Origin of the sequence: Citrobacter sp. Ce104, from assembly GCF_030334595.1 — a bacterium.
Taxonomy (GTDB): Bacteria; Pseudomonadota; Gammaproteobacteria; order Enterobacterales; family Enterobacteriaceae; genus Citrobacter; species Citrobacter europaeus.
In genome coordinates this window covers 458,002-515,672 of record NZ_JAOWDP010000064.1, presented here as the reverse complement: position 1 = coordinate 515,672, position 57,671 = coordinate 458,002, and the positions used below count along the sequence as shown (strand labels likewise).

Here is a 57,671-nt window from a genome sequence, read left to right as displayed (position 1 = left end):
TCGATTGCGCCTTGCGACAACCAGGTTGAAATGTTAAAAGAAGCCCCTTCAATAAAAACGACACAGGGGAAGGGCGTGAAAAACGCGTCAACTGCATCTGACACCAGCGTGTCTGATGCCGCGTCGACGAACGAGCCGACGCTTCAACGAGGGTTGCAAAACCGCCATATTCAGTTAATTGCGCTGGGCGGTGCAATTGGTACGGGCCTGTTTTTGGGCATTGGTCCGGCTATTCAGATGGCGGGACCTGCGGTGTTACTGGGTTACGGCGTTGCCGGGATCATCGCTTTTCTGATTATGCGTCAACTGGGCGAAATGGTAGTGGAAGAACCCGTTTCCGGATCCTTCGCGCATTTTGCCTATAAATATTGGGGACCGTTCGCGGGTTTTCTGTCCGGCTGGAACTACTGGGTGATGTTTGTGCTGGTCGGTATGGCGGAACTGACAGCGGCCGGGATCTACATGCAGTACTGGTTGCCCGATGTCCCGACCTGGATTTGGGCCGCGGCATTTTTCGTGATCATCAATGCCGTCAACCTGGTCAACGTACGTCTGTATGGCGAAACGGAATTCTGGTTCGCGCTGATTAAAGTGCTGGCCATTATCGGCATGATTGGTTTTGGCGTGTGGATGCTGTTTTCCGGTAACGGCGGGGAACATGCAAGCATCGATAACCTGTGGCGTTACAACGGCTTTTTTGCTACCGGCTGGAACGGATTAATTCTGTCGCTGGCGGTGATTATGTTCTCCTTTGGCGGACTGGAGCTTATCGGGATTACTGCCGCAGAAGCGCAGGACCCGCAGAAAAGCATTCCAAAGGCAGTAAACCAGGTGGTGTACCGTATTCTGCTGTTTTACATCGGTTCTCTGGTGGTGCTGTTAGCGCTCTACCCGTGGGTAGAGGTGAAATCCAACAGCAGCCCGTTCGTGATGATTTTCCATAATCTTGACAGCAACGTGGTGGCTTCTGCGCTGAACTTTGTCATTCTTGTGGCTTCGCTGTCGGTGTATAACAGTGGTGTTTACTCTAACAGTCGTATGCTATTTGGTCTCTCGGTTCAGGGGAACGCGCCGAAGTTCTTAACCCGCGTCAGCCGTCGTGGCGTACCGGTGAACTCACTGATCCTCTCCGGCGCTATTACGTCACTGGTGGTCCTGATCAACTATGTTCTGCCGCAAAAGGCCTTTAGCCTGCTGATGGCGCTGGTGGTGGCGACGTTACTGCTGAACTGGATTATGATCTGCCTGGCGCATCTGCGGTTCCGGGCGGCGATGCGACGTAAGGGACGTGACACGCAGTTTAAAGCACTGCTGTACCCGGCAGGGAACTACCTGTGTATTGCTTTCCTTGGCATGATTCTGGTGCTGATGTGTACGATGGATGAAATGCGCCTGTCAGCTATCCTGCTGCCGGTGTGGATCCTGTTCCTGTTTGTTGCCTTCAAACTGTTGCGTCGTAAACCTCGCTAAGCTATGGCCGATCTCATATTAATAATGGGATCGGCCATTTTCTCTCTGTCCGGTTTATCGCTGAAACGCGCCAGACAGTGCGCGAATATCGTTTCCTGTAGGCGACTGATGAATGCGTAAACCAAACTCTTCGACCACGGCAAAGATATGGTCGAAGATATCAGCCTGAATACTTTCATATTCCAGCCAGACTACCGTATTAGTAAAGGCATAAATTTCGATCGGTAAACCGTGATCGTCCGGCGCAAGCTGGCGTACCATTAATGTCATATCTTTGCGAATACGCGGATGATGACGCAAATATTCGTTCAGATAAGCGCGGAAGGTGCCAATATTCGTCATCTGGCGGTGATTCAATACCGATTCAGGCGCATCTAATTGCTGATTCCACTCGTCAATTTCCTGGTGACGTGTTGTTAAATACGGTTTCAGCAGGTGGGCTTTATGCAGACGCTGGCGCTCATCCTCATCAAGAAAATGGATGCTGGTGGCATCGATGCTGATGCTGCGTTTTATTCTCCGCCCACCGGAAGCCGACATTCCACTCCAGTTTTTAAAAGAGTCTGAGACCAGTGACCAGGTTGGGATAGTGGTGATGGTGTTATCCCAGTTGCGCACTTTCACGGTGGTTAAGCCAATATCAATAACCGCGCCATCGGCACCATATTTCGGCATTTCCAGCCAGTCACCCAACTTCAACATATCGTTGGCTGAAAGTTGTATTCCGGCAACCAGTCCGAGGATTGGATCTTTAAACACCAGCATTAACACGGCGGCCATGGCGCCTAGACCGCTTATCAGTATTGCCGGTGACTGACCAATCAGCAGGGAAATCATCAATATTCCGACGAGAATTGCGCTGATGAGTTTGATGCCCTGGAATATGCCTTTTAGCGGTAATTGCGATGCGGCAGGGAGTTTTTGCGACAGATTGAGAATAACGTCCAGCAGGGAAAACAGGGACAGCAGGGCGTACATCATGATCCACAACTGAGCGCAGGTCACTAATATTTCTGCTGCTTCGCTGCCTTTCTGTAGCCAGAGTGCGGCCTGTATATTGACAATGATACCCTGCAGGGTGAATGCCAGCCGGTGAAATAACTTGTTCTGCGTGATGATTTGTAGCCACAGGCGGGAGCTGGCGCTGGCACGCTTTTCAAATGCGCGTAATACCACCCAGTGCAAAATAACGTGAACAATAATGGCGGTGATAAAAATAATGCCAAAAATCATCACCAATGAGGTGGTGTGATTTATTTCAATGCCGAGTTCTTCTACCTGAGATATCAATTCCTGCATAACGTCTCCTTAATAAACAGCGGTCTATGATGACCGCTGTGCGGAGCTTATGCAAATGCGGAGGATTAGACTTCCGTCAGCGTCGTTTCCAGCGGCAGACGAGATTTCGGCAGTACGGCGTTGAAATCTTCTACGCTGTGATGACCCACCGGAACCACCACTACGCTGGTGAAACCTTTCTCTTTCAGGCCAAATTCTGCATCCATGACCGCTGAATCAAAGCCTTCGATCGGTACAGCATCCAGGCCCATAGCCGCAACGCCCAGCAGGAAGTTACCGACGTTGAGGTACACCTGTTTTGCCATCCAGTGGTTGTCATCCTTCAGCTCTTTGCGATGCATGTCGGCAAAGAAGGTACGGCCTTTATGGTTTGCGGCTTTAGCTTCAGGCGTAGCGAAACGACCATCGCTCTCTTCTTGATCCACCACGCGCTCCAGCCACGCATCGTCCATCGCCGTTTTGGCGCAGAACACCACAACGTGGGAAGCATCCAGCATTTTGCGTTCGTTGAATACAAAACCGCCGGCTGCGGATTTAGCTACACGCGCTTTACCTTCGTCAGTGCTGGCGACAATAAAGTGCCATGGCTGAGAGTTGGTGCTGGACGGGCTAAACTGCAGCAGCGTTTTTAATTTTTCGGCCTGCTCAGCGGTCAGTTTTTTATTCGGATCGAATGCCTTAGTGGAGTAACGTTTTAAGGCGACAGAAACAATATCCATAACTACTCCTGGTGATTTTTTATACCCTGCGGGTGCGTTTTGTTTCAGCAGGGTACAGGGTTAGCGGGAAAAAGATAAGACAGGAAAATGCAAAAACACTTATCGGGGTTAACGATAAATCAGCCTGGACGTAGACGTTTTTGATCCCGCTTCGCCAGACCGTCTACGACGCGGTGCCATGAATCATTCACCAGCTCTGCCAGTAATGACTCGGTAATGTCGTCGCCAGGGTAGACCGAGATCCAGTGTTTTTTATTCATGTGATAGCCGGGTTTAATGCTGGGGTAGATCTGCTGGTTTAACAGTGACTTTTGCGGGTCTGATTTCAGGTTAACCAGCGGGCGTCCGCGAAGCTCAGTGACCAGCATAAAAATTTTGCCGCCGACTTTGAAGACGTCGTATTCCGGGCCGAATGGCCAGCAGTGTTCGGTAAAAGGCTGTTCGAGCGCCAGGCGCTTCGCACAGGCATGCAGGGTCTGGCCGTCCATTATTTTTCCTCGCGGGTCAGTGCGCGCCACATGGCTTCAAACCCCATCGAAATATAGTCTTTTGCGCGAGCCGCGTCGCGGGCGGCGAACTCCATGGTGGTCTCCGCCAGAGAAAGAAACAACGCGTCGCCAAAGGCGCGATACTCGTCAGACATAAATTCGGGTCGTACGGAACGATGACAAAGATCGCGTAATTCCGGGAACATATCGTCAGCCTGTTGTTCTGTTTCTTTGCTGATTTTCTCGCTGACGGCCAACTGGCGAATCGTGCGATGCCCGCAGGTGTGGTTCAGGCCCCAGCTAATGTAGCTGTTCCAGATGTAGTGAGTCATGGTTTTGGCATCGGTCACTGAGCGATCCAGATTTGCCATCATCGACTGACATAGATCTTGCTTCAAAAAGAGGTAAAGCTCGTTGATCAAATCATCTTTGGTCGCGAAATAGCGAAACAAGGTTCCCTCCGCAACCCCTGCATTGCGGGCTATCACGGCGGTAGAGGCCGCAATACCTGATTGTGCAAATGCTGTGGTTGCAGCTTCCAGTAATGCCAGTTTTTTGTCTTCACTCTTCGGACGAGCCACTACACTTTACCCTTAAGTCTGTAAAAAACATGATTGAATCACGGCCTTTGCTGCACCGCAACGGCGAATGTCAAAGATTGAAAATCATCTTGACGGCGAACTTTCGATTTCTATAATGAGTGCTTACTCACTCATAATCAAGAGTCAGTCGCGCAAACCAGCGGAAAGGGGGCGCGTTTAAGGTCAGGATATGAAGCGTCTCACAGTTTGTGTGGTTGTTATTATGCTTATTGCCGCAGCTGCAAGTTTACCGTTTGTACTCAATGCCGGGTTTGGTCAGGCACCGCAAGGGGCACAACTGAGTCAGGTTGAACAGTCACCACACTATCGTGATGGACAGTTTCATAACCAGGTGCCGACACCGGGCTATACCGGCAACAAAGGTATGCTGGCGGCCTGGTGGGAGTTTCTGGTCGCTAAGCGTGAAAATGCGCGTCCAGCGCAGCCGTTACCGTTGGTGGCGACCGATCTCGCCGGGCTTGCGCCGCTGCAGGATACGCTGGTCTGGCTCGGCCACTCCTCGTGGTATTTACAGCTGGCGGGTCAGCGTATCCTGATTGATCCGGTGTTTAGCAATTATGCCGCACCGTTTTCATTCCTGAATAAAGCCTTCGCCGGAGATTATCCGTGGAGTGCGCAGACGATGCCGGAGATCGATCTGCTCATCATCTCGCACGATCACTATGACCATCTGGATCTCGCCACTATCAAGGCGCTAATGCCGAAAATTAAGCGGGTGATTACGCCGCTCGGCGTCGGATCGCATCTGCGTTACTGGGGGATGTGCAGCGAGATAATCGAAGAGCGCGACTGGAATCAGTCTGTCAGAGTGACGGATTCGCTGATCGTTCATGTGCTGCCTGCTCGTCATTTCTCGGGACGCGGTATCAAGCGCAACCAAACGCTATGGGCGAGCTTCATGTTCGAAACGCCGGAGCAGAACGTTTATTACAGTGGCGATTCCGGCTATGGACCGCATTTCAAAGCTATTGGCGAGCAGTTTGGCTCGGTTGACCTGGCGATTATGGAGAACGGTCAGTATGACCAGGACTGGAAGTTTATTCACATGATGCCGGAAGAGACGGCACAGGCCGCGGCAGATTTGCATGCGAAAGCCGTGTTGCCAGGGCATGCCGGCCGTTTCGTTCTGGCGAAACATACCTGGGATGATCCTTACAAACGACTGGCGCTTGCCAGCCGTCATCAGGATTACCGCCTGCTGACGCCCATGCTGGGTGAACCGGTAGTACTGTCCGAACCGGACCAACCGTTTACGGCCTGGTGGCAACAGGCGACTCAATGAACACAGGGGAGAGCATGATGACGATTTCTGCTCAGGTAATTGATACGATTGTTGAATGGATTGATGATAATTTGAATCAGCCATTGCGCATTGATGATATTGCGCGCCATGCGGGATATTCCAAATGGCACCTGCAGCGTCTCTTTATGCAGTACAAAGGTGAAAGCCTCGGGCGTTACATCCGTGAGCGTAAGCTGCTGCTGGCGGCGCGCGATCTACGCGATACCGACCAGAAAGTGTACGACATTTGTTTGAAGTACGGATTTGATTCGCAGCAGACCTTTACGCGTATTTTCACCCGTACGTTCAGCCAGCCGCCGGGTGCTTATCGCAAAGAAAATCATAGCCGAACGCATTAACGACGAAGAGTTCTCGCGGGCCTAATCCGCCAGCGAGAACCAGCGCCGCCAGATGAAGCGCAACAGCAAATACTCAAGCACCCCCAGCAGTAAAAACCACAGGCAATACAGCAAAGTATAAAACTGGTTGAGATCCATCAGATGAAAGGTGGTGACGACCTTTTGCGCCAACAGCAGGCCAAGCGAGGGGGCGGGTAGCAGCAGGCAGGACAAAAAAGCCAGCAGCAGGATCCCTGCGACGGTCATCAGTGATTCAAGCGGATGTTTCATAGCATTGTTAAACTTGAGTTAAAAAGCCATTGTCCGGGATCTCTGCGGGCAACGCAAATTCCCACGCTTATAACCCTGCCCAAATCTCACAATGCTTTTTCACCAGACCACTCAACGACCCGCCGTCGGCGACGAAATCACGCATATTTTGTGCTTCATCATGACCATTTTTAACCTGCAGGCCTATAGCTTCAATCGCGCTGGCCGCGCCCACTTTATCTGCAGAGGTAGCGATATTCTCCAGTAGCCGCAATGTGTCATCTGACAAGCGGCAGCCGTCGCCGGTGTTGACGTCGGTGACGATTCCCGCCATACCAAAGCGGCAAGCCTGGAAACGGTTGAATTTATACAGCAGGTAATCACGCTCCTGGTGTTTGAACGGGCGTTTGGTGAGTAACCAGTGGGCGGTAGCCTGAATAAGCCCTGCCATATTGACTGCATGATCAAGGGTCAGCGGCGTATCCATTACCCGAACCTCTACTGTGCCAAAGTGCGGGCTGGGGCGGATATCCCAGTGTAAATCTTTAATGCTGTCAATCATGCTGGTGTAAGCCAGCCGACGGAATAGCCCCTCGAATTCCTGCCAGTTATTCACCCATGGCATCGGGCCATTATCGGGAAATCCGGAGAATATATTTAGTCGCGCGCAGGCAAACCGCGTGTCGGACGTCTGCATATAAGGTGAGGCGGCGGAGAGCGCAATAAAATGGGGAACAAACCGCGACAGCCCGTGCAGGAGATAAATGGCATCATCGCCGTTTGCGCAGCCGATATGCACATGCTGGCCGAACACTGTCGCCTGCTGGATAAGATAGCCAAAATTTTCCAGGTTGCGTCGATAGCGTTCGTCATCGCACACTTCCTGACGTTGCCATTTTTGAAATGGATGCGTACCACCACCACAGATGGCGAGGTGATGCTTTGCAGCAACCCGCGAGATTACCTGCTGCATGGCGGATAATTCAGCACTCGCCTGGTCGATATCGCGACAAACCCCGGTCGCCATCTCCAGCATACTTTCCGTTATATCGTGCTTTACTTCTCCGGCGGTAAGCAGCGGCTTTACGGCGTCAATCAACCGGGAAGAATCCTGGCTCAGGTCGTAGCCCGGAGGATTGACTACCTGCATTTCCAGCTCAATGCCTAACGTGAAAGGGTCAGAAACATGAAAATCGGGTAGTGGCATAGGGTTCTCTTCAGCGTTGATTGAATCCTTAGAGTATAGAAGCGCTGCTGATTTTCTGTTCGTTGTCAAAATCTTCTGGCGACGCTTTGAAGGCGAAATGGCCGGTGTTATAACTATTTTTTACTTCGCAAAAGGGGTTGAAAGGTGCCGGAACTAAATCTTTATGGACAGACCGTCGGCGATGTTGTGCCGGGCTGGAATGGCGCCGCCGTGCTGCCACGGGAAACGCTTACAGGGCAATATTGTCGACTGGTTCCTCTGGATGCCGACAGCCATGCTGCCGATCTGTTTGATGCCTATGCGCAGGCACCGGACGATCGCGACTGGACCTGGCTTGCCAGCTCTCGCCCCACAAGCGTTGAGGCCGCAGCTTGCTGGGTTCAGGGGAAAGCTACTGATGCATCTCTGGTTCCCTATGCTGTCATTGAGCAGCGTTCCGGACGTGCCGTTGGACTAGTGTGCTTTATGGCGATTGAACGAGAGCACGGTTCGGTCGAAATTGGTCATGTGACCTGGTCACCGCGCATGAAAAATACGGTACTCGGCACCGAAAGTATCTGGCTGCTGCTGCGCCAGGCGTTTGCGTTGGGCTATCGTCGCGTGGAGTGGAAATGTGATTCCCTGAACACGGCTTCCCGTCGGGCGGCTGAGCGCCTTGGGTTTATCTTCGAAGGACGCTTTCGCCAGAAGATTGTGCGCAAGGGGCGTAATCGCGACAGCGACTGGTTATCGATGATTGACGGCGAATGGCCCCAGTGTGACGCCGTGTTACAGCGCTGGCTGGCTGCCGACAACTTTGATGAAAACGGCCGGCAACGAAAAACGCTGGCTGCCTGTAGCGGAGAATAAATTAATGCCCGCAGCTAACCATGGCTGCGGGCGTAATGCTGTTTACCAACAGATAAATCCACCATCTACAACCAGGTCTACACCGGTGCAAAATGAAGCAGCATCGCTGGCCAGAAAGAGTGCCGGGCCCGCCATCTCTTCCACTTTTGCCATGCGCTGAATCGGCGTCTGGCTTTCAAACTCCCGCGTCTGATGAACCATTTCCGGTCGAGTGTTCATCGGCGTGGCGGTATATCCAGGGCTGATAGAATTCACGCGGATCCCTTTTCCAATCCACTCCATCGCCAGGCTTTTTGACAGATGAATGACCCCAGCCTTAGCGCTATTGTAATGGGCTTGTTCAAGACCTCGGTTAACAATAATTCCGGACATGGATGCGATGTTAATAATCGAGCCACCACCGGATTCCAGCATCAGTTCCGCTTCGGCTTTACAGGAATTCCACACGCCAGTGAGGTTAATGTCGATAACGCGTTGCCACTGCTCGCTTTCCATTTCCAGCGCTGGGTTGGCGTTGGCAATGCCTGCGGCATTGACCGCAATATCCAGACGACCAAAGCGTTCCTTCGCCAGGGCTACCGCGGCGCGAAGGTCGCTAAGCTGACGGACATCACCCGTATAGAGCGCAGCCTGGGCGCCAATAGAGGTAATAGTATCAACGGTCGCGTTCAGCCCGCCGTCTTCGCGCAAATCAAAACAGACTACGTGTGCGCCCGCGCTGGCGAGTGCGCAGGCGATAGTCTGACCGATGCCGCTGCCTGCGCCAGTAACAAAAGCGACGCGCCCCTCAAGATTAAACAGTTGTTGAGCAAAATCTTTTGCAATCATAGTGATGACTCTCTTAACAGATACCCTGGCGGGCATTAAGACATAATCAGGCCGCCATCGATGTTGATGGTTTGTCCGGTGAGATAACGCGCATCGTCAGAGGCGAGAAAAGCGACCAGCCCGGCGACATCTTCAGGTTTGCCCGCGCGTTTCATTGGGATGCCTTTAACCCATTCCGCCATCAGTTCACCTTTGCCATAGCGTTTTTCATCTGTACTGAGAATCTCGCCCCAGACACGATCGTTGTAATCCCACATTTCGCTTTCGATTATCCCCGGGCAAAAGGCGTTGACGGTGATATTCCATGGCGCTAACTCATGGGCCAGACTTTGCGTAATGCCAATTACGCCCATCTTGCTGGCGGCGTAGTGTGGGGTATAGATGAAACCCTGACGTCCCTGACCGGAAGAGGTATTAATCAGGCAGCCCTGGTTTTGCTTAACCATATATTTTGCGGCTTCCCGGCAGCAGAGCCATACGCCAGTGGTATTTACGGCGAGGACTTTTTCGAAATCTGCTTTCGGCATGCGGTCGAAATAGTCGATGGTGATAACACCCGCGTTTTGAATTGAGACATCAATGGTGCCAAAGCGCGCTGCGGCCTGCTCGTACAGAGATTGCACCTGCGCTTCATTGGTGACATCCACCTGCAAAGATAAAATATCTGCCTGATAGCGCTGACGAAGCTGTTCCGCTGTTTCGTGGACGCGCTCTGCATTAGATACCATCACCAGATTTGCGCCGTCGCGGGCAAAACGTTCGGCGATACCTGCGCCAATCCCTCGACAAGCACCAGTGATGACAATTGTCTTACCATGAAAATCACGTTGCATATTTTTATCCCCTGTATGGGCCGGGCAAAAGATGCCCGGCGGAATGTTGCTGCTTAACTGGATACGGTATTTACTGAGGGTGCTGCCGCCAGCTTTTCGTCGTGGCGACGCATCAGAATGACTTTGTTCTGCAGCTTTTGCTGGAACTGATCGACAACAACGGCGGTGACGATAACCACACCTTTGATGACCATTTGCCAGAAGTCGCTGACGCCCATCATCACCATGCCATCGGCGAGGAAGACAATTACGAAGGCACCGATAATGGAGCCGGAGACACGTCCACGTCCTCCCGCGAGGGCCGTTCCACCCAGCACAGTTGCGCCAATGGCATCCATCTCAAACATGTTGCCGGTCATCGGATGTGCGGTTTGCAGTTGTGAAGCCACAATCAGCCCAACAAAAGCGGCACACAGACCGGAGAAGGCGTAGACAAAGATCTTCGCTTTTACGATAGGGACACCCGCCAGACGTGCGGCGGATTCGTTCCCTCCAATCGCGTAGATGTAGCGGCCTAATGGGGTTTTGGTGGTTACCCAGTAGCCCAGCAGCAGGAAGGCAATCATCAGCCAGATAGGGAGATAAATCCCCAACAAAGTACCTGAACCCAGCGTGGCAAAACCGGTATTGCCCAGCGCATCCATGCCGTTCAGATTTGGGTAAGTGCTGCCGTCGTTAAACAGAAGAGCAGACCCTCTGGCAACGTACATCATGCCGAGCGTACAGATAAACGGTGCAACGCCGAAACGGGTGATGACGGCACCGTTGACAAAACCAACGACAACGCCGAAGAGGGCAACACAGATTATGACCTCTGGTACGTTGAAGAAGATGATGTTGCCACCCCAGATGGGCAGACCGTTGGTAAGCAAGGCGCCTGCAACCATGCCGCAAATACCCGCTACCGCCCCGACGGACAGATCGATACCGCCAGTCAGTATCACCAGCGTCATACCAATTGCCAGTAAGCCTGTGATGGCGACGTGCTGGGTCATGATCAACAGGTTAGAGGTGGTCAGGAAATTAGGTACCATCACGCTAAAGAATGCGATAACCAGCAGCAGTGCAATAAACGTTCTGGCCTTCAGCAGGTACATATAAATCATATATTTCTGGTTCATGATGGATTCCAGCCTGATTAATCTTGAGGTGTAGAAGCCGCGATTAATGCCTCGCGGGTGACCGCATGACGGGGGACATCAGCGGTGATTCGGCCATCGGCCATCACCAGAATACGGTCCGCCAGCGCCATCACTTCGTCCAGCTCTGATGAAGAGAACATCACCGCCAGCCCTTGCTGCGCCATTTTGCCAATAAGGTGATACACGTCGGTTTTCGCACCCACATCAATGCCTCGGGTAGGTTCGTCAAGGAAAACCACCTGCGGTTGCGTCATCAATGCCTTACCCAGCACCACTTTTTGCTGATTACCGCCGCTTAATGAGGTGATAGGCAATTCGGGATCGCTCACTTTGATAGCCAGTTGCTGGATCATTGCCTTCACACTGGCCTGCTCTTTGTGCGGGTTCAGCCATTTCCAGGCACGGCGAAAGCCTTGCAGGCTGAAGTCAGACAGCGTCATGTTGGACTGAATCGACATCATCTGAACAACGCCTTCACCCTGTCGGTCTTCAGGCACCAGCGCCAGCCCCTTTTTAAGACGTGACTGAAAATGGGCTTTATCAATGCATTCGCCGTTAAGCTGCACGCTCCCACTCTGGCAGGGCATGAGTCCCACCAGGCCTTTGAACAGTTCAGTTCGTCCTGCGCCCAGCAGACCATAGATTCCGATGACTTCGCCTTTACTGAGGCTAAATGTCACGTCATTAAGCTTATAGCCGCCGCTCGGATGAAGGGCTGTGAGACCCTGTACGGATAGAACCGTTTCACCTTTTGGTGCGGGTTGATAATCAAAATGTTTTTTCTTATCACCTACCATTTGTTCAATGATCCACGGAATACTGGCATCATTGACTGGACGTTCACTGATAAAACGGCCGTCGCGGAAAATCGTGATGTAATCGCCAATTTCCATCAACTCTTCCAGACGGTGGGATATATAGATGATGGTGACGCCGCGTCGTTTGAGTTGCTCAATGACGTTAAACAACACTTTCACCTCAGACTGGCTGAGGGCGGAGGTCGGTTCATCCATGATTAAAACACGGGTGTCTTTGGAGAGCGCACGCGCAATCTCGACCAGTTGCTGATGACCGATCCCTAGTTCTTCCAGTGGCGTATACGGATCAACATCCAGTTCGAGTCTTTCCAGTAAGGATTTTGCCAGAGCGTATTGGTATTTTTCGTTGATTTTCCCTTTCTGAAAAAACTCGTTTGCCATGAAAATATTATCCATGACATTCATGTTTGGGAATAAATTCAACTCCTGAAAAATAATACTGATACCCAGTTTTTCGGCCTGATGGGTCGAATTTAATGTAACGGGTGTGCCATCCATAATAATTTGCCCGGAAGAAGGGCTTTCGACACCAGCAAGCATTTTCATCATGGTGGACTTACCCGCACCATTTTCTCCGATCAGCACGTTTACTTTATTCCGATATACCCGATAGTTGACGCTATCTAACGCCACTACCCCAGGGTAAACACGCGATAAATCGTGTGTTTCGATAATAACTTCAGATTCGACGGAATGAGGAGTGACGATATCTTGCTGCTGCATGTTATTGTCCTCCTACAGATTCAATTTTCGCTGGTGTAATATCCGGGATGGATCCTGGAATCTCCCACTCAGAAAAAACACCATAAACGTGTACTGACTCGCCGGTTTTAAGCTGCGCAGATTGGATCATCTTTATTGCTTGTTCGTTAATTCCCCGACCATATTCACCAAATAATACCTGGTCATTGAAATCACTATAACTTGCGCCTTTAAAGGCATCGCGTAATTGTGTGCCGCGTAGCGTCGGACCAATCTGTACAATAATGTTGTTGCCGCTTTTATCGGCGATAGTCATTTTCCCATTGCGAGAGGCGGTATCCAGAGTGCTAATTTTTCCCTCAACTTTAACGTAAAAGATGCAGGGATTCTCTTCCTGGGAACGATAGCCGAGGTTTTTACAGGCGCTATCAAAATCTTTTTCAGCTTGCAAGGCCATCAGTAAATCAGCCACCGGACGAGCCTGCCCGACAATTTGCGGGACAATTTTGTTTTGCCACGTTTGATCTATATTGGCCATGTGTGGATTCGGTGGCGACTTGAGGTCCGCAAGTTCCTGCTGCGAGACGATGCGGCATCCTCCCACGGTCAACACGACCAGCGCAAGCCAGGCTTTTTTAGACATGATATTCTCCTCTGCGCCTCCTGAGAGGCGCAACAACCCGGGATCAGGACTTGATATTGAAATCCTGTACTTTATCTGCGTTTTCTTTAGTGATAAGAATTCCGCGGAACATGACGCGTTGTTTTTCTGGTTTTATGCCTTTTTGCAGGTAGTTATCCAGATCGGTAACCCCTTGTGCTGCGATAGCCTGTGCCTGGAGCATGACGGTTGCCTGTAGAGTGCCAGCCTTCACCGCATCACGTTCGTCGTTGCTGCCGTCGATACCGACCACGACCACGTCGCTGCGGTTCGCCGCTTTTAATGCAGCAATAGCGCCCAGTGCTACTGGACCGTTACCGCAGATAATACCTTTCACGTCCGGGTGAGCTTGTAGGATGCTGTCCATAATACGTTTACCGTCGATAAGCGTACCTTTGGCATCCTGTCTGGCAACACTAACCATATCCGGGAACTGATCGATAACCTGGTGGAAGGATTTGGAGCGCGTAACACAATTATTATCGGCAAGGTTACACGTCAGTTCAGCATATTTACCTTTTTCGCCCATCTTCTCGACGAAAATATTTGCAACTTCGGAACCAGCCTGGAAGTTATTGTGGGTAATTTGCACCAGTGCAACATCATCAACGGGAATTTCACGGTTGATTAATATGACGGGAATTCCAGCTTTTTTCGCTTTTTCAATTGCCGCGACGCTGGCCGTTGAATCTGCATTATCCAGAACGATACCCTGGACTTTTTTGCCGATTGCTGTATCAATCAATTCATTCTGTTTTTTCACATCTTCACTGTGCGACAAAATTGTGGTTTTGTAGCCCAGTTCCTGGGCTTTTTCACTGGCACCTTTTGCTTCTGAGGCGTAATACGGATTATCCAGTGAATTCACCATAATCATGATTGTCCCTTTTTCCGCTGCATGAGCAGTAAAAGACAAAGCAGTCAGGGTTGCAGCAGTTAACAGCGTTAAACGTAATTTCATGACAATGTTCTCTCTGTGTTGTTATTGTCGGGTACGGTGAAACAACGTAAAGCTTGAATTTTTTATGGTCCGGTATCCTCCTGTATATGTGGTAAATAACGTCGCGCTTTTTCCCTGGTGAGGCGTCAGGCGGACGAGGCCGGTTTCCATAATGTTCTGTTTACCGCATGGCGCCATTCCTGCCATCTTTTTTGCAACCGATGATGGCGATCCATGTCGGGTTGAAATGTGCTATGTACGGTTAAAAAAGCTTTTAAATCAGTCAGTGAGCCAGGGTAAAGCGCTTTACGCGCCAGTAATGCCGCGCCAATGGCGGAAAGTTCTGGCACATCGCTACGCATAACCGGATAACCAAGCAAGTCTGCCTGATATTGCATTAGCCAGTCGTTTTTGGTGGGGCCACCGTCAACCATTAATGCAGTTAACTTGAAATCATCGTGCTGCTGCATGGCAACTACAACATCGGCGATTTGATAGGTAATCGACTCAAGTGCGGCACGAATGAGATGTGCTCGTTTAACTCCCCGGCTGAGTCCGCAGATGACTCCACGGGCACTGTCGTCCCACCATGGCGCGCCAAGCCCGGTCAGTGCTGGCACAAAATAAACGCCGAGGGTTGAATCAACGGAGGCGGGAAGGGTGTTGAGTTCGTAGGTCAGTTCGGCATCCGAAAGTTCGCTCAGACCCGTACTGTCTGCCATCCATGCCACCGCATCACCCGTGTGCGGGATATTGCCTTCCAGTCCGTATATGATGCTGTTTCCATCGTGCCAGGCGATGGTGGTAGCCAGTGCGTCAATATCACATTGAGCTGATTTGACCGGCGCCATCACCGATGACCCGGTACCGTAAGTTGCTTTAACGCATCCCATTTCGCCAAGAGCATGGCCAAACAGAGCGGCATGTGAGTCACCCACCATCGACATCACAGGAATGCCGTCTGGAATGCCATTCAGTCCACGTGTATGACCAAATAATCCACTGGAGGGTTTTATTTCCGGTAAGGCGGCGCGTGGAATGTGGAAGAGTGCCAGCATGGCTTCATCCCACTCTCCAGAGTGCAGGTTTAGCAACTGTGTGCGGGCGGCGTTGGAAAAGTCACAGCAGAAGGCTTCACCAGCGGTTAAATTCCATAGCAACCAACTGTCGATCGTTCCCAGGCAAATTTGTCCCTGCGCAGCCAGCTGTGGGCCATCGGTCACGGATTCCAGTAGCCAGCGCATTTTTGATGCGGAAAAAAGGGGGGCGATTGGCAGACCTGTGGTTGATTTTATCAGTTGTTCTTTATTTTCATGCCGCAGCTCCTCGCAGTAAGCCGCGCTGCGCGTACATTGCCAGGTGATTGCGGAATTTAGCGGTCTGCCAGTCTGGCGATACCAGCCTATGGCGGTTTCACGCTGATTACTAATAGCCAGTGCCGCGACGTTTTCAGCACCAACATGATTCACTGCTTTGGCAATGACGCCAATAGAAGCATCAATCAACACCTCGCCAGATTGTTCAACCCAGCCATCCCGAGGGGTCTGAATCGCCAATGGCTGAGAAAACTTTGCGACCACATTGCCCTGTGCATCAAGCGCGACTGCTTTGGCGTTAGTTGTGCCTTCATCCAGCGCAATAATGAACTCTTTCTTCGCTGCACACATAGATTATCTCCTGAGTCACATTGCGTCCCGGTTTGGAGGATAAAGCCCCCCTCATTGTCGCGTCATTACTACATCAGGCCTGGCTGTGACATCGTTTTTTTAATTATTGAATATATATTCGGTGTTGATTATTTATTTAATACCTTAGCTACAATCTTTCCGTTGGGCTACAGAAAAAATCATCAATTGTGCTGAGAATCACACTTACATAGACGGGATAATAACAGAAAGAAGAATAAATTAAGGCGAGGTGAAACCTTTCAGTTCATTGAAATATATAGATTTTAGTCACAGCCTTTGCTTTTTATCTTTCGTGCAAAGGCTATCAGCGAATCGAGGATCAGGAGGTGACCAGCATCCGGGCGGTAGGATAGTCGGTAATAAGCACGTCGATATAACCTCCGTTCAACGCCCCTTTAATTGCCGCGACTTTGTCTGTACCGCCAGCAAGGGCCACGACATTCGGGCATTTTTTTACCTTGTCCAGGGCCATGCCAATTACGGGATCTTCGTCATCTTGCAATACCGGCTGGCCCTTGTTGTCGTAGTAATGCAGGCAAATGTCTCCGACCGCGCCGCGATCAGCCAGTACCTGCAACATATCTTCGTGGTAGTAGTTGCCTGATGTTTTCAGCAATTGGGACGGTTCGAGGATCCCGACGCCAACAATGGCGATGTCTACGTTATCAAAGCGTGAAATCACATCGGCGACATCTTTGCTGGCAACGAGACGGTTTTTCTCTTCAACCGAGCCTTCGATACTCTGCGAAGGCAGCAGCCAGGCTTCACAATTCAGATGTTGTGCCAGCGTCTGCGTCAGAATTGTGGCCTGTACGTTGCCGTTAGGACCCACGCCGCCCAACAATTGAATTACGCCGCCGGCTTTCAGGTTCTGCGTATGGACTTCATCCACCATCGCTCGGATCGTCGAACTCCATGAGGAAACGCCCACCAGATCTTTGGGGCGCAGTCGGGTTTCCAGATAGTGGGCTGCGGCAGAACCAATGGCGCGTTTGATGGTGTGGTCGCTGGCATCCTCTTCGGTATCGACCACAATGGCCTGCTTAATGCCGTAACGTTCCTCGATCCCTTTTTCAAGATTCAGGAAGATATTTGAGGGCTGGACAACGCTGATTTTCACCACCCCTTCTTTCTGACAGCGGGTGATGGCGCGGGAGATAAACGACTGAGAAAGCGAGAGAAGTTGAGCAATATCGGACTGTTTGCGTCCTTCAAGATAGTAAAGGGTAGCGATTTTAACCAATAGCCGTTGTTCGTCCTGCTTAGCCATATATTTCCTCGAAAATCATTTACGTACCGCCATTATCTTAATGCGTTTTATCATACGCGAAAATTGAAGACAGGTAAGTGTGATAAAGCTCTAACTTTAACCAATCCTCCAAAACAGCTATGGACAAATACGAAAATTAGGTTGCATAATTGAATAAAGAATCATTTGTGAATATATATTCATGGTGGTTACAGGTCAACTTATTATTACCAGCGTCAGTGTGGTCGCGGTAAGGAGGCAGAATGTTCCTGAGCATGATACAACGGCGTAAGCCTGAAGATGTGACGTATGGGAAATTCTGGTTTTTTTAGTCCCACGCGGAATAAATATTCCATATTGAAAATAAATTCAGAGGTGCTAAATGAATCCCTGGAACTATGATATCCAGACTCTTGAGCGCAAAGCGCGGGCGGTTCGCCGTCACATCGTTAGATTAAATGCTAACAGCCCTGCGGGTGGGCATACTGGTGCGGACTTGTCTCAAGTTGAGCTGTTGACGGCACTCTATTTTCGTATACTCAATGTCGCTCCGGAGCGTATCGCTGATGAGGCTCGGGATATCTACATCCAGTCTAAAGGTCACGCGGTAGGCTGTTACTACTGCGTTCTGGCGGAGGCGGGTTTTTTTCCCGTTGACTGGCTGGAAACCTATCAACATGCCAATTCCCATCTTCCCGGACACCCGGTGCGCCAGAAAACGCCGGGTATTGAACTGAATACCGGTGCTCTGGGCCACGGTTTACCTGTTGCGGTGGGACTGGCTCTGGCTGCGAAGAAAAGTAACAGTTCACGCCGCATCTTTTTAATCACAGGCGATGGCGAACTGGCCGAAGGAAGTAACTGGGAAGCGGCGCTGGCTGCTGCTCATTATGGCCTCGATAACCTGATCATTATTAATGACAAGAACAATCTTCAATTAGCCGGACCGACTCGCGAAATCATGAATACCGATCCGCTTGCCGCAAAATGGCAGGCATTTGGTATGACGGTGACTGAGTGTCAGGGGAATGATATGGCGTCGGTTGTCGCCACGCTGGAAGGACTTAAGCAGGATGGCAAACCTAACGTCATCATTGCCAATACCACGAAAGGCGCGGGTATATCGTTTATCCAGGGGCGCCCTGAATGGCACCATCGGGTGCCAAAAGGTGAAGAGATCGAACTGGCTCTGGAGGAGTTAAAAGATGAGTAATGCAGAACACCTCGCGAACGTCATGGTTCAGGCGTTCATTGATGCAGTGGAACAGGGTGTTGACCTGGTGCCGGTCGTAGCGGACTCGACATCAACCGCGAAAATTGCTCCTTTTATAAAGCAGTTTCCCGGTCGCCTGGTCAACGTAGGTATTGCCGAACAAAGCATGGTTGGAACGGCGGCAGGACTTGCACTTGGCGGTAAGGTCGCCGTCACCTGTAACGCTGCGCCATTTCTTATCTCCCGTGCCAATGAGCAAATTAAAGTCGATGTTTGCTACAACAATACCAATGTGAAGCTATTCGGTCTTAATGCCGGTGCCAGCTATGGTCCGCTGGCGAGCACTCACCATTCGATCGATGATATTGCCATTATGCGAGGCTTCGGCAATATCCAGATTTTCGCCCCATCTTCGCCACGAGAGTGCCGACAGATTATCGATTATGCGATTGGCTATCAGGGACCGGTATATATTCGTCTTGATGGAAAAGCACTGCCGGAACTTCATGACGAGAGTTACCGTTTTGTTCCGGGGGCGGTGTTGACGCTGCGTGAAGGGGAGCATGTGGCGCTGGTGGCAACGGGCTCGACAGTTCATGAAATTGTTGATGCCGCTGCGCTGTTGGCTGATGCCGGTATTCAGGCGAAGGTGGTCAGTGTACCTTCAATTCGACCATGTGATACCAAAGCCCTGTTGTCAGCACTACAGGGCAGCAAAGCGGTGATTACCGTAGAAGAGCACAACATTAATGGTGGGTTGGGAAGCCTGGTGGCAGAAGTGCTGGCTGAGGGCGGAGTCGGGGCGGTGTTAAAGCGTTTAGGCATTCCGGATGGAGAGTATGCAGCGGCAGCGGATCGTGGCTGGCTACGTCAGCATCATGGTTTTGACGCCGCAGCTATCGCTGCTCAGGCGCGAGAACTGCTGTGACGTTCACACTGTTGCCAGTGTGATTACATCATTACCCGAGAACCGCCATTGCACGCGATACGCCTGGCTGTGAGCACGTAGTATCATTTGGTTGTGTTGCAACTCAACGATTTGATACTGCGTAAATTCGGCGACTGATTGTTGTGACGCCTGGGTTGCTTTAAAGGCACTTTCTTTGGCGGAAAATGCCAGCGTGAGAGCCTGCTCCACAGACAGACCGCTATTAGCCAACCACGCTTTTTCTGTATTGGTGACAATACTACTTACCAGTTCGTTCGCCATTTGCTGCGTAAAAATAGTTTCTATATCCAGCCCGACGGGATGCGTTGATACCGCGGCCAGGGCGATTGTTCCGCTATGACTGATGCTGCCAAACAGATTTTGCGGCCACAACGGTTGGCGTTGCGCGCCGATGCCGGGTACGGTTTTGTGACTAAACTCACGCAGCGCGTGTACTGCGGCAATACGCCCAGCTAAGTGCTCAGCTTTACGCTTACGTCCACAGGACTGAAGCTGAGTGTGGTGGGGGAGCCAGAGCAGGTCGTGCTCATGGAAGCTGGCGGGATCGAACTCGACAATGTGCAGCGTGTGGTCTGCGAAAGTGAGCGGTGTGTGCGTGATGTGCATGATAGTTATAATTTCCCTCTCCCCGCAGCGAGGAGAGGGAAAACGTTATCAGAAGTGCGTGTTAACGCTCATGAACCACGTCCGGCCCGGTTCGTTATAGGTGTATGCGCCAGCGCCCGCCATATAGTTCCCGGTTACAATATCGCCCGTGGTCTGGGCATTACCTTCACGCCACAGACGTTTGTCGAAGACGTTATCCACGCCGCCAGTCAGGCTGACGTTTTTCGTCACATCCCAGGTCGCGCTCAGGCCGACGATGCTGTACGGGCTGACTTCATTCGCCGAACTACCGGTTACCGGTTTACCCTGGTAATCGTACTTCTTCGGCTGCTGTTTGCCGTACCAGGTGAAGGTGGACTGCAGCGACAAATCTTCGCGTGCCTGCCAGCTTAGAGTCGAGTTCAGCGTGTACTCAGGAATAATCGACAGGCGTTCGCCGGTCTCTTTATTCTTACTTTGCAGCATGTAAGTGATGTTGTTGGTCCAGTTAACGGTTTCGCTAACCGGCACGTTCAACGTACCTTCCAGGCCCTCAACCACCGCTTTAGGAATGTTTTCCCACTGGTAGATATCGGTGTAAGTCGTCTTCCCTTTGTTGGTGATAGACGTTCTGTCGAACGGTACCGTACCTGCTTCAATTTTGTTGCGATAATCGTTGCGGAACCAGGTTACCCCAGCCAGCCAGCCGTCGCGCTTGAACTCAAGACCAATCTCTTTGTTGATACTGGTTTCGGCCTTCAGATCGTCGTTGCCCATCATGTAGCAACCAATACCGGTCGCGGAACCGGTGGCGTAGCAACCCTGCCCCTTGCTGTACAGAATGTAGTTCGGGTTAAGTTGATACAGGCTTGGCGCTTTATAGGCGCGCGCGATGCCCATTTTCAGCGTAAAGTCGTCACCCAGACCCTGGGACAGGTTCAGGGACGGACTCCAGTTGTCGCCGACGATGCTGTGATGGTCGAAACGCAGACCTGGCGTCAGCATCGTGCTGTCGGTCAGCTCCATGTTATTTTCAGCAAACAGAGAGAAAATCTCTGCATCTGAGTACGGGCTACGGTTAGTGCTGCTGGCCCCTGGAATATCACCGCCCATAAAGGTCTGTGAATTAGATAACATGTCTTTCATGCGCTGCTGGTTCCATTCGGTACCAAGCGTCAGATTTTGGTTAACCAGCAGATCTAACGGAATGCTGACCTCACTGTGCAGCATGACGTCACTCAGGTCGGCGTCGAGATATTTTTGTGACGCATTCGGGTCGAAAATCCCTTCAGTACCACCTGCCAGGCCTTCCGGTGTACGGGAGTTACGCGTGTGTTCGTACTGCACCCAGTTGCTGGTGGTGACGCCGTTATCCCAGCCGCCGTTCCAGGTCAGAGAGTAGTTCTGGCGGTAAAGACGGTTGGTCTCTTTCCCGTAGTTATCTTTCACCAGTTGGTTGGTGTTGGTGTTTTGGGTGTCACCCGCATACAGGTTGCCCTGACGGCTATAGCCAGCTTCCAGTTCCAGTGACTGGAGCGGGGCGAAATCCCAGCGAACCACGCCGTTAATGTCTTTGTTGATTACCCCTTCACGACCGGCGGGTAAGGTGTTGGAGTAGGTGCCGGTACGTTCAGACTGATGGCCCTGGTTGATGTCCCACGCGTCGGCCTGAGTTTTATCGAGATTACCGTACAGACGGAAGCTGAAATCCCCGCCCAATGGGCCATTCAGGCTAAAGTTGGTCCGCTTGGTCGAACCTTCATCTTTGTGTTCCGGGGCGTTGAAATAGGTATCCCAGGAGCCGTGCCATTCATTGCTGCCTTTTTTGGTGATGATATTCACCACGCCGCCAGCCGCACCGTTGCCATAGCGTGCCGCGGCAGGACCGCGCAGCACTTCAATACGTTCGATCATTTCCGGTGGGACCCAGGCGGTATCGCCGCGGGTATCACGCTCGCCGCGCCAGCCCTGGCGTACGGAGTTACGGCTGGTAACCGGTTTACCGTCGATCAGAATCAGGGTGTTTTCTGGCCCCATGCCGCGGATATCGATCTGACGGTTGTTGCCGCGCTGTCCGCTGGTTGAGTTACCGGTCAGGTTAACGCCTGGCATGGTACGGATGATTTCCGACACATCGCGAGCGGGAGGATTCTTACGAATCTCATCAGCGGTAATGGTTGAAACGCCCGGCGCTTGCAGGTTCTGCTGGGCAGCGGTAACGACGATGGTGTCTTCATGAGAGACTGCGGCGCTATCGGTTTGATCTTCTGCCATTGCTGGCAGGGCTACCCCGTAAATCCCTAAATTGACCAATAAGGCCAGTGAATGAATCTTGTTGTTCATTGTATGTCCTGCTGTTCTTTTAGCCACGAGTTCCAATGTGCCGTGTTGCGGCATTTGGCCTGATGTCGCCCGCATCCGCGTAAACCCTCCATTCCAGAAAAAGTACGCAGTGCCAGGTCGGTTTATAAGTGGTGAAAAACTGTGCGCGCTTCCCACAGCGCGACAATACGCTATTGCAAATGCAAATAGTTATCAATAATATTATCAATATATTTCACGCTAGATCATAAAATTTCACGATAAACATGGGGTTATGGCGGTGACGACGTTAAAGATGGGAAGCGAGGCGTGGTGGCAGTCAAAAAAAGGCCCGGAGTGGGAGCGTGAAGACAACGGAAATTATCGGGTAACCTTCTGGTGGCGTGACCCGCAGGGAACGGAGAAAGAGTCAGCCATTCATCACGTTTGGGTTTATATCACCGGCGTCACCGACCACCATCAAAATGCTACCCCTCAGTCGATGCGACGCATTGATGGAACGAATATTTGGTGCTGGAGTGTTTCCCTCAGCGCCAACTGGCGTGGCAGTTACTGTTTTATCCCAACAGCGCGCAACGATATTTTTGCACCGCAGGCGCTGGGCGACACCCCTGACCGAACCGCGCTGCGTGAAGGCTGGCGGCAATTACTGCCGCAGGCTATTGCTGACCCCCTTAATTCGCAGAGCTGGCAGGGCGGTCGTGGCCACGCGGTGTCTGCGCTGGAAATGCCGGAGGCACCCGTACAGCCAGGATGGGATCGACCTGAAAACCCCGATTCACCCACAGTGTGTCTGCAATGGCGTAGCGCCAGGCTCGGCAATACGCGTCGCGTATGGGTGTTTACCACCGGTGATGCTCAACCCGAAACGCGTCCGTTGGCTATCCTGCTGGACGGACAGTTTTGGGCGCAGAGTATGCCGGTCTGGCCTGCGCTAACTTCACTTACGCATCGTGGGCACCTTCCTCCTGCCGTTTATCTCCTGATTGATGCCATCGACACGGCTCACCGTAGCCGCGAACTGCCGTGTAACGCGGATTTTTGGTTGGCGGTACAAGAGGAGCTGTTGCCGCTGGTGAAGACGACAACCGCGTTCAGTGATGACCCGCAGCGCACGGTGGTCGCCGGACAAAGTTTTGGCGGATTGTCATCGCTGTATGCCGGGCTAAACTGGCCCGCGCGCTTTGGCTGCGTACTCAGCCAGTCGGGCTCTTACTGGTGGCCGCATCGCGGTGGTTATCAGGATGGGACGATCGTTGAGCAACTGAAGAGCGGGAAGGTCAGTGCTCAGGGGCTGCGTATTGTCCTGGAAGCCGGGATCCGCGAGCCCATTATTTTTCGCGCTAATCAGGCGCTATATGCCCAGTTACCCTCTGCACCACAGTCTATTTTCTGGCGTCAGGTTGATGGCGGACACGATGCGCTTTGCTGGCGCGGCGGTTTGATGCAAGGGCTTATAACGCTCTGGCAACCGCTTACCGACACGATTTAACCGGACGACGTTCCACGACAGGAGTTGAGTATGGAATTCAGTAACCCCTTCGATAATCCGCAGGGCCAGTTTTACATTCTGCAAAATCCCCAACGTCAGTTTAGCCTTTGGCCGCGACAATGCTCACTTCCTGCTGGTTGGACGGTCGCGTGCGAACCCCAATCCCAGGAAGCCTGCCAGCAATGGCTGGATGCAAACTGGACCACGCTGACGCCAGCAAATTACGTCGATGTGCAGGAGGCTCCATGACTCAGCGTTTACCATTAGTCGCGGCTCAGCCGGGGATCTGGATGGCGGAAAAACTCTCCACATTGCCCTCGGCATGGAGCGTGGCGCACTACGTAGAATTAACCGGCGAACTGGACGCGCCGTTACTGGCAAAAGCGGTTGTGGCGGGTCTGGAGCAGGCAGATACCCTACGGATGCGGTTTAGCGAAGATAACGGCGAGGTCTGGCAATGGGTAGACCCCGCGCTCGCCTTTGCGCAACCCGACGTTATTGACCTGCGTGAAAAATCCAATCCCCATGAGGCGGCACGAGCGTTGATGCAGGCAGACCTGCAGCAGGACATACGTGCTGATAGCGGCAAACCGCTGGTTTTTCACCTGCTCATTCAGGTGGGAGACAAGCGTTGGTATTGGTATCAGCGTTATCATCATCTGCTGGTTGATGGCTTCAGTTTTCCGGCCATTACCCGCCAGATAGCCGCGATTTACCGCGCATGGCTGCATGGCGAGTCCACGCCAGAATCACCTTTTACGCCATTTGCTGAGGTGGTGGAAGAGTATCAACAGTATCGTCAGAGTGATGCCTGGCAACGCGACGGCGCCTTCTGGAGCGAGCAACGAAAGCAACTCCCACCTCCGGCATCGCTATCTGATAAACCACTGCCGGGGCGGTCAGCCAGCGCGGATATCATTCGTCTGAAGTTAACCGCGCCTGAAGGGGAGTTTCGCCGGCTTGCGGCACGTATGCCTGACGTTCAGCGTGCGGATCTGGCCCTCGCGCTGGTGGCGTTGTGGCTGGGACGTTTGTGCAGCCGAATGGATTATGCAGCCGGGTTTATCTTTATGCGGCGCATGGGATCGGCGGCGCTGACGTCCAGCGGACCCGTTTTAAACGTTTTGCCATTTGGTGTGCAACTGGATGCGGCAGAAAGCTTGCCTGCGCTTGCACAACGACTGGCCGGACAGTTAAAGAAAATGCGCCGACATCAGCGTTATGATGCCGAGCAAATTGTTCGCGACAGCGGGCGCGCAGCCGGTGCTGAACCTCTGTTTGGCCCGGTGCTGAACGTGAAAATATTCGACTATCAGCTCAATATTCCCGGCGTGCAGGCGCGAACTCATACGCTGGCGACGGGGCCGGTGAACGATCTTGAGCTGGCGCTGTTCCCGGATGAAAACGGCGGTCTGAGTATTGAAATCCTGGCCAATAAACAACGTTATGAAGCCGAGACGCTGGCGCAGCATGCATCACGTTTAATCGGGCTTATCGAGCAGTTTGCCGACAATCCGGCGCTATGCTGCGGCGACGCCGGGATGCTGTTGCCAACAGAACATGAGCGGCTGGCGAAGATTAACGACACCACCGTGGAGATCCCGTCCACTACGCTGAGCGCGTTGGTGGCGCAGCAGGCTGATAAAACGCCGGATGCCCCGGCGCTGGCCGATGCCCGTTATCAGTTTAGCTATCGCGAAATGCGCCAGCAGGTCGTGGCGCTGGCGCAGCTTCTGCGCGAGCGTGGCGTCCGCCCTGGCGACAGCGTAGCCGTGGCATTACCGCGTTCCGTGTTCCTGACGCTGGCATTGCACGGTATTGTTGAGGCAGGAGCCGCCTGGCTGCCATTGGATACCGGATACCCGGACGATCGCCTGCGGATGATGCTCGAAGACGCAAAACCGAAATTGCTGATCGCGACCGAAGAGCAACTGGCGCGCTTTAGCGATATTCCGGCGCTGGAAAGTCTGTGCTACAACGCGCCACTGCCAGCAGAAGATGCAGCTCCGCTGGCGCTATCTCAACCCAATCATACGGCCTATATCATTTTTACTTCCGGTTCTACCGGCAGACCAAAAGGGGTAATGGTTGGGCAAACCGCCATCGTTAACCGTTTGCTGTGGATGCAAAATCACTACCCGCTGGCCGCAGATGATGTGGTGGCGCAAAAAACGCCGTGCAGTTTTGACGTCTCGGTATGGGAGTTTTTCTGGCCGTTTATTGCCGGGGCTAAACTGGTAATGGCGGAACCTGAGGCGCACCGCGATCCGCTGGCGATGCAGCAATTCTTTGCCCAATACGGGGTGACGACCACGCACTTCGTTCCTTCGATGCTGGCCGCTTTTGTCGCTTCACTGACGCCGGAAACCGCGCGGGAGAGTTGCGCCTCGCTGAAACGGGTATTCTGCAGCGGTGAAGCCTTGCCTGCAGATTTATGTCGCGAGTGGGAGCAGTTGACTCGTGCGCCACTGCACAATTTATACGGGCCAACGGAAGCGGCGGTCGATGTGAGCTGGTATCCGGCCTGTGGGGATGAACTTGCCGCCGTAACCGGCAACAGCGTGCCGATTGGTTATCCGGTATGGAATACAGGTTTACGCATCCTGGATGCCATGATGCGCCCGGTGCCTTTCGGCGTGGCGGGTGACCTGTATCTGACGGGGATCCAACTGGCGCAAGGATACCTGGGGCGAGCGGATCTGACCGCAAGCCGCTTTATCGCCGATCCGTTTAACGCCGGCGAACGCATGTACCGTACCGGGGATGTGGCGCGCTGGCTGGAAAATGGCGCGGTGGAATACCTTGGGCGCAGCGATGACCAGCTTAAAATTCGCGGACAACGCATTGAGCTTGGTGAGATTGATCGGGTGATGCAGCAGTTGCCTGATGTCGAGCATGCCGTTGCCCATGCCTGCGTATTCAACCAGGCGGCGGCGACAGGCGGCGATGCGCGTCAACTGGTGGGGTATCTGGTGTCGCAATCGGGGTTACCGCTGGATACGTCCGCATTGCGGGACAGTCTGCGTGAAAAACTGCCTGCGCATATGGTGCCAACGGTATTGTTGCAACTGGCGGAGCTACCGCTTAGCGCGAACGGTAAACTGGATCGTAAAGCGCTGCCGATGCCGCAGTTGACGTCGCGTACTTCCGGGCGCGCGCCGCGTACAGGGACTGAAACTACCATCGCACAGTCTTTTGCGGCTTTGCTGAGTTGCGAGGTGAATGACGTGGAGGCGGACTTCTTTGCGCTTGGTGGTCATTCGTTGCTGGCGATGAAGCTGGCAGCGCAGTTGAGCCGGGCTTTTGAGCGTCAGGTGACGCCTGGGCAGATAATGGTGGCTTCTACCGTTGAACAACTGAGCGCACTGCTGGAGAGCAATGATGATGAGCAGTCGCAGCGTCTGGGATTTGAGACGCTACTGCCGCTGCGCCAAAGTCACGGGCCAACGCTGTTTTGCTTCCATCCGGCGTCGGGTTTTGCCTGGCAGTTTAGCGTGCTGTCGCGCTACCTCAGCCCGCAATGGTCGATTACCGGCATTCAGTCTCCACGGCCGGATGGCCCTATGCAAACGGCGGAGAACCTTGATGCGGTATGTGAACATCATTTGGCAACGCTGCTCAGCCAGCAGCCTCATGGTCCCTACTATTTATTAGGTTACTCGCTGGGAGGCACGCTGGCGCAGGGGATTGCCGCGCGCTTACATGCCAGAGGAGAGACAGTTGCATTCCTGGGACTGCTCGATACCTGGCCGCCGGAAACGCAAAACTGGCAGGATAAAGAGGCCAATGGGTTAGATCCAGCGGTACTGGCGGAGATCGCGCGCGAGCGTGAAGCGTTTCTGGCTGCGCAGCAGGGTAATGCGTCAGAGACCTTATTTAACGCAATCGAAGGTAACTACGCCGATGCGGTTCGCCTGCTCACCACGGCACACAGCGTGCCGTTTGCTGGTCACGCCACGCTGTTCGTCGCTGAGCGTACCTTAGTGCCGGGAGTCAGTCCGGAGCGCAGTTGGTCGCCGTGGATATCCAGTCTGGATGTCTATCGTCAGGACTGCGCGCACGTTGATATCATAACCCCTGAGGCGTTTGAGAAGATTGGGCCAGTCATGTGTGACCTGCTCAAAGACATTCAGTAAATGGTCTCGCCACCTCTGCGGAGGTGGCGGTGTTTACCTGTTCGCCGTACGTCCTAATGGCACCACTAACGGCGTTCCGGCAACCGGATCGTCGATAATCATACAGCGCAGACCGTAGATTTTTTCAATAAGCTGCGCGGTGACTATCTCCTTTGGCGCACCCTCGGCAATAATTTTTCCGTCACGCAGCGCAATCAGATGCGTCGCATAGCGACAGGCCTGATTGAGGTCGTGCAGAACGGCGGCCAGCGTATAACCTTTCTCCCGATTGAGCTCACTCAGCAGCTCCAGCAGATCGATCTGATGGCTGATATCCAGCCAGGTGGTGGGTTCATCAAGCAGCATAATCGACGTTTCCTGCGCCAGCACCATCGCAATCCATGCGCGCTGGCGTTGTCCACCGGAAAGGGTATCCACACTTTGTGATGCAAGATGTGTGATACCCGTCGCCTGCATTGCGTTAGATACCGCGATTTCATCTTCATTGCGCCAGCGGGTAAACAATGGCTGGTGCGGGTAGCGCCCGCGGGCAACCAGTTCCTGTACCGTAATATCACCCGGCGTGGTGGCGTTTTGCGCCAGCAAACCTATTCTGCGGGCAACCTCTTTGCTGGCATAGTGCTGAATATGCTCGCCGTCGAGCCAGACCTTGCCATGCGCGGGCGTCATCAAACGACTCAGCGTGCGCAGTAGCGTTGATTTCCCGCAGCCGTTTGGCCCGATGATTGCGGTGAAGTGACCGTCGGGAATCGACACATTGAGGTTTTCCGCCACGGTAAACTTGCCATAACCCAGCGTTAACTGGTCGCCACGCAAACGGGCTACTGATTCGATCATTTTTTGCGGGACTCCTGAATTAACAAGACGATAAGATAAATACCGCCGAGGCTTACGGTGACAACGCCCACCGGAAGCTGATAAGGCATAAAGAGCTGTTGGGCGCATAAATCCGCCATCAGCAGCAGCAACGCGCCGCACAACGCCGACAGGGTTAATCCCCAGCGCGATGTGCCGCTAATCCGCCGCGCGATATGCGGGGCGACAAGGGCAATAAACGAGATTGGACCTGCCAGCGCGGTGGCGGAAGCGGTCAGTACAACCGCTACCAGCATCATCATCAGACGTGAGCGTTCTACACTGACGCCAAGCGCGCAGGCGCTGTCATCACCCATTTCCAGCAAACGCATCCGGCGTACCAGCAGCGTGGCGCACACCAGCATGATGATAATCAGTGGGGCAGAAGGCCAGGTCTTGGCCCAGGTCAGGCCATTGAGCGAACCGGCGTTCCACAGCCCGGCCGTCAGCGCGGTTTCTAATGATGCTTTCAGCAATAGCCAGGTGTTGAACGCGACCAGCATAGCGCGTATGCCGATACCAATAATAATCAGCCGGAAGGTGTCGATACCATTGCGCCAGGCGAGCGCCCAGACTACCAGAGAGGTCAGGACCCCACCCAGCATGGCTGCCAGCGCGATAGCGGTAAGATGCTGTCCGAACAGTACCATTGCCACCAGCACACCGCTCCAGGCCCCGGTATTGAAACCCATCACATCCGGGCTACCCAGCGGGTTGCGCATCAGCGACTGAAATATTGCGCCGCTCACGCCGAGCGCCGCGCCAATCAATAGCGCCATGAGCACGCGTGGCAAACGCCATTCGGTCACCACCAGTGTAATGCTACGCGGCGCATCGCCGAGCAGGGCAGCAATAATTTGCTGGGTTTCCAGCGTAACGACGCCGCTACGCAGGCTCCACAAGCCAACGGCGAGACATCCTACAACCAGCAGCAGGCTGCTGATTATCAGGCGGCGAGGGAGATGCATCATGCGCCACCTCCACGCGGTTTCCGCCGTACCAGAAAGATAAGCACCGGCGCGCCGATGAAGGCGCTGACTACCGAAACGCGCAGCTCACCGGGGACAATCAGGCGACCGATGATATCGGCAATCAGTAACAGAGAAGGGGTTGCCAGCAGGGTTACGGGCAGTGACCAGCGGTGATCCGCCCCCACCAACCAGCGCGCCATATGCGGCATCATCAGGCCAATAAAAGCGATAGGGCCGACAATCGCGGTTGCACTGCCGCACAATACGGTAATCACCAGCAGGCCAATAAACTGCGTGCGAGCGACTTTACTGCCAAGCGCGGTAGCGGTGTCGCTGCCAAGGCTCAGACTATTCAGTGCCCGGCTGAGGAATAACGCGACAGCCGCAGCAATCAGTACCGGTACCAGAACAACCTTTAGCGTTTGCAGGCTACGGATATCCAGTGAACCGGCCTGCCAGAAACGCAACTGGTCGTAGACGTCCGGATTGAGCAGGGCGATGCCGGTAGATAATCCTTCCAGCACCGCGCCCAGCGCTACGCCCGCCAGCGTCAGACGTACCGGGCTTAACTGTCCGCCGCCCTGGCTACCGGTAAATGCAACGATCAGTGATGCGGCCAGCGCCCCGCAAAAGGCCATCAGCAGTTGCTCTTGCGCAGAGGAAAAGCCGAACAGCGCGGCTCCCAGCACAATAGCGAAGCTGGCGCCAGAGTTGACGCCCAGAATACCGGGATCGGCGAGAGGGTTACGCGTGAGCGTTTGCATTAATGCGCCAGCCAGGCCAAGCGCGCCACCCGCGAGCAGCCCCGCCAGCGTACGCGGCAGGCGCGCGTCCAGCACGATGGTGCAATCAGCGCTTTGACAACTGCCGGTGAGCGCATCCAGCACCACGGAGGCAGGTAGCGACTTGGCGCCAATAACCAGACTTAATACCGTGGTGAGAACAAGTAATAACAATAGTCCGGGCACGGCGAAGGCGCGTGTCGCGGAAACAGAGCATGACATATCAACTTCCCTGATAATGATAGTAATTATCGTTATCGATCTTATTTGGATATGTTAGCATGTGCAGCCATCGAATGGATATTGAAAAAGTACCTGGTAAGGCTCTGTAATGAATCGACAATCCTGGCTGCTCAATCTCAGCCTGTTAAAGACCCACCCTGCATTTCGCGCCGTCTTCCTCGCCCGTTTTATTTCCATTGTCTCTCTGGGGCTACTCGGCGTGGCGGTTCCGGTACAGATCCAGATGATGACTCAGTCGACCTGGCAGGTAGGTTTATCGGTGACGCTGACCGGCAGCGCAATGTTTATTGGCCTGATGGTGGGCGGGGTGCTGGCCGATCGCTATGAGCGTAAAAAAGTGATCCTGCTGGCGCGTGGAACCTGCGGCGTCGGCTTTATTGGTCTATGTCTGAATGCGCTGCTGCCCGAACCATCGTTACTGGCCATTTATCTGCTTGGCTTATGGGACGGTTTCTTTGCCTCGTTGGGCGTAACCGCTTTGCTGGCGGCAACGCCGGCGCTGGTCGGGCGCGAGAATTTGATGCAGGCCGGGGCAATTACCATGCTGACGGTACGCCTGGGTTCGGTAATTTCGCCGATGCTTGGCGGGGTGCTGCTCGCGACCGGCGGCGTGGCCTGGAACTACGGGCTGGCGGCGGCGGGTACTTTCATTACCTTGCTGCCGTTGTTGAGTCTTCCCGCGTTGCCGCCTCCGCCACAGCCGCGTGAGCATCCGCTGAAATCGCTGCTGGCAGCATTTCGCTTTCTGCTTGCCAGCCCGTTAATTGGCGGCATTGCGCTGCTCGGCGGTCTGCTGACTATGGCGAGCGCCGTGCGCGTGCTGTATCCGGCGTTGGCAATTAACTGGCACATGTCGAGCGCGCAAATTGGTCTGCTGTATGCCGCCATTCCTCTTGGCGCGGCAGTGGGGGCATTGACCAGCGGACAGTTGGCGCACAGCGTTCGTCCGGGACTGATCATGCTGGCATCAACCGTAGCGTCGTTCCTGGCAATTGGTCTGTTTGGCCTGATGCCGGTCTGGCAGCTTGGGGTTGTCTGCCTGGCGCTGTTCGGCTGGTTGAGTGCGGTCAGCTCTTTGTTGCAATACACCCTGTTACAGACGCAGACGCCGGAAGCAATGCTTGGGCGAATTAACGGTTTGTGGACGGCGCAGAACGTTACCGGCGATGCGATTGGCGCGGCGCTGTTAGGTGGTCTGGGCGCGATAATGACGCCGGTCGCTTCGGCAAGCGTGAGTGGCTTTGGGCTGGTGATTATCGGTCTGCTACTGCTGCTGCTGTTGGGTGAAGTGCGCCGATTCCGACAAATGCCCGTGAATGCCAGCTAACGTTATGCCCAGGGGAGGCCGGATAAGGCATTAGCCGTATCCGGCGCGGGCGATTAAAACAGAGCCGACAGACGCTGCAGCAGCAACGTCGCGCTGTAGTAGTCGAGACGGAAGGTTTCCGTACCCAGAGCATAAACACGTTTATTCTGCACGGCTGGCAGATGCGCCAGAAGCGGATTGGCATAAATGGCATCGGCATCTTTGCTGTCGCCAGCAAACAGGAACAGCGCTTTGCCGTTCAGGCCAGCCGCCAGGTTCTCACCGCCAAGCTGGATGATATCGTGGCGTTTGCCCTGACTCTGGCTGGTGTGCAAACCGGCAGGCAGCGGGGCCAGCGTGAAACCTAATTGCTCCATCAGTTTGCCCTGCGCCGACTCAGGGGTCCACAGGTTGGCGCTGTGCGCCGCGGCGGTATACACCAGCGCGCTGACCGGTTGTGGCGGCAGGGTGATACGTTGCTTAACCGCCTGCAGTTGCTTATCAAACTCGGCAATACGGGATGCCGCCTGTTGTTCCTGACCGGTAATTTCACCTAACTGGGTCAGCAACGACTGCCAGCTTTTATCGTCGTAATTAATGATGAGCGTTGGCGCAATGGTGGACAGCTGATCGTAAAGCGCGAGGGCTGAATCGCCCCCAGTGGCGCTTATCAGAATCAGATCCGGCATTTGTGCCGCTACGGCCTCAGCGCTCGGTTCCCCGATGTACAAACGGCTCAGTTTGCGCGCCTTTGCCACTTCGCTCCACTGGCGTAAAAAGCCCTGTGCATCGCCGATGCGGTTGTTCGGCGTAGTGGCACCGCTGGCGATGACCGGGGCATCAATCGCCAGCAGCGAGCCGGTGAGGGTGACGCTGGTGGAGACAATTCGCTGTGGCTTATGCTCCAGCGTATGCGTGCCGCGACTGTCGGTAACCTGACGCGGCCAGTCGGCGGCGTGACCTGAAGAAATTCCTGAAATAGATAAACCAGCCAGTAAGAGCACGGTACGACAAAAAGAGGGGAGACTCACGAATCAGCATCCTGTTATCAGTATAAGTAATGCTTCTCATTTTCATTGTTAGCGGGCAAGGATGCAAGCCAAAGTCGCACATTGTGCTACCACAAGAGTTGACATACCGGCGCTTTGCTTTTAGGTTAGCGACCGAAAATATAAATGATAATCATTATTAGAGCTTTTATCATTTTTGGAGGATGATATGGATACGTCACTGGCCGAGGAAAAAACGCAGACTATGCCGACGCTCGCTCCCGACAGTTTTTTCTTTATGTCGCCGTATCGTAGTTTTACGACGTCAGGATGCTTCGCCCGCTACGCGGAACCGGCAATTGATGGCGATTCGCCAGACAGCCCATTCCAACAAAAAATGCATGCACTGTTTGCGGATGCCAAATCGCAGGGCATCGCGAACCCCATCATGGTAGGGGCGATTCCTTTTGATACCCGCCAGCCGTCATCGCTGTTTATTCCCCGCTCGTGGCAGACGTTCTCCCGAACGGCGAAGCAGCAGTCATCACGTTACTTTAACGCGCATCAGTCGCTGAACGTTGTTGAACGTCAATCGATCCCGGAACAGGATTTCTTTGAAGATATGGTCAGCCGGGCGGCTGCGCTGACGGCAACCCCGGAAGTCGACAAAGTGGTGTTGTCACGCCTGATCGATATCACCACCGATGCCAACATTGACAGTGGCGCGCTGCTGGAGCGCCTGGTGGCGCAAAATCCGGCCAGCTACAACTTCCATGTGCCTCTGGAAGACGGCGGCGTATTGATTGGCGCCAGCCCGGAACTGCTGTTGCGCAAAGAAGGCGATCGTTTTAGCTCATTGCCGCTGGCAGGCTCGGCACGTCGTCAGCCAGATGATGTGCTGGATCGAGAGGCGGGGATCCGCCTGCTGGCCTCCGAGAAGGATCGCCATGAGCACGAACTGGTGACGCAGGCGATGAAAACCGTCCTGCGCGATCGCAGCCGTGAACTGCAATTGCCTTCTTCACCGCAACTGGTTACCACGCCAACGCTCTGGCACCTTGGCACACCGTTTGAAGGTAAAGCCAACGCGCAGGAAAACGCCCTGACGCTGGCGTGTCTGCTGCATCCGACGCCTGCGCTGAGCGGTTTCCCACATCAGGTTGCACGCAACATTATCGCCGAGCTGGAGCCGTTCGATCGCGAACTGTTCGGCGGCATTGTTGGCTGGTGCGATGCCGAAGGTAACGGTGAATGGGTGGTGACGATCCGCTGCGCGAAGCTGCTGCGTAATCAGGTTCGTTTCTTTGCTGGCGCCGGGATTGTTCCGGCCTCTTCCCCGGTTGCGGAATGGCGTGAAACGGGGGCTAAGCTCTCCACGATGTTGAATGTTTTTGGACTGCATTAAGAGCCTTATTGACCAGGCTTCTGAGGAGCGATAATGAGTATTCCTTTCACCCGCTGGCCGGAGGAGTTTGCCCGCCGCTATCGTGAAAAAGGTTACTGGCAGGATTTGCCGCTGACCGACATTCTGACCCGTCACGCAGAAAGCGATCATACGGCGGTAATTGATGGTGAACGCCATCTGAGCTATCGCCAGCTAAATCAGGCCGCTGACAATCTCGCCTGCAGCCTGCGCCGTCAGGGACTCAAACCCGGTGAAACCGCGCTGGTACAACTGGGCAATGTGGCTGAGCTGTATATCACCTTCTTTGCGCTGCTCAAGCTGGGCGTAGCCCCGGTGCTGGCGTTATTCAGCCATCAGCGTAACGAACTAAACGCCTATGCCAAACAGATTGAACCGGCGCTGTTGATTGCCGATCGCCAGCATGCGCTGTTTAGCGGGGACGATTTTCTTAACGCGTTTGTGGCTGAACACAATTCAGTGCGCGTGGTGCAACTGCGTAATGATGAAGGTGAACACAATCTACAAACGGCGATAAGCCAACCTGCGACTGATTTTACCGCCACGCCGTCGCCCGCTGATGAGGTGGCGTACTTCCAGCTTTCCGGCGGGACGACCGGGACGCCAAAGCTAATACCTCGTACCCATAACGATTACTACTACAGTGTGCGTCGCAGCAATGAGATTTGCCGCTTCACCGGGGAAACGCGTTATCTGTGCGCGATCCCGGCGGCGCATAACTACGCCATGAGTTCGCCTGGCGCGCTGGGCGTATTCCTGGCCGGCGGCACCGTGGTGCTGGCGGATGACCCGAGCGCAACCCTCTGTTTCCCGCTAATAGAACGGCATCAGGTTAACGTCACGGCGCTGGTACCGCCTGCGGTGAGCCTGTGGTTGCAGGCCATTGCTGAATGGGGCAGCAATGCGCAATTGGCTTCGCTGACGCTGTTGCAGGTTGGTGGGGCACGTCTTTCCGCCACGCTTGCGGCGCGTATTCCTGCAGAGATTGGCTGCCAGCTGCAGCAGGTCTTCGGCATGGCGGAAGGGCTGGTGAACTACACCCGTCTGGATGATAGCCCGGAGCGCATCATCAATACCCAGGGTCGCCCAATGTGTCCCGATGATGAAGTCTGGGTGGCGGACGCTGATGGCAATCCATTAGCCCAGGGTGAAACCGGACGCCTGATGACGCGTGGCCCTTACACCTTCCGCGGCTACTTCAAAAGTCCAGAGCACAATGCCAGCGCCTTTGACGCCAACGGTTTTTATTGTTCCGGCGATCTGATCGCTATCGATCCGGATGGTTATATCACTGTTCAGGGACGCGAGAAGGATCAGATCAACCGTGGTGGGGAGAAGATCGCTGCTGAAGAGATTGAAAACCTGCTGCTGCGCCATCCATCAGTGATCCATGCCGCGTTGGTCAGTATGGATGACGAACTGATGGGCGAGAAAAGCTGTGCCTGGCTGGTGGTAAAAGAGCCGCTGCGCGCGGTGCAGGTGCGTCGTTTTCTACGTGAACAGGGCGTGGCGGAATTCAAATTACCTGACCGCGTTGAATGCGTTGAGTCATTACCGCTGACCCCGGTTGGGAAAGTGGATAAAAAACAATTACGTCAGTGGCTGGCAGCACGTTCACTGGCCTGAAGGAGAAAAAGAGATGGCAATTCCTAAACTGCAGGCTTATGCGCTACCCACGGCGCTTGATGTTCCGGTGAACAAGGTCGACTGGGCGTTTGACCCTGAACGCGCCGCGCTGCTGATCCACGACATGCAGGATTATTTTATCGGCTTTTGGGGTGATAACTGCCCGATGATGGAGCAGGTTGTCGCTAACATCGCCGCACTGCGTCAGTACTGTAAAGAGCATAACATTCCAGTGTATTACACCGCTCAGCCGAAAGAACAGAGTGATGAAGACCGCGCTCTGCTCAATGATATGTGGGGACCGGGTCTGACGCGTTCACCGGAACAGCAAAAGATTGTTGAGGCGCTGGCCCCGGATGAAGCGGATACCATTCTGGTGAAATGGCGTTACAGCGCATTTCATCGCTCCCCGCTGGAACAGATGCTCAAGGAAACCGGTCGTAATCAACTGATCATTACCGGGGTGTATGCGCATATCGGCTGTATGACCACCGCAACGGACGCCTTTATGCGTGATATCAAGCCGTTTATGGTTGCCGATGCGCTGGCGGACTTTAGCCGTGACGAGCACCTGATGTCACTGAAATACGTGGCAGGGCGGTCCGGGCGCGTAGTGATGACTCAGGAGTTATTACCGACCCCGGTCCCGGCCACTAAGGATGCGTTGCGCAGCGTTATTCTGCCGCTGCTGGACGAGTCTGAAGAGCCGATGGATGATGAAAACCTGATCGACTACGGGCTGGATTCTGTGCGCATGATGGCGTTGGCGGCGCGCTGGCGTAAAGTTCATGGCGACATTGATTTCGTGATGTTGGCGAAAAATCCGACCATTGACGCCTGGTGGACGCTGCTCTCCCGCGAGGTGAAGTAATGGCCGGATTTGATTTTGCAGGGAAAACCGTCTGGGTAACCGGGGCGGGAAAAGGGATTGGCTATACCACGGCGCTGGCATTTGCGCATGCTGGCGCTGAGGTGACAGGATTCGATCGCGAGTTTCCTCAGGATAACTACCCGTTTACGACCGAAGTGCTGGATGTGGCGAATGCCGGACAGGTGGCTGAGGTGTGCCAGCGCGTCCTTCAAGCGCGCGAGCGTTTGGATGTGTTGGTCAATGCCGCAGGTATTTTGCGTATGGGGGCTACCGATGCGCTGAGCGCTGAGGAGTGGCAGCAGACGTTTGCAGTAAACGTTGGCGGGGCGTTCAATCTGTTTCAGCAGACGATGGCGCAGTTTCGTCGCCAGCAGGGCGGGGCGATCGTGACCGTCGCGTCGGATGCGGCGCACACACCGCGTATCGGCATGAGCGCCTACGGCGCGTCAAAAGCCGCGTTGAAAAGCCTGGCGCTGACCGTCGGACTTGAGCTGGCGGGTAGCGGTGTGCGTTGTAATGTGGTTTCACCAGGCTCGACCGACACTGACATGCAGCGTACGTTGTGGGTCAGTGATGACGCGGAGCAACAGCGCATTCGTGGGTTTGGCGAGCAGTTTAAGCTCGGTATTCCGCTGGGGAAAATCGCCCGGCCGCAGGAAATCACCAACACCATTTTATTTCTCGCCTCTGACCTTGCCAGCCACATTACGCTGCAGGATATCGTGGTGGACGGCGGCTCTACGCTGGGGGCATGACCATGATCTGGAAACGTCATTTAACGCTGGATGAACTGAATGCTACCAGTCAGAACACGATGGTGGCGCATCTTGGCATGGTTTATACCCGACTGGGGGATGATGTGCTGGAAGCCGAAATGCCGGTGGATAGCCGCACGCATCAGCCGTTTGGCCTGCTGCACGGCGGCGCGTCGGCGGCTCTGGCGGAAACGCTGGGTTCGATGGCGGGTTATCTGATGACGCGCGACGGGCAGTGCGTGGTGGGGACGGAACTGAACGCTACCCATCATCGGGCGATTGCGCAGGGGAAAGTGCGCGGTGTCTGCCAGCCGCTGCACCTCGGGCGTCAGAGCCAAAGCTGGGAAATCGTTATCTTTGATGAACAGGGACGACGCTGTTGCACCTGTCGTTTAGGCACTGCAGTGATGGGGTGAAGATAAGCGCGTCGTTTAGACGCGCTTCGTGACACCAGTTACCAGCTATAGCGCAGATTAAAACTCCCGTTGAGATCGCGGTAGTCGTTATTACCTTTCTGACCTGCCGCCTGGACGCTGACGTTCCACTGGCTATTGAGATTCGCCTGAATTCCCACTTTTAGCTCGCTGCGATCGGCAGGAAGATCCTGTTTTACCGTTGCGTTATCAAATGATACGGCCAGATCGTCGGTGGAGTGTAGCCAGTTAATCTCTGCGAATGGCCGGACAGTTGCATCGACGAATGAAAGCTGGCTATCAATTCGCAGACCAAGACGTGTGGTCCAGCTATCGCCATTTTGCCCGTCTATGCGTGTACCATTTGTCTCAACGCTATCTGCCTCGTAGCGTTGCCAGATAACCTGCGCCTGTGGCGTCAGGCTTACTGTGTTAGCGCTGCTCATATTCATGTCGTAGCGATAACCGCTTTCCAGCGAAATCGCGTGAGCCAGGGAGTCGTAATGCGTTGAACCGGCATTGCCATTCTCGACGCTGTTATTGTAGAAGCCATACTGATACCACGTATCAACATACCAGCCGCGATGTTGCCGGGCATCAGAGAACCAGGTGGCATACGCGCCAAGATTGTAACCGTCGATATCGCCTGTGGCTGTAAACTGACTGCCATCCGCGCCACGATTTCCGGTGCTGTCGGTACTGCCGTCAAGGTAACTGGCCATCAGGCCAAACGTGATGCTTTGCTGATCATCGCGCCAGGTTGCAAGGTCGCTGCCAAGCTGAAACTGGGTGTAATCGCTGTCCATGTCGATATTGCCATTTACAGCCGATGTATCCGTTTTCCCGCCTTTCATTCGCGCCCAGACGCTTCCTTCGGCCGAGCGGTACTGGCTCCCTTCACGATCGAACAGCGTTTGCATCTGCAGGCTACGCGCCAGCCATTGGTTGCCCAGATAAGCGCCTATATCGGCGCGATATTGTGGATTTGTCGGGGTAACGTCGCTACCGCCGTCATCAGGATCGACCGGTGTGACGTCGCTGCCGCCGTCATCAGGATCGACCGGTGTGACGTCGCTGCCGCCGTCATCAGGGTCAACCGGTGTGACGTCGCTGTCGCCGTCATCAGGATCAACCGGTGTCACGTCGCTGTCGTCAGGATCGTCGGGTGTTTCTGCTTTGGAACGCAAATACCAGCTTTCGTTATCTTCATACAGACGATACTCATACAGGCCGATTTGAATCTGATTGCCAAGAGAAAACGCGTTATCTGATGACACCCCACCGACGTCAACAATCTCGATACCTTGATCGGTATATGCACCCACGCCATCCACATTATTGATGTAGAGCGTGGTGCTGCCGTTAACATTACCCGAGACAATGAGCTGGTCGGTTGGTGAATTATCATCGCCTAAACTGGCGTTAAGTGAGAGCTGACCGCCGTTGCCCGTGTAGTCGCCGTTGATGATTAACGCATTCCCGGGAGTCGAACCACTGCTGCGGATTACGCCCTGGTTGGTCACATTGCCATTAACGATCAACTGGCTGTCTGGCGTTGTGCTATCGCCAAAACTTAGCAGGCCGAGGTTATTTACCGCGCCGTTGATTACCCCGTTGCCGCCGAGGGTGGCTCCGACTTTGACATTGACGCTCTGCTTGCTGCCTTCAGCGCCGATAGCGCCCGATTCAGTCAACCACAGCGCTCCCTGCTGAATGTCTGTGACTCCGCTCCAGGTATTCTTTGCGGTAAGGGTGAGCGTGCCGTCTCCTTTTTTGGTCAGACTTTTACCGTCCCATCCAGTGGTGGCGTTGGGTGAGGTATCTGCCAGCAACCCATTGACGGTAAATGTATGGCCCGCGTCAAGGGTAAACGTACCGTGTGCAGGCGTAGAGACCGCGGCGGAGTCTCCGGCGTACCAACTGAGCCCCACACCCAATTCATATTGGGTATTATCAAGGGCGTTAATCTGACCAGAAATCGCGATATAGTCGGGCAGGGTATCCGGATCGGTTGAGATCGAAGCGAAATCGCTCACGATTGCGGAGTCGGCGTCAATTAGCGTAACCGTGTCGATGTCTGCCAGTTGATTGTCTGAGGTCAGCGCGTTGAGATCCAGCGCATTACCCGAATTGCTGATGTGTAGATCTCCGCCGGGATTAACCTGTCCGCCGGTAATTAGCGGGTTAGCGGACCGACTGGCCAGCGCCGCGGCGCTTAAATCGACGCTGAGAATACTGCTTTCTTTCAGCGTGACCTCGTCAGCATGCACGGTGCTGTAAGTTCCGGCTGCGTGGTCTGCCGCCAGCTCAAGGGTTCCTGCGTTAGTCAGCGTCGTGAGCGTGGAATCATCGGTAACCCGCCACAGGCTCTGGTCGGCAAGGTTAAGGTTGAGGATTGAATCAATACCCTGGTCGTTGAAGCTTTCATTAACCGAGGTTGCCCCGGCGAAATAAGAACCCGCGTCCATATTGAGGTTGATATATCCCCAGCCGCTGTTAACGATGTCGCCGGCTATGGTCATTTTCCCTGAGCCATTTACCGTCCCGCCAGGTAGAACATTCCCGCCCGAAGAAACTTTCGGATTCCAGATGGCAACGCCGCCGTCGGCGATAATGGTGGTATCGCCCGTCAGATTCACGATACCGCCTTCTTGCACTATCACGCCGTAACCACTGCCGTTAGCGCCGGTCATATCAATAGTCAGGTTCTCGCCATTGATGATGCCTGCATGGGTAAAATCCCCATCGCCGATGGCCCAAAGACCGTAAGGATCGTTACCGCTCATGATGATATCCGTATTGGATATATTGATCGTCGCGCCGCTGTATTGGGCTGATGCGCCATAGCCGTTCACCGCGTAGATAGTGTTTCGCTGCTCTGCTGAACCGTTGAAATTTATGGTTGTCGGGGCGCTGTAGGGGGTGTTGGCCACAATACCGTTGGTCGTGTGGCCTGTGGAATTTCTTCCATCAATAGTGCTGCCTTCGCCAATGTTGGCGACGGCGGCATGCATGCTGCTCATTAGTGTAAGGGCGGTGGACTGCGCGGTCGTGACGGTCAGATTTTTGGCATTGAATTCACTGTATCCTCGGCCGGTCAGGTAAATTGTTGATGCAGTCCCGTTTGCGCTAATGGCGCTGTCTGACCCTAAATCAACCACGCCGCCTTCTATTCGAAGCCCTTCCGTCTTCTGGCCGGTGACTTCAATGGTGAGATTGTTGGCCTTTACTGTCCCGATGGCATCATCTTTGCTGGTTGCTGAATAATCATCAACAATCATCCCGTATCCTTCGGAGAAACCGTGCACGGTAATGGTGGAATCATTGCCAAAATCCACGTTGCCGCTGATGTCCGCGCCCGTACCTTTTGCGCGCTCGGTAGAGGTTGTGGAAAGGGTGATATCAAGGCTATCTGCCGTAAAATAACTTTGTGAACCAGAAACGAGTCCATATGCCGTACCTCCAGGCATTGAGAGCGTAATTGCGCTGTTCTTGCCCAGATCAATTTGGCTGTATTGCCCCTCCTGGATACCATAAATCGTGGTGCCTGTTCCTGCCTCTGATACGGTGAAATCAATGTTCAGCCCGTTCGCGTTAACCTGGGTGTTTTTTCCAAGATAGAGCGCGCTGCCGCCGGCTGTGCCGCTGGTTAATTCTATGCGGCTGTCATCCCCAAAATTGAGCGTGGTACCGTTTGCCCAGTATGTGTCGATACCGACAGCCTTACCGGTTGCTTCGGTGTTAACCTGGATTAATCCAGCATTCATGGTTAACGTATTATTGTCGTCATAGAAATAGACGCCCGTCGCATTACCATTTTGGGATTCGGTGATAATTTTACTCTTGTTGCCGAAGTTCAGCGTGGCGTTTTCTGTATGAACGTTAATTCCGTAAGCATCTTTTTTACTAATGGTATTAATTGATATATTCTCGGCGTCTATATTTGTGCCTGGACTGGTGTTGTTAATATAAAGACCTGTGGTTGATGCTGTTTTCGCCGTTCCTGTGTCCGTAACGTTAATCTGTGTGCCGTTACCTAAATTATTACTGGCGCTGTTATCAAGCTTTACCCCAACAGAACCACTATCCCCGGTCACGTTAATGGTGGCTTTACCATTAATTTGTACGCCTTGCCCCCCTGAGGACAGGCTTTCGATACCCGTGGTGCCATCAACAGACGTCACTGTATCGCCATCATTTAAACTGATGGTTTCACCGCTAAGCGGACCGTAGTCGCTGGCATGAACGCAGTTTGCCGTTAATCCAACCGCCGATAACACCAGGCCCGCGACGGTTGCGCGGACCCGATGATCGCCCTGCGAGAGTTCTGACGTCACCACAAACATATTTCTCGCGATATTCCAGACGATGCGATAGCATTTATTCATAATTTATATCCTTATACGGCCATCCTGAACAACCTGGCGCTGAAAAAATTCTGCTTAATTAATTTTATTTTTTATATAGATGATTTTGTCATTAAAACTGGTGATGCGGGTATATTCTTTGCTTTGAAATCGGTGATTAAAATGAAATAAAGCACTAACTGCATACAAAATCAGGATAGTCTGAATCCATGAGTGCATTAATCGTATAAGTTGAGAAATTCAGGTTAATATTGTTAATTAATATTCTTATTAATAATAAAAATATTAAGTGACACGCTCTGCATCATGCCGGGAGGAGATGTGGACAAAACATTGAGGGGTTGGCACATAGCGCGCAATTTTTTCAGTTGTCTCTGCGTTGATAGTGATCAAGTTAACAATACAATGTAAAAAATCAGTGATATATCCGCTTTACATGGTTGTCAGGTTGTTAAATCAAGAAAAGATGTTATAGAAACAAAATGTAACATCTCTCTGACCAGGATAACGGATACAACTATGAACAAATCAGGGAAGTACCTCGTCTGGACATTGCTCTCCGTAGTGGGAGCATTTGCCCTCGGCTATATCGCATTAAACCGTGGTGAACAGATCAACGCGTTGTGGATAGTCGTGGCGTCGGTCTGTGTCTACCTAATCGCTTATCGTTTCTATGGCCTGTACATTGCGAAAAATGTACTGGCGCTGGACCCGACGCGTATGACGCCAGCCGTGCGTCATAACGATGGTCTGGACTATGTTCCTACCGATAAAAAAGTGCTGTTTGGTCACCATTTTGCGGCGATTGCCGGAGCGGGTCCGTTAGTTGGACCCGTACTGGCGGCGCAAATGGGCTATCTGCCAGGTATGATCTGGCTGCTCGCCGGGGTAGTGCTGGCGGGGGCGGTACAGGATTTCATGGTGCTGTTTGTTTCTACCCGTCGCGATGGTCGTTCCCTTGGCGAACTGGTGAAAGAAGAGATGGGCCCTACGGCGGGCGTCATTGCGCTGGTGGCCTGTTTTATGATCATGGTGATTATCCTTGCGGTACTGGCGATGATCGTCGTGAAAGCGCTGACCCACAGCCCGTGGGGTACTTACACCGTCGCGTTTACCATCCCGCTGGCGATCTTCATGGGGATTTACCTGCGTTATCTGCGCCCGGGCCGCATTGGTGAAGTGTCGGTCATCGGTCTGGTATTCCTGGTGTTTGCTATTATTTCCGGCGGCTGGGTCGCTGAAAGCCCGACCTGGGCGCCGTACTTTGATTTTACCGGAGTACAGCTGACGTGGATGCTGGTGGGCTACGGCTTTGTCGCTGCCGTGCTGCCGGTGTGGCTGCTGCTGGCGCCGCGTGATTATCTTTCTACTTTCCTGAAAATTGGCACCATTGTTGGTCTGGCGGTAGGGATTCTGATCATGCGTCCGACGCTGACCATGCCTGCGCTGACTAAGTTTGTTGATGGTACTGGCCCGGTCTGGACCGGTAACCTGTTCCCGTTCCTGTTTATTACCATTGCCTGTGGCGCGGTATCGGGCTTCCATGCGCTGATCGCTTCCGGTACCACGCCGAAGATGCTGGCGAATGAAGGGCAGGCCTGCTTTATCGGCTACGGCGGGATGCTGATGGAATCCTTTGTCGCCATCATGGCGCTGGTTTCTGCGTGTATCATCGATCCGGGCGTGTACTTTGCGATGAATAGCCCGATGGCGGTGCTGGCTCCGGCGGGGACGGTTGACGTAGTCGCTTCTGCGGCGCAGGTGGTCAGCAGTTGGGGCTTTGCCATTACGCCGGACACCCTGCATCAAATCGCCAATGAAGTCGGTGAACAATCCATTATCTCCCGCGCAGGCGGAGCGCCGACGCTGGCTGTAGGGATGGCGTACATTCTGCACGGCGCGCTGGGCGGTATGATGGATGTGGCGTTCTGGTATCACTTCGCCATTCTGTTTGAAGCGCTGTTTATTCTGACGGCGGTAGATGCCGGTACACGTGCCGCGCGCTTTATGCTGCAGGATCTGCTGGGCGTGGTGTCACCGAGTCTGAAACGTACCGATTCGCTGCCTGCGAACCTGCTGGCTACAGCGCTGTGCGTGTTGGCCTGGGGTTACTTCTTGCACCAGGGGGTGGTGGATCCACTGGGCGGTATTAATACTCTGTGGCCGCTGTTTGGTATCGCCAACCAAATGCTGGCCGGTATGGCGCTGATGCTCTGTGCGGTGGTGTTGTTCAAGATGAAACGTCAGCGCTACGCATGGGTGGCGCTGGTGCCAACGGCATGGCTGCTGATTTGTACCCTGACCGCTGGCTGGCAGAAAGCGTTTAGCCCGGATGCGAAAATCGGCTTCCTGGCTATCGCCAACAAGTTCCAGGCGATGATCGACAGCGGTAACATTCCTGCGCAGTACACCCAGTCGCAGCTGACGCAACTGGTATTTAATAACCGACTGGATGCGGGACTGACCATCTTTTTCATGGTGGTCGTTGTGGTGCTGGGTCTGTTCTCCATCAGAACTGCGCTGGCAGCGCTGAAAGAGGACAAACCGACGTCGAAAGAAACGCCGTACGAACCGATGCCTGAGAATGTCGAAGAGATCGTGGCGCAGGCGAAAGGCGCGCACTAATATTCTCTTAACCAACGAGCCCTCTCCTGAACGGGGAGGGCGTTTGTACGACAGGGAAACACTATGTTTGAAACGCTCTCCAAAGCCGGGAAATATTTAGGTCAAACCGCCCGATTAATGATAGGTGTGCCGGATTACGACAACTATGTTGAACATATGCGCGTCACGCATCCGGACCAGATGCCAATGACCTATGAAGAATTTTTCCGCGAGCGTCAGGATGCGCGCTATGGGGGGAAAGGCGGCGCGAAGTGCTGTTAATTTTTTGCCGGATGCGCTGACGCTTATCCGGCCTACAACAATGCTTTGACCGTAGGCCTGATAAGGCGAAGCCGCCATCAGGCAACCCGCACCCTAATCACACCGTAAACGACTCTACCTTTTCGAACGCTGCGCGCAGGGTCTGCGGCGTTAACGTTACCGGCAGCGCGTGAATGGACTCCACAGGGCGCAGAGTGTGCGCGATAACCTTATCGAGTTCGACGCGGTTATTGATGTTCACTTCCAGTTGAGCTAATCGGGTTGGCAGGTTGAAGCGCTGATAAGCGGTAATCAACTGCGCCAGCACATCATCTTGTCCCAGCAGCGCGCTCTGCACCAGTATGCCGTACGCCACTTTGGTGCCGTGTAAAAACTTCTCCGTTTGCGGGAGGACGGTCAGGCCATTGTGTACCGAATGCGCGGCCGCCACGCGGGTATAGCGCTCGCCCAGACCGCCAACCATGCCGCCTCCGGCAATAATAGCATCCACCACATCGCAAAACGTTCGGCTTAGCGTGCCTTGTTGTTTGTCTGCCAGCGCCTGCTCGCTGCTTTCCAGCAGGACGTCGCGGATCGTCTGCGCAGCATGGATACCCAGACGCACGGTAAGCGGCAGGGTTTCCGGTTGAGGTGCGAGCACGACGGCCTCGTACCATTTCGCCAGCGTGTCGCCAATCCCCGCCAGTAAGTATTCTTCTGGCGCATGGAGAACGATCTCGGGTTCTACCAGTACGAGGAAGTTGGCATCCGCGAAAATTTCAAAATGTAGCGCCTGTCCAGCATCGTTATACCAGACGGAGAGCGGTGTCCAGGCGGCGCAGGTCGCCGCGATAGTAGGAATACCGACAAAAGGCAGACCCAGACGACGGGCCAGCGCTTTGGCCGTGTCGAGCAATGTCCCGCCGCCCACGCCAATCACCACGCTGCGATTCTCTCCTGACTCTTTTGCCAGTTGAGCGACATCTGTTTCACTGCAATGGCCCGTAAACAGCAGGCGTTTAGCCCCGGCAAGATGAAAGTCCTCTGGCAGATAAGGTCGGGCTGCATCGATGGCGCGCTGACCATATACCCAGACGGCGCGTGAGAGTTGATCCCTGGTGAAAAAATCGTTGAGTCTCGACAGGCTGCCGGGATGGGAAAAATAGTTGGCCGGGCCGGTGACGACGCGAATCTCGGTATTACTCATGTTGTGTTGTCCTTGTGGCTGTCCTGTCCTGGCAGGTTATTTTTATATAGACGTCTGAACGTCTTGATTGCCAAATACTAGCATCGTGCTATAGTGGCTTCAACCACAACATCACATGCTGGGATAACTATAATGAGTAATAACCCGCTGATTCCGCAAAGCAAACTGCCTAATCTGGGCACCACTATTTTCACGCAAATGAGCGCGCTGGCGCAGCAGTACCAGGCCATTAACCTCTCGCAGGGATTCCCTGATTTTGATGGTCCGCTCTTTTTACAAGAACGTCTGGCGTTTCACGTCGCGCATGGCGCAAACCAGTATGCGCCGATGACGGGCGTACAGCCGCTGCGCGAAGCTATTGCGGATAAAACCGCGCAGTTGTACGGCTATAAACCTGATGCGAATAGCGAAGTGACCGTCACTGCGGGGGCTACAGAAGCATTGTACGCCGCGATTACGGCACTGGTACGGCCTGGCGATGAGGTGATTTGTTTTGACCCGAGCTACGACAGCTATGCGCCCGCGATCGAATTATCCGGCGGCGTGGTCAAACGCATCGCGCTGCAACCGCCGTCTTTTCGCGTCGACTGGCAGGAATTTAGCGCGTTACTTAGCGAACGGACCCGGCTGGTGATCCTTAATACACCGCACAACCCTTCCGCCAGCGTGTGGCATCACGCCGATTTCGATGCCCTGTGGCAGGCGATTAAAGAACGCGATATTTTTGTCATCAGCGATGAAGTGTATGAACATATCTGCTTCGCCGGACAGGGACATGCCAGCGTGCTGGCGCATCCACAGCTGCGTGAACGTGCCGTTGCCGTTTCATCGTTTGGTAAGACTTATCATATGACCGGCTGGAAAGTCGGCTACTGCGTAGCGCCTGCCTCCATTAGCACGGAATTGCGCAAGGTACACCAGTATCTGACGTTTTCCGTCAATACGCCGGCACAGCTGGCTCTGGCGGATATGCTGCGCGAAGATCCAACGCATTATCGTGAGTTGCCAGCCTTTTATCAGAAAAAACGCGATGTACTGGTAAATGCGCTGCGTGAAAGCCGACTGGAAATTCTGCCGTGTGAAGGCACGTATTTTCTGCTGGTCGATTACAGCGCCGTCTCCACGCTTGGCGACGTTGAGTTTTGCCAGTGGCTGACCAAAGAAGTGGGCGTCGCGGCGATCCCGCTATCGGTTTTCTGCGCCGATCCTTTCCCGCATAAGCTGATTCGCCTATGTTTTGCCAAGCAGGAATCGACGCTGATAGCGGCAGCCGAACGTCTGGTTTCGCTGTAGCTATTTAACCGTCCAGGCTTTGGAGAAGCGACGGTCGGCAAATAATTCTTGCAGGCCGTTAATTTGTTTCAGGCGTAAAACCTCGTCACTATCCATGCCGAGATCTTTGCCAATTTTTTCTTCACTCCAGCCCAACAATGATAATTCACGGACGATTTCGGACATGGCATGAATTTGGTGACGTCCGCGAGCGCGGTTATGGCGGATGGTCGCAGCCATACGCTCATGACGCTCACGTTCTAAACAGGAGACCGGCAAATATCCTTTTAGCCTTGTGCGCAGCGAGGCTTTGGCTTTCCCTAGTTCATGGCGGTGGAAACCATCGACAATTTCGTATTCTTCAGCCGTGGAGTGGACCACCACGATGGGTTGCGTGAATCCGTCAGCTTCCAGAGATTTCAGCAGCAGCTTTTTCTCCGGTGGCGCAACGTTGTTGGGATTGTAGTCATTGGGTGAGATGTGATCATTTTTAACCCACAGCACGCAGTCTACAGGCTCTTCGCGAAAAGGACTGACGCTGTGTATCGCCTGTCTGAATTCATTGATGGCCTCAATTCTCTCTTTTTCTGACAGATCAGAAAGAAAGCCAACGAGTTCCTGAGTTAATCGTTGTTGCATAAGATCCCCCATTCCTGGCGTTTGGTTTTCATGCGTTCGTTATAACGTTGGTAGTTTTTGGGTTTTGTTGGGCTGAATGACAGCGCCCGACACCAGTAGTCGTTATTCAGCAGGACTTTACAGATACGCCGCCACGACGGGATATCCGCTGAGCCAATATCTCGTTCCTGAGTTTGCGGAATATTTTCCATGCCCTTTTTCTTATACCACTGCAAATAGACGGCGATTTTATTGCGATAATGTTCGGCGGTCGTTTCCGGCATGCTGTTGAGCAGCAGCATGGCATATTCCTGCCAGCTTAAATGTTCGGGTTTCAATATTTTTCGATGACCATAAAAATGGTTATCGAGACCTGCATAAATCCCGCCGCTTTTTACGCCGCTGACGCGCGCGCACATTGTCGCCCAGCGTTCAGGCTCAATAACATGGTAGAGCCACAGTCCCTGACGCTGCTCTGGTCCAAAGGGTTCGCAGATGCGCATATATCGTGTAGGAACACCGGCCTGATACATCAGGTTATACAAGGGGTTGCATGGCAACTGGGTTTTAGCAAACCAGGTCCAGATGTCGGCGGTTTTCCAGTCATAAAGTGGATAAATATACCAGGTATGCCCGCCGGGGGCGCTGGTGGTCCAGGGTTTATCATCGGCAAAGCGTTGCTTTTGCGAATTAGCAATGGCGACAAAACGATTATAGGACTCATCGGCGCGGATCCCGACCATCATCGCGGCTGGTCGTTTCTCTGAATACCAGTCAGCGAACTCGCGAACAAATTGTTCAAACGTCATGCCGGGCTGGTAAAAAGAGAAATACTCAGGATCGGTTATGGCATCTTCCGGAGGCTGGCGAACCCACGGCGTGCCCGGTTCCCAACACTGCCATTCAGGTTGAAATTGGGAGAGGGAATTTTGCGTAGTGAGCGGTAATGCGACCCAATAAAAGCGTTCGATGACATCAGAATAACGTTCGCGAAGCGCCTGTACATAGTCGATAGTGCAGGAAAACTGGGCTTCCCAGTCGATAAATAACACGTCAATTTTTTTACCTGACTGGCGGGCACTTATGGCCGTCAGATGTAACATCAACCCAGAATCTTTACCCCCAGAGAAAGAAACGCAAATGCGTGGCAGAGCCTCAAGCGTCCAGGCAATACGTTCCTGTGCGGCTTCGAGAACGTTTTGATTCAGTGGTATTTTATAAACAGACATATCAAGTCCATATCCAGATTTTATTATTTACAGCTATAGTAAATACTTTCAATAAGATATGCTAATTTCACCAGGATGCAATACTTAAACATATTCACGGTTTAAATATTGCTGTCTAATTTATAAGAAATATATATTGTTGTGTTGTTATTTACAGAGCCTATGGGGTGATTGTTTTAATGTACTCAGCAAATGATTTGTTATTAAGTGAGGAGCGATTATACATTAAAAATAGTTTAACTGACGGTAATTTGAAATCAACACTGATCTCTTTCAGGTTAAGCGCTACCGCGTTTTGCTCATATATTATTTTGGGAAGGAGACCAATAATATCTGTGCTGGCAATAATATTGGTAATAGAAGTCAACGAATCACTACTAAAACCTATTTTACGGTTGAGAAAGAGATTATTAGCTGCTGACTGTTGTTCCTGGACTCCGGGTTGTGTCGTGATAAACAGTGTAAACTGCTCGCGCATGATGTCTTCAAGCGTACTGTGTTCAACCATTCTGGGATGATTCCTGCTGCATACTAATACACTTTCAACTGTTTTAAACAGGGTACATACGATAGAGCGGTTGTGCACAGGTACTGTCGAGATGATCAGATCAGCCTTGCGGTACGCCAGAATATTTTCTGCGGTTTCTGTCGACATTAATATATCGTGGTGTTCAATTTCAACATCGGAGTTTTTTCTTAATGAGTTTATTAATTCTGTTACGCCCAGCGTGGTGGTGATTTGTGGACTGTAGATTACGAATTTATTTTTCAGGCTGGAACCGTGCATAATATTAATGGTTTGTTCCAGTTTATTTAGATTCTGCTCAAGGTGCTGATGAAGATTGGCTCCTGTCACCGTAGGCGTAATGCCTTTGCCGGAGCGAATAAACAAAGGGTCGTTAAACTGCGTACGTAGTCGTTGTAATGACTGGCTTACGGCTGATGGTGTGATGTACAACGTTTCTGCAGCTTTGCTGATGCTCAAATGTTGATATATGCATTCAAATATAACCAGCAGGTTGAGATCGAACTTTTTGAGGTCATAGAGGTTAGCCATGCATACCTTCCTGTGATGGTAATGTATTGAAAAATTCAATTATGGAATAGTTTAAATGCTAGTTATTCTTGGAATTTATGTTTCTGTGCTTAATGAATAATTAACTTTAGCTAAAATAGCACAGATTGCGTAATTTTCACCAGAAAGTTAATTCTAATGAGTGATTGAAATGAGAACGATAACAATCACTCATCTTGTTACCTTTATTTATTTCCCATGATAATGTTTAATTTTTCTTTATCCGGTAAGCCTACTTCCTGTTGTAACGTATCGTCTTTACTCATGTAATAGATTGCCGGCGTTACGTTGGCCCCCAAATCATCCATCAACTTTTGGTTGATATTCAGTACCTTCATTTGCTCCGTAGGGACCGAAGCCGGGATTTCCAGCTTCATTTTCCCACCGGATGCCTCATAGTCATGCCAGGTTTTGGCCGGATCTTTGGCTGCCAGAATTGCAGCAGCGGTGGCCGGACTTTCAGGTTTAATTACGCCAACCAATAATGTACGCAACTGAACTTTACCGGCGTCCACCCACGGACGCGCCTGCTGCCAGAACTGTTTGCAATAGGGACAGAAAGGATCGGCAAACACGTAGACGATGACCGGGGCCTCTTTTTTCCCGTCCAGAATCCATGCTGCTTTTTCCATTCGCTGCCACATCTCTCGTCCGGCAGGAGCATAGATCTCTTTTTCGATTAGCGCATTGCTGAGATTTTCGCCTTTTTCGTTATACATGTAGCCGGAGATGGCATGTTTACCGTCAGGCGTGACATAGATAGTGACCCCCATGTCCTGGTATTTTCCCAGATAGCCTTTCATTCCTCCCGGCGCGTCGAAGGGTTTCAGGATAGTAATACCCTGTTTCTCAATAGCTTTAACGGGAGCAGGCAGTTCTTCGGCATGCACCACGGCAGGGAGCAGGGTTAACAGTAAGGTACGTTTAAACATTGATTTTCCTTATAAAATCAGAAGGAAAGGGGACTTAGTTGCAAAACCTATCGCAGCCATAGGTAAGATCGACCGTCCGTCGATTGCCCTTTCTTGAGTTGGGTGATGTAATCCCAATCGCTGTCACGACCTTTGTTAAGGTAATGTAGAGCGCAACACATAGCCAGCCCTGCTGGCACTGACGTTACCTGCGGGTAGCTCGGGTAATGAGGCTCCCTGCAAAGGGGGCCTTTTTTACTTTCACCTTTAGGTTCACAACATGTGTTTGAGTGGGTTGTTAGTTATCGCTTATTGATTTGATAAAGGAAACGCATTAGCCCTGCGAAGAGATTTTCGTTAACTTATCTCTCAACGAAAACACGGAGGAAGTACAGATGTCTTTGATTAATACCAAAATTAAACCTTTCAAAAACCAGGCGTTCAAAAACGGTGAGTTCATCGAAGTAACCGAGAAAGATACCGAAGGTCGCTGGAGCGTCTTCTTCTTCTACCCGGCTGACTTCACCTTCGTATGCCCGACCGAACTGGGCGACGTTGCAGACCATTACGAAGAACTGCAGAAACTGGGCGTAGATGTGTATTCCGTATCTACTGACACCCACTTCACCCACAAAGCATGGCACAGCAGCTCTGACACCATCGCGAAAATCAAATACGCGATGATCGGCGACCCGACTGGCGCCCTGACCCGTAACTTCGACAACATGCGTGAAGATGAAGGTCTGGCTGACCGCGCAACCTTCGTTGTTGACCCGCAGGGTATCATCCAGGCAATCGAAGTTACCGCTGAAGGTATCGGCCGTGATGCGTCTGACCTGCTGCGCAAAATCAAAGCGGCTCAGTACGTCGCTTCTCACCCAGGTGAAGTTTGCCCGGCAAAATGGAAAGAAGGTGAAGCCACGTTAGCTCCGTCTCTGGACCTGGTCGGTAAAATCTAAAATTCGCTACGCCTTTCGCGCTACAGGTGTGTTGGCTACGCTTAATCACCCCGGTCACTTACTTATGTAAGCTCCCGGGGATTCATAAGCTTGCCGCCTGCCTGTAACACGAAATTCTTGCGAATTAATTCTTAAGCGGGTGCGTCGTGCCCGTTTTATTCCAACACCATGATGCAAACGTATTCAGACTGCCTGAACGAGGCCGCTTGCATGATGATGTTTTCAGAGAGGGAAGAAGAATGCTCGACACAAATATGAAAACCCAGCTCAGGGCTTACCTTGAGAAACTGACCAAACCTGTTGAGCTGATTGCTACGCTGGATGACAGCGCTAAATCGGCAGAAATTAAGGAACTGCTGACTGAAATTGCTGAACTGTCAGAAAAAGTCACCTTTAAAGAAGACAATACTCTGGCGGTACGTAAGCCATCGTTCCTGATTACCAATCCTGGTTCTCACCAGGGGCCGCGCTTTGCCGGTTCTCCGCTGGGCCATGAGTTTACCTCGCTGGTACTGGCGCTATTGTGGACTGGCGGTCATCCGTCAAAAGAGGCGCAGGCGCTGCTGGAGCAGATCCGCGATCTCGACGGTGATTTTGAATTTGAAACCTATTATTCGCTCTCCTGCCATAACTGTCCGGATGTGGTACAGGCGCTGAACCTGATGTCGGTATTGAACCCACGCATCAAGCATACGGCGATTGACGGCGGTACATTCCAGAACGAAATCACCGATCGCAATGTGATGGGCGTTCCGGCGGTATATATGAACGGCAAAGAGTTTGGCCAGGGTCGTATGACGCTGACTGAGATTGTCGCGAAAGTGGATACTGGCGCAGAAAAACGTGCGGCCGAAGAGCTGAATAAGCGCGATGCCTACGATGTGCTGATTGTTGGCTCCGGTCCTGCGGGAGCGGCTGCGGCGGTGTACTCTGCACGTAAAGGTATTCGCACCGGTCTGATGGGCGAACGCTTTGGCGGTCAGGTTCTTGATACCGTTGATATTGAAAACTACATCTCGGTACCGAAAACTGAAGGCCAGAAACTGGCGGGCGCGCTGAAAGCACACGTTGATGATTATGATGTTGATGTGATCGACAGCCAGAGCGCAAGCAAACTGGTTCCGGCGGCGCAGGAAGGCGGTTTGCACCAGATTGAAACGGCATCCGGCGCGGTGCTGAAAGCGCGCAGCATTATCATCGCCACCGGCGCGAAATGGCGCAACATGAACGTTCCGGGCGAAGATCAGTATCGCACCAAAGGCGTAACTTACTGCCCGCACTGCGACGGCCCGCTGTTTAAGGGTAAGCGCGTGGCGGTGATTGGCGGCGGTAACTCTGGTGTTGAAGCAGCTATTGACCTCGCAGGCATTGTTGAACATGTGACGTTGCTGGAGTTTGCTCCTGAAATGAAGGCTGATCAGGTGCTGCAGAATAAGCTTCGCAGCCTGAAAAACGTCGACATCATTCTGAATGCGCAAACGACAGAAGTGAAAGGCGATGGCAGCAAAGTCACTGGTCTGGAGTATCGCGACCGCGTGAGCGGCGATGTTCACAGCGTGGAACTGGCAGGTATCTTTGTGCAGATTGGTCTGTTGCCAAACACCAACTGGCTGGAAGGTGCCGTTGAACGTAATCGCATGGGTGAAATCATCATCGATGCCAAATGTGAAACCAGCGTGAAGGGCGTTTTCGCCGCCGGTGACTGCACCACCGTACCGTATAAGCAGATCATCATCGCGACCGGTGAAGGCGCGAAGGCCTCGTTGAGTTCGTTTGATTATCTGATTCGCACGACAGTAGCATAAAAAAAGTAAGACTCACCTGCAATCTCAAAACCGCCAGTCATCCGCTGGCGGTTTTTTATTTCCGCGCTCTCATATTGTCAATTCTTGAAACAATTAACCGCATAAAACATTCACTTAATTAGTCTGATCATTAGTTTTATCAAAGAAAGATTAGACGTTTTCTTTATTATATTAACCTGCATTATGTTTTCATTTGTTGTATGAATAAATGGTTGGTTAATTCATGGGTGAAATATATGAAACCCTGACGATCTTTGAATCGACAGGGTTGTTGTTGCGTGATTTTTTTATTTCTCACGATAGTCACACGCTGAAAGCGGCTTATTCAGCTTTGGATACAAATGCCTCGCTGCTAACAGAGCAGGAGTGGCTGGAAGCGGAGTATGACTTCAATGCGCTATTTGTCGGGCCGCAGACGCTAAAGGCCGCGCCATTCGCTTCGGTTTATCTCGAAGAAGATGCCCTCGTAATGGGTAAATCAACGCTGAGCATGCGGGAATTTATGGCAAACATAGGTTTGTCTATAAGTCATGTAAATAACATCCCGGATGATCATATTTCCTGTGTATTGGAATTAGCGGTTTTATTATCGGCTAATGCCAGAACATCAGCAGAATACCAGGTCGCCCTTACTCGATATATAAGTGAGTATATAGCGATATGGGTGCCCGAGTATATAGAAAAAATAAATATAAATGCACAGACCGCCACGCTGAAAACCGTCGCGGAAAGGTTGTCTTCTTGGCTTGATGAATTAAACACGAGAGTATCAATATGAGTAATGAACCGGGAATTCTGAACAGACGTTCATTTTTGAAAGGCTTAATTGCCCTTGGAACAGTGGCTGCCCTGCCAGGGGGATTGCTGACTTCACGCTGCGTATTGGCGCAACCGCCCATTCCGTTTAACCCCAAAACCTACAAAATTTCTCGCAACGCCTGTCCGCGTAACTGCTATGACACCTGTAGCCTGAAAACCTGGGTCAAGGATGACGTTATCACCTTTGTGGAAGGCGCGCCTGAGTCAACGTTTACGCACGGAACACCGTGTGTAAAAGGTCTGACTTATCCTCGCCGGGTATATAGCCCGGATCGCATTAAATATCCGATGATTCAGGATGTTCGTGGCAGCGGTAACTGGCGTCGTATCTCCTGGGACGAAGCAATGCAGCGCATTGCAACCAAGATGCTGGAGATCAAAAAGAAAGACGGCTCAATGCTTGGGCTGGCGCTGTCAAAATACTCAGGCAATCTTGGGGTGATGGGCTATGCCGTTGAAGGGATGATGTCTTCGCTGGGTTACACCACCCGTTTTGCCGGGACGCCTTGCTGGCCAGCGGGTATCGATGCCCAGAACTACGACATGGGCGACATGTGGTGTAACGACCCGGAAGATTTTGTTAAAGCAAAATACATCATCATCTGGGGCGCTAACCCGGCATGGTGCTCTATGCACACCATGAAGTACATCTATCAGGCGCGGGAGAAAGGCGCAAAAGTGGTCGTTATCGATCCGCTGTTAACGCAAACCGCCGCGAAAGCCGATCTCTATTTACGTGTTCGTCCAGGCTCTGATGGCGCCCTGGCGCTGGGCATGGCGCGCCACCTGGTGGATAAAGGTTTAGTGGATCAGAATTTCGTCACTCACTATTCCCACGGATACCCGGAATTCGAAGCGTATCTACGCAACAGTGTGACCGTAGAGTGGGCTGCTGAAATTTGCGGTCTGTCGGCGGATGTGATTCGCCAGTTGGCGGAAGAGTTTACGGCGGTTAATCCTGCCACCGTGTGGATTGGCTACGGCATGCAGCGCCATGTTAACGGCGGCGCTAACGTACGTGCGATCGATGCCTTTGTGGCGATGACCGGCAATATTGGTATTGAGGGCGGCGGCGCTCGCTACGGCCATCTGCAGACATGGGGCTATAACTACCACGGAATGATGCAAAAGCCTCCTGCAGGTTCTGTCGGCATGAAAGGCGCTGGTGGTCCGGTGGGCGAGTTTGTTAGCGATAGCGGTGAGAAGAGCGAATACTCCGATCGTGCACTGAACATCAACCAAACGGCGCAGGGGATCCTCGACGCCAGTGAACCGCCGGTACGTATGCTGTGGGTGGCCTCTAAAAACCCATTTGCTCAGGATTTCGACCGCAACAAGATGATCAAAGCGTTTGATAAACTGGAAATGGTGGTTTGTGTCGACCAGTTCTTCAACGAAACCGTCCAGCATGCGGATATCGTGCTGCCCGTCACAACAACTTTTGAGCAATGGGATGTCTCTTCGTCCTATTGGCACTATTGGTTATCCGTCAACGAACCGGCTATTAAACCGCTGTATGAGTGCAAGAGCGATCCTGAAATTGCGGCGTTGTTGTCCAAAACCATCAATAAACTGGAACCCGGTTCATGTACCTTCCCGCAGGAGTTTGATGCCAAACGTTGGTTGGATCAGGAATTCAATGAGGGAATGGGCAAACAGTTCGGCATAGCGGGCTGGAATGACCTGCTGGAAGGACCCCGCAAAGCAAAAATGGTCAGCAGTGCAGCCTGGTTCGATCGCAAATTCAAAACGCCGTCAGGCAAGTATGAGTTTAAATCAGAACGCTGCGCGGAAAACGGTCACACGGCTTTGCCTGAATATAAAGCGGGTGCGCAGGGGGCGCTGCCGTTCCACCTGTTTACACCTCACCTGCAGTATGGTCTGCACTCGCAGTTTGTCAATCTGGACTGGATGCAGGTTTTCTGGCCAGAACCCTTTGTCTATATCCACCCGCTTGCTGCGCAGAAAAAGGGCATCACAGAGGGCGCTCACGTCAAAGTTTTCAACGAGGCGGGTCATGTTGAGCTGCGCGCCAAAATCACCACCAACGTGCCGGAAGATTTTCTTGTGATGTACGAGTCCTGGTTCAATAAGCTTAGTTACAACGTACAGAATGTGGTTAAAGATACGCCAGCCGATATGGGGAAAATGGCGACAGGCGCACCTGGTGCGGCCATTCACAGTCAATTTGTAGATATTACTCTGTCAGGAAATGAAGGAGCAGCGGC

Annotated in this window: 48 protein-coding genes (1 of these 48 running past the window's edge); 22 read left to right on the top strand and 26 right to left on the bottom strand. The window is 52.8% G+C overall.

Features of this window, described 5'->3' with window-relative positions; all coding sequences use genetic code 11:
• Positions 1-75: 75 nt before the first annotated feature.
• Positions 76-1,470: a phenylalanine transporter gene (gene pheP / locus OGW16_RS13125; RefSeq protein ID WP_043015514.1), complete on the top strand. Its 1,395-nt coding sequence runs from the start codon at positions 76-78 to the stop codon at positions 1,468-1,470.
• Positions 1,471-1,524: 54 nt separating this feature from the next.
• Here pheP and OGW16_RS13120 read toward each other — a convergent pair whose 3' ends face one another.
• From OGW16_RS13120 to OGW16_RS13105, 4 genes are all read right to left on the bottom strand, one after another.
• Positions 1,525-2,769: a mechanosensitive ion channel family protein gene (locus OGW16_RS13120; protein ID WP_043015515.1), complete on the bottom strand. Its 1,245-nt coding sequence runs from the start codon at positions 2,767-2,769 to the stop codon at positions 1,525-1,527.
• Positions 2,770-2,834: 65 nt separating this feature from the next.
• Positions 2,835-3,488, bottom strand: a complete 654-nt coding sequence (gene nfsB, locus OGW16_RS13115; RefSeq protein WP_181633996.1) for an oxygen-insensitive NAD(P)H nitroreductase — start codon at positions 3,486-3,488, stop codon at positions 2,835-2,837.
• Between the two features lie 119 nt (positions 3,489-3,607).
• Complete coding sequence (locus OGW16_RS13110; RefSeq protein WP_043015516.1) at positions 3,608-3,976, bottom strand: MmcQ/YjbR family DNA-binding protein; 369 nt, start codon at positions 3,974-3,976, stop codon at positions 3,608-3,610.
• The gene (locus OGW16_RS13105) at positions 3,976-4,557 is read right to left on the bottom strand and encodes a TetR/AcrR family transcriptional regulator (RefSeq protein ID WP_087051593.1); all 582 of its coding nucleotides are present in this window, start codon (positions 4,555-4,557) and stop codon (positions 3,976-3,978) included. Before OGW16_RS13105 ends, OGW16_RS13110 begins: the two co-directional genes overlap by 1 nt.
• A 190-nt stretch (positions 4,558-4,747) precedes the next feature.
• On the opposite strand from OGW16_RS13105, the gene OGW16_RS13100 reads away from it, so the two are divergent.
• Both OGW16_RS13100 and OGW16_RS13095 read left to right on the top strand, forming a co-directional pair.
• Positions 4,748-5,860, top strand: coding sequence for an MBL fold metallo-hydrolase (locus tag OGW16_RS13100; RefSeq protein ID WP_286518501.1), 1,113 nt, complete (start codon positions 4,748-4,750; stop codon positions 5,858-5,860).
• A gap of 17 nt (positions 5,861-5,877) precedes the next feature.
• On the top strand, positions 5,878-6,219 hold the full coding sequence (locus tag OGW16_RS13095; RefSeq protein WP_003021996.1) for a RamA family antibiotic efflux transcriptional regulator: 342 nt from the start codon (positions 5,878-5,880) through the stop codon (positions 6,217-6,219).
• A 21-nt stretch (positions 6,220-6,240) separates the two neighbouring features.
• Here OGW16_RS13095 and OGW16_RS13090 read toward each other — a convergent pair whose 3' ends face one another.
• Together OGW16_RS13090 and OGW16_RS13085 are read right to left on the bottom strand one after the other, a co-directional pair.
• Complete coding sequence (locus tag OGW16_RS13090; RefSeq protein WP_047412821.1) at positions 6,241-6,489, bottom strand: DUF1158 family protein; 249 nt, start codon at positions 6,487-6,489, stop codon at positions 6,241-6,243.
• A 67-nt stretch (positions 6,490-6,556) separates the two neighbouring features.
• Positions 6,557-7,675: a YbdK family carboxylate-amine ligase gene (locus tag OGW16_RS13085; RefSeq protein WP_080625580.1), complete on the bottom strand. Its 1,119-nt coding sequence runs from the start codon at positions 7,673-7,675 to the stop codon at positions 6,557-6,559.
• Between the two features lie 144 nt (positions 7,676-7,819).
• On the opposite strand from OGW16_RS13085, the gene OGW16_RS13080 reads away from it, so the two are divergent.
• Positions 7,820-8,524, top strand: a complete 705-nt coding sequence (locus OGW16_RS13080; RefSeq protein WP_075145024.1) for a GNAT family N-acetyltransferase — start codon at positions 7,820-7,822, stop codon at positions 8,522-8,524.
• Positions 8,525-8,566: 42 nt separating this feature from the next.
• On the opposite strand, the gene OGW16_RS13075 is transcribed toward OGW16_RS13080, so the two are convergent.
• From OGW16_RS13075 to OGW16_RS13040, 8 genes are all read right to left on the bottom strand, one after another.
• Positions 8,567-9,352 (bottom strand): SDR family oxidoreductase, encoded by a 786-nt coding sequence (locus OGW16_RS13075; RefSeq protein WP_043015521.1) that lies wholly within the window; start codon positions 9,350-9,352, stop codon positions 8,567-8,569.
• Positions 9,353-9,387: 35 nt separating this feature from the next.
• Complete coding sequence (locus OGW16_RS13070) at positions 9,388-10,185, bottom strand: SDR family oxidoreductase (RefSeq protein WP_003831170.1); 798 nt, start codon at positions 10,183-10,185, stop codon at positions 9,388-9,390.
• A gap of 53 nt (positions 10,186-10,238) precedes the next feature.
• Entirely contained in the window at positions 10,239-11,306 is a 1,068-nt protein-coding gene (locus tag OGW16_RS13065) for an ABC transporter permease (RefSeq protein WP_043015522.1), read from the bottom strand.
• Positions 11,307-11,323: 17 nt separating this feature from the next.
• The gene (locus OGW16_RS13060; RefSeq protein WP_100194078.1) at positions 11,324-12,868 is read right to left on the bottom strand and encodes a sugar ABC transporter ATP-binding protein; all 1,545 of its coding nucleotides are present in this window, start codon (positions 12,866-12,868) and stop codon (positions 11,324-11,326) included.
• 1 nt (position 12,869) lies between these two features.
• The gene (locus tag OGW16_RS13055) at positions 12,870-13,490 is read right to left on the bottom strand and encodes a DUF2291 family protein (protein ID WP_181230658.1); all 621 of its coding nucleotides are present in this window, start codon (positions 13,488-13,490) and stop codon (positions 12,870-12,872) included.
• 43 nt (positions 13,491-13,533) lie between these two features.
• On the bottom strand, positions 13,534-14,469 hold the full coding sequence (locus OGW16_RS13050) for a D-ribose ABC transporter substrate-binding protein (RefSeq protein ID WP_043015525.1): 936 nt from the start codon (positions 14,467-14,469) through the stop codon (positions 13,534-13,536).
• 125 nt (positions 14,470-14,594) lie between these two features.
• Positions 14,595-16,115: an FGGY family carbohydrate kinase gene (locus tag OGW16_RS13045; protein WP_043015526.1), complete on the bottom strand. Its 1,521-nt coding sequence runs from the start codon at positions 16,113-16,115 to the stop codon at positions 14,595-14,597.
• Positions 16,116-16,455: 340 nt separating this feature from the next.
• Positions 16,456-17,406 carry a sugar-binding transcriptional regulator gene (locus OGW16_RS13040; RefSeq protein ID WP_003831176.1) on the bottom strand — a complete coding sequence of 317 codons (951 nt, stop codon included), beginning with the start codon at positions 17,404-17,406 and terminating at the stop codon, positions 16,456-16,458.
• Positions 17,407-17,767: 361 nt separating this feature from the next.
• On the opposite strand from OGW16_RS13040, the gene OGW16_RS13035 reads away from it, so the two are divergent.
• Complete coding sequence (locus tag OGW16_RS13035) at positions 17,768-18,598, top strand: transketolase (protein ID WP_003831177.1); 831 nt, start codon at positions 17,768-17,770, stop codon at positions 18,596-18,598.
• Positions 18,591-19,526: a transketolase family protein gene (locus OGW16_RS13030; protein ID WP_008784049.1), complete on the top strand. Its 936-nt coding sequence runs from the start codon at positions 18,591-18,593 to the stop codon at positions 19,524-19,526. Before OGW16_RS13035 ends, OGW16_RS13030 begins: the two co-directional genes overlap by 8 nt.
• A 3-nt stretch (positions 19,527-19,529) precedes the next feature.
• Here OGW16_RS13030 and entD read toward each other — a convergent pair whose 3' ends face one another.
• Positions 19,530-20,153 carry an enterobactin synthase subunit EntD gene (gene entD / locus OGW16_RS13025; protein ID WP_087051588.1) on the bottom strand — a complete coding sequence of 208 codons (624 nt, stop codon included), beginning with the start codon at positions 20,151-20,153 and terminating at the stop codon, positions 19,530-19,532.
• Positions 20,154-20,201: 48 nt separating this feature from the next.
• On the bottom strand, positions 20,202-22,475 hold the full coding sequence (locus OGW16_RS13020; RefSeq protein ID WP_080625578.1) for a TonB-dependent siderophore receptor: 2,274 nt from the start codon (positions 22,473-22,475) through the stop codon (positions 20,202-20,204).
• A gap of 253 nt (positions 22,476-22,728) precedes the next feature.
• On the opposite strand from OGW16_RS13020, the gene fes reads away from it, so the two are divergent.
• Genes fes through entF form a run of 3 tightly spaced genes read left to right on the top strand, consistent with a single transcriptional unit; the run spans position 22,729 to position 28,082 of the window.
• Positions 22,729-23,946, top strand: a complete 1,218-nt coding sequence (gene fes / locus OGW16_RS13015; RefSeq protein ID WP_087051587.1) for an enterochelin esterase — start codon at positions 22,729-22,731, stop codon at positions 23,944-23,946.
• A gap of 30 nt (positions 23,947-23,976) precedes the next feature.
• On the top strand, positions 23,977-24,195 hold the full coding sequence (locus OGW16_RS13010; RefSeq protein WP_047412796.1) for an MbtH family protein: 219 nt from the start codon (positions 23,977-23,979) through the stop codon (positions 24,193-24,195).
• Entirely contained in the window at positions 24,192-28,082 is a 3,891-nt protein-coding gene (gene entF, locus OGW16_RS13005; protein WP_193144635.1) for an enterobactin non-ribosomal peptide synthetase EntF, read from the top strand. The genes OGW16_RS13010 and entF overlap by 4 nt, the downstream gene beginning before the upstream one ends.
• Before the next feature lie 33 nt (positions 28,083-28,115).
• Here the strand turns inward: entF and fepC are convergent, their stop codons facing one another.
• From fepC to fepD, 3 genes are read right to left on the bottom strand one after another with little or no spacing between them, the layout of a single operon-like run.
• Positions 28,116-28,919, bottom strand: a complete 804-nt coding sequence (gene fepC, locus OGW16_RS13000) for an iron-enterobactin ABC transporter ATP-binding protein (protein WP_075145017.1) — start codon at positions 28,917-28,919, stop codon at positions 28,116-28,118.
• Complete coding sequence (fepG, locus tag OGW16_RS12995; protein WP_043015533.1) at positions 28,916-29,908, bottom strand: iron-enterobactin ABC transporter permease; 993 nt, start codon at positions 29,906-29,908, stop codon at positions 28,916-28,918. Before fepG ends, fepC begins: the two co-directional genes overlap by 4 nt.
• Positions 29,905-30,912, bottom strand: coding sequence for a Fe(3+)-siderophore ABC transporter permease (gene fepD / locus OGW16_RS12990; protein ID WP_043015534.1), 1,008 nt, complete (start codon positions 30,910-30,912; stop codon positions 29,905-29,907). Before fepD ends, fepG begins: the two co-directional genes overlap by 4 nt.
• A gap of 109 nt (positions 30,913-31,021) precedes the next feature.
• Between fepD and entS the strand changes: the two genes are divergently transcribed.
• Positions 31,022-32,260: an enterobactin transporter EntS gene (entS, locus tag OGW16_RS12985; RefSeq protein WP_043015535.1), complete on the top strand. Its 1,239-nt coding sequence runs from the start codon at positions 31,022-31,024 to the stop codon at positions 32,258-32,260.
• A 53-nt stretch (positions 32,261-32,313) separates the two neighbouring features.
• Here entS and fepB read toward each other — a convergent pair whose 3' ends face one another.
• Positions 32,314-33,270: a Fe2+-enterobactin ABC transporter substrate-binding protein gene (fepB, locus tag OGW16_RS12980; RefSeq protein WP_047412778.1), complete on the bottom strand. Its 957-nt coding sequence runs from the start codon at positions 33,268-33,270 to the stop codon at positions 32,314-32,316.
• Between the two features lie 187 nt (positions 33,271-33,457).
• On the opposite strand from fepB, the gene entC reads away from it, so the two are divergent.
• Genes entC through entH form a run of 5 tightly spaced genes read left to right on the top strand, consistent with a single transcriptional unit; the run spans position 33,458 to position 38,319 of the window.
• Complete coding sequence (gene entC, locus OGW16_RS12975; protein WP_199994186.1) at positions 33,458-34,633, top strand: isochorismate synthase EntC; 1,176 nt, start codon at positions 33,458-33,460, stop codon at positions 34,631-34,633.
• 33 nt (positions 34,634-34,666) lie between these two features.
• Positions 34,667-36,277 (top strand): (2,3-dihydroxybenzoyl)adenylate synthase EntE, encoded by a 1,611-nt coding sequence (entE, locus tag OGW16_RS12970; protein ID WP_100194083.1) that lies wholly within the window; start codon positions 34,667-34,669, stop codon positions 36,275-36,277.
• A 13-nt stretch (positions 36,278-36,290) separates the two neighbouring features.
• The gene (locus OGW16_RS12965) at positions 36,291-37,148 is read left to right on the top strand and encodes an isochorismatase (RefSeq protein WP_043015539.1); all 858 of its coding nucleotides are present in this window, start codon (positions 36,291-36,293) and stop codon (positions 37,146-37,148) included.
• On the top strand, positions 37,148-37,903 hold the full coding sequence (gene entA / locus OGW16_RS12960; protein WP_043015540.1) for a 2,3-dihydro-2,3-dihydroxybenzoate dehydrogenase EntA: 756 nt from the start codon (positions 37,148-37,150) through the stop codon (positions 37,901-37,903). The genes OGW16_RS12965 and entA overlap by 1 nt, the downstream gene beginning before the upstream one ends.
• A gap of 2 nt (positions 37,904-37,905) precedes the next feature.
• Positions 37,906-38,319, top strand: coding sequence for a proofreading thioesterase EntH (entH, locus tag OGW16_RS12955; protein ID WP_181633989.1), 414 nt, complete (start codon positions 37,906-37,908; stop codon positions 38,317-38,319).
• A 38-nt stretch (positions 38,320-38,357) separates the two neighbouring features.
• Here the strand turns inward: entH and OGW16_RS12950 are convergent, their stop codons facing one another.
• Positions 38,358-42,704, bottom strand: coding sequence for an autotransporter outer membrane beta-barrel domain-containing protein (locus OGW16_RS12950; protein ID WP_286518500.1), 4,347 nt, complete (start codon positions 42,702-42,704; stop codon positions 38,358-38,360).
• Positions 42,705-43,202: 498 nt separating this feature from the next.
• Here OGW16_RS12950 and cstA point away from each other — a divergent pair, with 498 nt between their 5' ends.
• Together cstA and OGW16_RS12940 are read left to right on the top strand one after the other, a co-directional pair.
• On the top strand, positions 43,203-45,308 hold the full coding sequence (gene cstA / locus OGW16_RS12945; protein ID WP_043015542.1) for a pyruvate/proton symporter CstA: 2,106 nt from the start codon (positions 43,203-43,205) through the stop codon (positions 45,306-45,308).
• A 63-nt stretch (positions 45,309-45,371) separates the two neighbouring features.
• The gene (locus OGW16_RS12940) at positions 45,372-45,569 is read left to right on the top strand and encodes a YbdD/YjiX family protein (protein ID WP_043015543.1); all 198 of its coding nucleotides are present in this window, start codon (positions 45,372-45,374) and stop codon (positions 45,567-45,569) included.
• A 97-nt stretch (positions 45,570-45,666) separates the two neighbouring features.
• Here the strand turns inward: OGW16_RS12940 and OGW16_RS12935 are convergent, their stop codons facing one another.
• Complete coding sequence (locus OGW16_RS12935) at positions 45,667-46,755, bottom strand: oxidoreductase (protein ID WP_043015544.1); 1,089 nt, start codon at positions 46,753-46,755, stop codon at positions 45,667-45,669.
• Between the two features lie 132 nt (positions 46,756-46,887).
• Between OGW16_RS12935 and OGW16_RS12930 the strand changes: the two genes are divergently transcribed.
• Positions 46,888-48,048, top strand: coding sequence for a pyridoxal phosphate-dependent aminotransferase (locus OGW16_RS12930; protein WP_286518499.1), 1,161 nt, complete (start codon positions 46,888-46,890; stop codon positions 48,046-48,048).
• Here OGW16_RS12930 and OGW16_RS12925 read toward each other — a convergent pair whose 3' ends face one another.
• From OGW16_RS12925 to dsbG, 4 genes are all read right to left on the bottom strand, one after another.
• Positions 48,049-48,666 (bottom strand): IbrB-like domain-containing protein, encoded by a 618-nt coding sequence (locus tag OGW16_RS12925; protein ID WP_043015546.1) that lies wholly within the window; start codon positions 48,664-48,666, stop codon positions 48,049-48,051. It abuts the gene before it with no gap.
• Entirely contained in the window at positions 48,651-49,874 is a 1,224-nt protein-coding gene (locus tag OGW16_RS12920) for a phosphoadenosine phosphosulfate reductase (RefSeq protein ID WP_043015547.1), read from the bottom strand. Before OGW16_RS12920 ends, OGW16_RS12925 begins: the two co-directional genes overlap by 16 nt.
• Before the next feature lie 160 nt (positions 49,875-50,034).
• A complete protein-coding gene (citR, locus tag OGW16_RS12915; RefSeq protein WP_047412754.1) occupies positions 50,035-50,931 on the bottom strand; it encodes a DNA-binding transcriptional repressor CitR in 897 nt (298 codons plus the stop codon).
• Between the two features lie 203 nt (positions 50,932-51,134).
• Complete coding sequence (gene dsbG / locus OGW16_RS12910) at positions 51,135-51,881, bottom strand: thiol:disulfide interchange protein DsbG (protein WP_286518498.1); 747 nt, start codon at positions 51,879-51,881, stop codon at positions 51,135-51,137.
• A gap of 374 nt (positions 51,882-52,255) precedes the next feature.
• Here dsbG and ahpC point away from each other — a divergent pair, with 374 nt between their 5' ends.
• From ahpC to OGW16_RS12890, 4 genes are all read left to right on the top strand, one after another.
• Positions 52,256-52,819 (top strand): alkyl hydroperoxide reductase subunit C, encoded by a 564-nt coding sequence (ahpC, locus tag OGW16_RS12905; RefSeq protein WP_004859485.1) that lies wholly within the window; start codon positions 52,256-52,258, stop codon positions 52,817-52,819.
• 239 nt (positions 52,820-53,058) lie between these two features.
• Positions 53,059-54,624 (top strand): alkyl hydroperoxide reductase subunit F, encoded by a 1,566-nt coding sequence (ahpF, locus tag OGW16_RS12900; protein ID WP_043015550.1) that lies wholly within the window; start codon positions 53,059-53,061, stop codon positions 54,622-54,624.
• Positions 54,625-54,847: 223 nt separating this feature from the next.
• Positions 54,848-55,402: a TorD/DmsD family molecular chaperone gene (locus OGW16_RS12895; RefSeq protein ID WP_213732093.1), complete on the top strand. Its 555-nt coding sequence runs from the start codon at positions 54,848-54,850 to the stop codon at positions 55,400-55,402.
• On the top strand, positions 55,399-57,671 hold the 5' portion of the coding sequence (locus tag OGW16_RS12890; RefSeq protein ID WP_213732092.1) for a molybdopterin-dependent oxidoreductase. The gene runs 4 nt beyond the window's last position; 2,273 of the gene's 2,277 nt are visible here — the first part of the coding sequence; the start codon lies at positions 55,399-55,401; the stop codon falls past the right edge of the window. The genes OGW16_RS12895 and OGW16_RS12890 overlap by 4 nt, the downstream gene beginning before the upstream one ends.

Bases quoted from the DNA above. Each gene is read 5' to 3' on its own strand.
- OGW16_RS13120 (WP_043015515.1), bottom strand. From the start codon at position 2,769: ATGCAGGAATTGATATCTCAGGTAGAAGAACTCGGCATTGAAATAAAT.
- nfsB (WP_181633996.1), bottom strand. From the start codon at position 3,488: ATGGATATTGTTTCTGTCGCCTTAAAACGTTACTCCACTAAGGCATTC.
- OGW16_RS13110 (WP_043015516.1), bottom strand. From the start codon at position 3,976: ATGGACGGCCAGACCCTGCATGCCTGTGCGAAGCGCCTGGCGCTCGAA.
- OGW16_RS13100 (WP_286518501.1), top strand. From the start codon at position 4,748: ATGAAGCGTCTCACAGTTTGTGTGGTTGTTATTATGCTTATTGCCGCA.
- OGW16_RS13095 (WP_003021996.1), top strand. From the start codon at position 5,878: ATGACGATTTCTGCTCAGGTAATTGATACGATTGTTGAATGGATTGAT.
- OGW16_RS13090 (WP_047412821.1), bottom strand. From the start codon at position 6,489: ATGAAACATCCGCTTGAATCACTGATGACCGTCGCAGGGATCCTGCTG.
- OGW16_RS13085 (WP_080625580.1), bottom strand. From the start codon at position 7,675: ATGCCACTACCCGATTTTCATGTTTCTGACCCTTTCACGTTAGGCATT.
- OGW16_RS13075 (WP_043015521.1), bottom strand. From the start codon at position 9,352: ATGATTGCAAAAGATTTTGCTCAACAACTGTTTAATCTTGAGGGGCGC.
- OGW16_RS13070 (WP_003831170.1), bottom strand. From the start codon at position 10,185: ATGCAACGTGATTTTCATGGTAAGACAATTGTCATCACTGGTGCTTGT.
- OGW16_RS13065 (WP_043015522.1), bottom strand. From the start codon at position 11,306: ATGAACCAGAAATATATGATTTATATGTACCTGCTGAAGGCCAGAACG.
- OGW16_RS13060 (WP_100194078.1), bottom strand. From the start codon at position 12,868: ATGCAGCAGCAAGATATCGTCACTCCTCATTCCGTCGAATCTGAAGTT.
- OGW16_RS13055 (WP_181230658.1), bottom strand. From the start codon at position 13,490: ATGTCTAAAAAAGCCTGGCTTGCGCTGGTCGTGTTGACCGTGGGAGGA.
- OGW16_RS13050 (WP_043015525.1), bottom strand. From the start codon at position 14,469: ATGAAATTACGTTTAACGCTGTTAACTGCTGCAACCCTGACTGCTTTG.
- OGW16_RS13045 (WP_043015526.1), bottom strand. From the start codon at position 16,115: ATGTGTGCAGCGAAGAAAGAGTTCATTATTGCGCTGGATGAAGGCACA.
- OGW16_RS13040 (WP_003831176.1), bottom strand. From the start codon at position 17,406: ATGGCTAAGCAGGACGAACAACGGCTATTGGTTAAAATCGCTACCCTT.
- OGW16_RS13035 (WP_003831177.1), top strand. From the start codon at position 17,768: ATGAATCCCTGGAACTATGATATCCAGACTCTTGAGCGCAAAGCGCGG.
- OGW16_RS13030 (WP_008784049.1), top strand. From the start codon at position 18,591: ATGAGTAATGCAGAACACCTCGCGAACGTCATGGTTCAGGCGTTCATT.
- entD (WP_087051588.1), bottom strand. From the start codon at position 20,153: ATGCACATCACGCACACACCGCTCACTTTCGCAGACCACACGCTGCAC.
- OGW16_RS13020 (WP_080625578.1), bottom strand. From the start codon at position 22,475: ATGAACAACAAGATTCATTCACTGGCCTTATTGGTCAATTTAGGGATT.
- fes (WP_087051587.1), top strand. From the start codon at position 22,729: ATGGCGGTGACGACGTTAAAGATGGGAAGCGAGGCGTGGTGGCAGTCA.
- OGW16_RS13010 (WP_047412796.1), top strand. From the start codon at position 23,977: ATGGAATTCAGTAACCCCTTCGATAATCCGCAGGGCCAGTTTTACATT.
- entF (WP_193144635.1), top strand. From the start codon at position 24,192: ATGACTCAGCGTTTACCATTAGTCGCGGCTCAGCCGGGGATCTGGATG.
- fepC (WP_075145017.1), bottom strand. From the start codon at position 28,919: ATGATCGAATCAGTAGCCCGTTTGCGTGGCGACCAGTTAACGCTGGGT.
- fepG (WP_043015533.1), bottom strand. From the start codon at position 29,908: ATGATGCATCTCCCTCGCCGCCTGATAATCAGCAGCCTGCTGCTGGTT.
- fepD (WP_043015534.1), bottom strand. From the start codon at position 30,912: ATGTCATGCTCTGTTTCCGCGACACGCGCCTTCGCCGTGCCCGGACTA.
- entS (WP_043015535.1), top strand. From the start codon at position 31,022: ATGAATCGACAATCCTGGCTGCTCAATCTCAGCCTGTTAAAGACCCAC.
- entC (WP_199994186.1), top strand. From the start codon at position 33,458: ATGGATACGTCACTGGCCGAGGAAAAAACGCAGACTATGCCGACGCTC.
- entE (WP_100194083.1), top strand. From the start codon at position 34,667: ATGAGTATTCCTTTCACCCGCTGGCCGGAGGAGTTTGCCCGCCGCTAT.
- OGW16_RS12965 (WP_043015539.1), top strand. From the start codon at position 36,291: ATGGCAATTCCTAAACTGCAGGCTTATGCGCTACCCACGGCGCTTGAT.
- entA (WP_043015540.1), top strand. From the start codon at position 37,148: ATGGCCGGATTTGATTTTGCAGGGAAAACCGTCTGGGTAACCGGGGCG.
- entH (WP_181633989.1), top strand. From the start codon at position 37,906: ATGATCTGGAAACGTCATTTAACGCTGGATGAACTGAATGCTACCAGT.
- OGW16_RS12950 (WP_286518500.1), bottom strand. From the start codon at position 42,704: ATGAATAAATGCTATCGCATCGTCTGGAATATCGCGAGAAATATGTTT.
- cstA (WP_043015542.1), top strand. From the start codon at position 43,203: ATGAACAAATCAGGGAAGTACCTCGTCTGGACATTGCTCTCCGTAGTG.
- OGW16_RS12940 (WP_043015543.1), top strand. From the start codon at position 45,372: ATGTTTGAAACGCTCTCCAAAGCCGGGAAATATTTAGGTCAAACCGCC.
- OGW16_RS12935 (WP_043015544.1), bottom strand. From the start codon at position 46,755: ATGAGTAATACCGAGATTCGCGTCGTCACCGGCCCGGCCAACTATTTT.
- OGW16_RS12930 (WP_286518499.1), top strand. From the start codon at position 46,888: ATGAGTAATAACCCGCTGATTCCGCAAAGCAAACTGCCTAATCTGGGC.
- OGW16_RS12925 (WP_043015546.1), bottom strand. From the start codon at position 48,666: ATGCAACAACGATTAACTCAGGAACTCGTTGGCTTTCTTTCTGATCTG.
- OGW16_RS12920 (WP_043015547.1), bottom strand. From the start codon at position 49,874: ATGTCTGTTTATAAAATACCACTGAATCAAAACGTTCTCGAAGCCGCA.
- citR (WP_047412754.1), bottom strand. From the start codon at position 50,931: ATGGCTAACCTCTATGACCTCAAAAAGTTCGATCTCAACCTGCTGGTT.
- dsbG (WP_286518498.1), bottom strand. From the start codon at position 51,881: ATGTTTAAACGTACCTTACTGTTAACCCTGCTCCCTGCCGTGGTGCAT.
- ahpC (WP_004859485.1), top strand. From the start codon at position 52,256: ATGTCTTTGATTAATACCAAAATTAAACCTTTCAAAAACCAGGCGTTC.
- ahpF (WP_043015550.1), top strand. From the start codon at position 53,059: ATGCTCGACACAAATATGAAAACCCAGCTCAGGGCTTACCTTGAGAAA.
- OGW16_RS12895 (WP_213732093.1), top strand. From the start codon at position 54,848: ATGGGTGAAATATATGAAACCCTGACGATCTTTGAATCGACAGGGTTG.